Source organism: Delftia sp. SD018 (genome assembly GCF_017355445.1).
Lineage (GTDB): Bacteria > Pseudomonadota > Gammaproteobacteria > Burkholderiales > Burkholderiaceae_C > Comamonas > Comamonas acidovorans.
Window position 1 is genome coordinate 54,651 of the sequence record NZ_JADDRN010000016.1, and the last position, 56,840, is coordinate 111,490.

A 56,840-nucleotide genomic window follows, 5' to 3' on the forward strand; every position below is an offset into this window, starting at 1 on the left:
ACGCTGATGCGCACCTCGGCGTGGCGCGCCACGAAGGCCCGCATCACGGCGGGCACAAAGCCGTGCAGCGCCGTGTTCACGGTGCCCAGCCGCAGCTCGCCGCCGTCCGCGTCCGAGGCCACCCATTCGCGCAGGCCCTCGAAGTCCTGCAGCAACTGGCGACCACGCTCGAACAGCCGCTCGCCCGCCTCGGTGGCGCGCACGCTGCGGCCATGGCGCACCAGCAGCGGCGCGCCCAGCTCGCCCTCCAGCACGCGCATCTGCTGGGCAATGGCCGAGGGGCTCAGGTCCAGCTGGCGAGCGGCTTCGGACATGGAGCCGGTGTCCACCACTCTCAAGAAATTGTGTATGTATCTCACGTCCATTTCACACATTTTCTTGAATCACAACGCAGATGCAACTGCTGTTTTCCCAGGCTGTGCTGCACCACACTGCGTGACAACGACTATTTCAGGAGACAGACGCATGGATTCCCGGCCCACCTCTCAAACCGCTCAAGCCTCTCAGACCTCTTTGCCGCGCCGGATGTGGCTGTCCACCGCCGCCGCCGCGCTGGCCGCCTGTGCGCTGCCGGCCTGGGCCCAAAAGCGCGGCAGCCGACTGGTGGTGCCGTTTGCGCCGGGCGGCGGCAACGATGTGTTTGCGCGGCAGATGGCGCATGGCCTCAACGAGTCCTTCGGCTACGGGATGATCGTGGAGAACAAGGCCGGCGCGGGCGGCAACCTGGGCACGGAAGCCGTGGTGCGTGCAGCCGGCGACGGCAGCACCTGGCTGCTGGGCCATACGGGCACGGTGTCCATCAATCCCTCGCTGTACCCGGGCCTCAAGTTCAATGCAGCCACCGATCTGCAGCCGGTGGCCATGTTCGCTTCGTCGGCCCTGCTGCTGGTCGTGCCGGCTTCCTCGCCCGCGCGCAGCGTGGCCGATCTGGCCGAGCAGATGCGCAAGCGCAGCGGCGAGATGAACTACGCCTCCAGCGGCTCGGGCACGGGCGGCCACCTGACGGGCGAGATGTTCGCCCACGCTCTGGGCGCCAAGGCCATCCACGTGCCATACAAGGGCACGGCCCCGTCGCTGACCGACCTGGTGGGCGGCAATGTGGATTTCAGCTTTGGCGTGATTCCCGCGGCCATGGCCCTGGTGAAGGCCGGCAAGCTGCGCGCCCTGGCCGTGACCGGCGCCAAACGCCAGCCCCAGCTGCCCGACGTGCCCACGGTGGCCGAGTCCGGCGTGCGTGCGCTGGCCGACTTCGAGAGCTCGCTGACCTACGGCATCCTCGCGCCCAAGGGCACGCCTGCCGAGACGGTGCGCGCGCTGGGGCGCGACATCCTCAAGGTGGCGTCTTCCGAATCCTTCCAGTCGCGCCTGGGCATCGAGGGCGCCGTGCCGCTGCTGGGCGATGGCGCGCAGTACGCGGCCCGCATCCAGGTGGAGAGCGCCAAGTGGGCGGCCGTGATCAAGGCCTCGGGCGCCACGGCCTGAGACCGGCAAGGACAGCATGTCATTGGTGAAGGACTATCTGGGCCCCGCCGACAGCGGCCACTGGTTTGCAGACGCGCGCTGGCTGCAGGCGCTGCTGCGCTTCGAGAGCGCGCTGGCCCAGGCCCAGGCCGACTGCGGCCTGGTGCCGCGCCCGGCCGCCGAGGCCATTGCGCGCGCCTGCGCGCAGGCGCCGCTCACGTGCGAAGGCGTGGTGGAGCAGGCACGCGCCAGCGGCGCGCTGGGCCTGGCCGTGGTGCGGCCGCTGCAGCAGTGGCTGCAGGCCCACGCCCCGGAAGGCCTGCCCTGGCTGCACTGGGGTGCGACCACGCAGGACGCCGTGGACACGGCGCAGGCCCTGCTCACGCAGCCGGCCCTGCAGGCGCTGCTGGCCGAGCTGGACGCGCTGCAGTCCGCACTGCAGGCCCTGGCCCGCACGCACGCGGCCACGCCCATGCTGGCGCGCAGCCTGCTGCAGCCCGCGCAGATCACCAGCTTCGGATTCAAGTGCGCGCAGTCGGCTGCCGCCGTGGGCCGCAGCATCGAACAGTTTGAAAGGCTTGCCACCGCTGCGCTGTGCGTGCAATTGGGCGGCGCCGTGGGCAATGGCGCCGTGCTGGGAAGCCACCGTGCCGAGGTGGAGCAGGCACTGGCCCGGCGCCTGAGCCTGTCGGCCTGCGGCCGCAGCTGGCATACCCAGCGCGACGACTGGATGCGCCTGGCCATGGAGGCCGCCGTATGCGGCGGCAGCCTGGCCAAGCTGGCCAAGGACTGGTCGCTGATGTCGCAGTACGAGGTGGGCGAGGTCAGCGAGGCGCCGCGCGGCAGCACCTCCAGCGCCATGCCGCACAAGCGCAATCCCGTGCACCTGATGCAGGCGGTGGCACAGGCCCAGGCCGTGCCCCAGCTTGCGGCCCTGCTGCTGGGCTGCATGGCCCAGGCCCATGAGCGCGCGCTGGGCGAGTGGCAGTCCGAGGTCGCGCACTGGCCCGACCTGTGGCGCCATGTGCATGGCGCCGCCGCCGCATTGCGCCAGGCCGCGCAGTCGCTGCAGGTGCATCCGCAGCGCATGCTGGGCCATGTGCGGGGCCTGCACGGACTGGTGTTTTCAGAGGCCTGCGTGCACGCCATGGCGCCCTGGACAGGCAAGCCCGAGGCCCTGGCCGCCGTGGAACTGCTGGCCCCGCAGGCGCTGGAGCAGGGGCGCGAGCTGCGCCTGCTGCTGGCCGAATGGGCCGCGCCCCGGCTGGACGCAGCGGCCCTGCAGGCGCTGCAAGATGCGCTGGCCCGGGCCTGCGACCCGGCCCGCGCCGTGCAGGCATCGCATGATGCGTGCCTGGCGCTGCTGGCAGCGCCGCAGACCCACGCCCACGCCAATGCCCATTCCCATGCTTGACACAGGAACCCCGCCATGACCGAATCTTCCGCCGACGCCCTGCAGCGCGGCCTTGCCAACCGCCGCCGCGTGCTGGGCGATGAATGGGTGGACCAATCCGTGGCGCGCGCCAACGAACTGAATGTGGAGTTCCAGCGCATGATCACGGCCTATGCCTGGGACGGCATCTGGAGCCGCCCCGGCCTGGAGCGCCGCACGCGCCGCATCATGGTGCTGGCCATCACGGCATCCATGGGCCGCTGGGAAGAGTTCGAGCTGCACATCCGCACGGGCCTGCTGGCCGACCCGTCCGATGCCGAGGCCGCGCCGCTGGACCTGGACACCATCCGCGAAGTGCTGCTGCAGACCGCCGTCTATGCCGGCGTGCCCGCAGGCAACACCGGCATGGCCATCACGCTGAAGATCCTCAAGGAGCTGGGGCGCACGCCCGCGCCGGCCAGCTTTCATCCACCCGCAGACGCGACCTGACGCGGCCTGACCGGACTCAGGCAGCCGGCGGCTGCTCCTCGGCCGCAGCGCCCGGATAGCGCGCAAAGCGCCGGTTCTCTGCGCCATGCACCGGGTCCTGCTCGGCCCAGGGCCACCCGCCGAACTGGGTGCGCCGGTAGTCCTGCATGGCCTGCATGATTTCCTGCTGCGTGTTCATCACGAAGGGGCCGTACTGCGCCACGCTCTCGCCAATGGGGCGGCCCTGCAGCACCAGGCATTCCACGGCGTCGGCGCCGCTGTTGTGCAGTTCCCAGTCCTGCGTGGCATCCACATGCAGGGCCGCATGCTGTGCCAGCGCCGTGGGCCCGACCTGCAGTGCCTGGCCTGCAAAGAAATACAGCATGCGCTGCGTGTCCGCGCCGGCTGCGCGCGGCAGCGTCCAGCGTGCGCCGGGCTCCAGGCGCAGCGTCCAGATGGCAACGTCGCCCTCGGGTTGCGAGGCCCAGGATTCGGGCGGCGGCGGCAGGGCGGCCGCCGTGCCGGGCAGGCTGCCTGCCACCACGGTGACCACGGTCCTGCGGCCTGCGGCGTCTGCGTGCTCCAGGCGCGGGATGCGTTCGTTCCAGAACATGGTGAAGTGCGGCTCCACCATCTTGGAGCGCGCAGGCAGGTTCAGCCAGATCTGGAACAGCTCCAGCGGATTGGGCGCGTCGCTGTCGAGCAGCGGGAACATCTCCGAATGCTGGATTCCCTTGCCGGCCGTCAGCCACTGCACGTCGCCGCCGCCAAAGCGCGCGGCCGCGCCCAGCGAATCGGAATGGTCGATCAGGCCCTTGCGCACCAGGGTCACGGTCTCGAAGCCGCGGTGCGGGTGGCCGGGAAAGCCCGGCACGCCGTCGCCGTGGTACATGGAAAAGCCGTCCTTGCGGCTGAAGTCGCTGCCCATCTGGCGGCCTTCCAGGTCCACGGCCTGCACGCCCAGGCGGCCATCGCTGGGCGGATAGGCATCGTCATGGTGGGCACAGAACAGGAAGGGGTCCATGGTGGGCCACAGCGGGCCCAGTGGCTGGCTCTGGAGGACGGGGGTGGTGGCTGCGGTCATCGTGGCTCCTGTGAGGCTGCGCCCGCAAGAAAAAAGGGGGCGCTGCATTCTCGGACAGATGCGGCCCCCGCGCCCGTTTTGAAAGCCACCATGGCTGGGACAGTGCGGCCCAGGAATGCAACGCCCGCCGGGTCAGTTGCGCGGCGGCGTCACCAGGCCCTTTTGCACGGCCGGGCGCGCCACGAAGGCGGCCAGCACGCGCTGCAGCTCGGGAAAGCGCTCCCAGCCCAGCAGTTCGGCCGCGTTGTAGCCCTGCTCCACCACCATGTTGCGTACCCAGGGCCACAGGGCGATGTCGGCAATGGTGAACTGCTCGCCCATCACCCAGGCGCGGCCGGCCAGGCGGCGCTCCAGCACGCCCAGCAGGCGCACGGACTCGTTCACGTAGCGGTCGCGCGGGCGCTTGTCCTCGAAGTCCTTGCCCGCGAATTTGTGGAAGAACCCCAGCTGGCCGAACATGGGGCCGACGCCCCCCATCTGGAACATCAGCCACTGCAGCGTTTCATAGCGCGCTGCCGGGTCGGCGGGCAGCAGCGGGCTGCCGGACTTCTCGGCCAGGTAGACCAGGATGGCGCCCGATTCAAACAGCGCCAGCGGCTTTCCGCCCGGGCCTTGCGGGTCCAGGATGGCCGGGATCTTGTTGTTGGGAAAGGTGTCCACGAACTCGGGCGAGAGCTGGTCATTGCTCTCGAAGCCCACGCGGTGCGCCTCATACGGCAGGCCCATCTCCTCCAGAGCGATCGACACCTTGACGCCGTTGGGCGTGGGCAGGGAATACAGCTGGATGCGGTCCGGCTGCGTGGCCGGCCACTTGCGCGTGACGGAAAAGGCGGAAAGCGGATTCTGTGAAGTCATGGGGCACCTTGAAGGCTGGACGGGTTCGCCAAGAAATCGATGGCCGCTGCATCGTAACGTTCGGCGCCCAGCCATGCTTGGCACGCTAAATAATGGCGGACCCCGCCCTGCCGCCGGGTCATAACAATCAACGGAGACATGCATGACAAGACATTCCACCCGCCGCCACGCACTGGCCCTGCTCGGCACCACCGCCGCCGCCTGGGCGGCCCTGCCCCTGGTCGCCACAGCGGCCGGCTACCCCGAGCGCCCCGTGACCGTGGTCGTGCCCTACTCGCCCGGCGGCGGCGTGGACATCATCACGCGCCTGGTCACGCCGCCCATGGCCGAGTTGCTGGGCCAGTCCCTGGTGGTGGACAACAAGCCCGGCGGCGGCACCAACATCGGCATGGGCGCGGTGGCACGCGGCGCGGCCGACGGCTACCTGCTGCTGACGGCATCCAACACGCTGACCACCAACAAGGCGCTGTACGCCAAGCTCAATTTCGATCCGCTCAAGGACCTCATCCCGGTGGGCCGCATCGGCGAGGCGCCGCTGGTCGTGGTGGTCAACGCCAAGTCGCCCCACAAGAACCTGGCCGAACTGATCGCCGCCGGCAAGGCCAAGGCCGGTTCGCTGTCCTATGGCACGGCTGGCGTGGGCAGCTCGGGCCACATGGCCAGCGCCCTGCTGGAGCGCGCAGGCGGCTTCCAGGCCGTGCACATTCCCTACAAGGGCGGCTCGGCCGCCGTGACCGACCTGCTGGGCGGGCGGCTGGACTTCATGGCCATCAACCCGCTGGAGGTGGCAGGCCATGTGGGCAGCGGTGCGCTGCGCGCCCTGGCGGTGCTCAACCACAATGGTTCGCGCCTGTTGCCGGGTGTGCCCACGGCACGTTCGCTGGGCGTGAACGTGCAGGCCACCGTGTGGTGGGGCCTGGTGGCGCCGGCCGGCACGCCGCCGGCCGTGGTGCAGGCGCTGAACCAGGCTTTGAACAAGAGCCTGGCCCAGCCCGCCGTGCTGCAGAAGCTGGCCGACATCGGCGCATCGCCCATGGGCGGCACGCCGGCCGAGTTCGGCGCCTTCATTCAGGCCGAGAGTGCCGAGCTGGGCGAGGTGATCCGCGCGGCCAATATCCGCGCGGACTGAGGCGCAGGCGAAGGTAAGGACAAAGGCGCGCCGCTGCGCTCAGCGCGGCGCGACGGGCTTCTGGACCAGGGCCACGCTCAGGCCGTCCGGCGTCACCGTGATGGCGCCAGGCTCCATGTTCAGCGAGTCCATCAGGGCCAGTTCCTTGTCCTGCAGCTGGTAGAGCACGAGCTGGCCCAGCGCCTGCTCGGCCAGCGCGCTGGCATAGGTGGTGAGCATGTCGCTCATGGCGGGCGCCAGGTCATTGATGACCAGGCTGTTGACCTTGATCTGGTGGGCGCGCAGCGTGCGGTCCGTGGGCTCGTAGCGCAGCGCGAAGTCCAGGTTCAGATGGCCGCCATAGCCCTGCTTGAGCACGGGCCCCGACAGATCGGCCTGCAGCACCGCATTGAGCGCGTTGCGCTCGGGCAGCAATCCCAGCACCGGCGAATGCAGCTTGAGCTGCAGCATGCCGGCCACGGGGAACTGCCGGGGAAAGCGCTGGGCCACCACCTCCTGCAGCCTTTGCCGCGAAACCGAGACATTCCCAGGTCCGGACTTTCCCGAACATCCGGTCGCGGCCAGGCTCCAGCCCGCTGCCACGACCATCAACAAAAAGCGGCGATTCATCACGACAGCACAAGCCTCAGAAAGCCCGACACGAAACCCTGAAGCGCCATGCATGCCATACGCATGGCGCTATGTTTTTTGAGAGCGACATTGTCCCGCCAGGGGCTATTCCCTGTCCCTGCAGTGGGTGTTGCCCGGCACCTGCGCGCAGCCACTTCGAGAACGAAACGACATAGCAGCTAGTGCCCGCCGGACATAGGCAGTACCGGCTCCCATACGGAAACTCGGCCGCTCGCAAAGTTCCCGCCTTCCAGAAGAAATCAAGGAGACACCATGAAGAAGAACATCGCCCTCGCCCTGCTGGCCACAGGCTGCGCGGCCGGCCCCGCCCTGGCGCAATCCACCAGCAGCGTGAGCCTGTACGGCATCATCGACGTGTCGGTGCGCGCGCAAAGCGGCCTGTCGGGCGCCAATGCGCCGGCTGCGGGCAGCATGGGCTCGGTCAACAGCGGCGTGGGTCCCACCAGCCGCTGGGGCATACGCGGCAGCGAGGACCTGGGCGGCGGCCTGCGCGCCATCTTCAACCTCGAATCCACGCTGGGCGCCGACGTGGGCGGCATCGGCGGCGTGGCCGGCACCTTCGACCGGGCGGCCATCGTGGGCCTGGCCGGCCACTGGGGCGCGGTCACGGCTGGCCGGCAGAACACGCTGATCTCCGACTCCGTGGGCCTGGTCGATCCCATCGCCCTGCGCTTTGCGGGCCTGAACCCCAACATCCAGGTCACCAGCCTCACGGGCCACGGCCTGAACAACGAATGGGGCGCCACCAACACCAAGGTGGGCTCCAACCGCGTCAACAACTCCATCAAGTACTCGGGCAGCTTTGGAGGCCTCACGGCGCGCGCCATGTACAGCTTCGGCGAGACCGGCGTGTCGGCCTCGCGCCTGGACACGCGCGGCCTGGGCCTGGACTGGCGCCAGGACGATCTGGTGCTGACCAGCGCCTACACCCAGTTCCACGACGCCAGCGGACGCACGCTGGACGCCGCCAACATCGGTGGCGCCTGGAGCCGTGGCGACCTGCGCCTGATGCTCAACTACGGCCGCAACAAGGCCGAGACCAGCGACACCGCGAAAACCACGAACAAGATCCTGGCCGTGGGCGCGCGCTATGCCGTCACGCCCGTCATCGGCCTGAACGGCGGCTACTACAAGGTGGACCGCGAGCGCACGGGCCAGGGCGACGACGGCTTCCAGCGCCTGATCGGCTTTGTGGACTACCAGCTGTCCAAGCGCACCAGCCTGTTCCTGGAACTGGACACGACCAAGTGGAAGAACGGATATCAGGGCGCAGGCAACAAGACACGCGCCAGCGGCATCAGCCTGGGTATCACGCACAATTTCTGACCCCCTGAGCGGCTGGCGCCGCTTCCCCCAGGGGACGACGCCCTCGGCTAGGCGCCCCCGCCGCGAGGCGGCTCTTGCTCGGCGTCTCTGAGTTGGAGCACGCCAGTTTCACAGGCTGTGATCGTGATTCGCAGACCTGCAAGCCGCCGCGAAATCCAGCTTTGCCGCGCCCTTGGGCGCGGTTTTTTTATCTATTCATATATCCATTCATGTATTTGCATAAATCCTTGATTTTCAATAAATTAACCCCTTGCTTCATCCATTCATGAATTGATTCCCCATGGCCACTGAAGACCTCTCCCTGCAGGTGCTGGCAGCACTGCGCCGCCAGGGCGGTGCGCTGGCGGCACGCGAGTTGCAGCAGATGCTGGGCGTGAGCCAGCCCACGGTGTCGCGCGCACTGGCACCGCTGATCCAGTCGGGCCAGGTGCGCAAGGTGGGGGCGGCGCGCACACAGCGCTATGTGCTGCCGCGCCAGGTGGCGGGCGTGGGCGCCGAGGTGGCCATCATGCGCGTGGACACCGAAGGCCATGCATCACCCTTCGGCCGCATGATCGCCCTGCACGGCGGCGGCTTCTGGGTGGATGAGGCCGACGGCCTCAGCGAGCAGCACGACGGCCTGCCCTGGTTCCTGGACGACATGCGGCCCCAGGGCTTCATCGGCCGCAGCTTTGCGCACAGCCACCCCGAACTGCAGCTGGGCGGCGACCCGCGCCAGTGGGGCGAGGACGATGTGCTGCGCGCCCTGGCCCGCTTTGGCGAAGACCTGCCGGGCAACCTCATCGTGGGCGAAGCCGCCTTCGAGCGCTTCCACTCCCTGCCCGCGCGCACGCTGCGCGCCGCCTCTGCGGCCGACTATCCGCGCCTGGCCATGCAGGCCATGCAGGGCACGCATCCGGGCTCGTCGGCGGGCGGCGAGCAGCCCAAGTTCTGCTGCATCACGGCCGGGCGCAGCGTCATCGTCAAGTTCTCCCCGGCAGGCAACGCGCCGGCCGAGCAGCGCATCCGCGACCTGCTGGTCTGCGAGCACCTGGCACTGCAGACCCTGGCCGAAGACGGCCTGCCCGCAGCGCGCACGCGGCTGTTCCTCGATGGCGGCCGCGCCTTCCTCGAATCGGAGCGCTTCGACCGCAGCCAGCCGGCGCCGGGCGATGTGCCAAGCGTTGTGCCAGGCGATGGACCGAGCGATGTGCCAGTCTCACAGGCCCACCCGGGCAGCAACCCTGGACGCATCGGCATGGTGTCCCTGCAGGTGCTCAATGCCCAGTACGTGGGCGAGGTGGACAACTGGGCAGCCACGGCCAACCGCCTGGCCGCACGCGGCCTCATCACCGAGGCCGACGCGCGCAGCCTGCGCCTGCTCGAAGCCTACGGCCAGCTCATCGCCAACACCGACCGGCACTACGGCAACATCTCCTTCGTGCTGCCGCAGCCCCATGGCGACTGGGCGCTGTCGCCCACCTACGACATGCTGCCCATGCTCTACATGCCCATCAACGGCGAGATCGTGGAGCGCGACTTCGGCGCCCAGCCTCAGCGACCCACGGCCGCCACGCTGGCCGAATGGCCGCATGCCCAGGCGCTGGCACGCCGCTTCTGGCAGGCCGTGGCGCAGGATGCGCGCATCTCCGGGGAATTTCGCAGCATCGCTGCGCGAAATCTTGAATTCATGAGTGCCTGATTGACAGGCACCATCAATGAAATCCGAACACCAATCTGTGGATAACACCGGTAATTTCTCTTGAAAATCCTGTGCACATTCTCTTGAAAAACATTTGCACAAGCTGTGCTTTGTCTGCGCAAAACCTGCCATCCACAAGGGCAGTACGCCACCGCCTGCACAATCGAAGGCTTCCTCATCCGACAAGAGCCTGGCCACCGATGACAAGCATTGCCCCTTCTCACGCCGCAGACCCGCGCATCGCAGACGTGCTCAGCTACTGGCTGGGCTCCGCGCATCCCGACAACGCGGGCGCCCTGGCCTGCAAGAACCTGTGGTTCATCAAGTCCGATGCCACTGACGATCAGATCCGCGAGCGCTTCGGCGCCCTGGTCGAAGATGCGCTGGCCGGCCAACTGGACGGCTGGGCCGGCACGGCGCTGGGGCGGCTGGCGCTGATCGTGTTGCTGGACCAGTTCACGCGCAACCTGTTCCGGGGCACGGCACGCAGCTTTGCAGGCGACCCGCAGGCGCTGCAGCTGGCGCTGGACGGCATCGCCCTGGGCCATGACCGGCATGCCGACCTGCCTGCCGTGGCGCGCATCTTCTGCTACCTGCCGCTGGAGCATGCCGAAGACCTGGCCCTGCAGGACCGCAGCGTGGCGGCCTTCCAGGCCCTGGCCGACCAGGCCGGTGACGCTGGCGGCGAGGGCGTGCGCGAGTTCCTGGCCGGCACGCTGGACTACGCCCACCGGCACCGCGACGTCATCGTGCGCTACGGCCGCTTTCCGCACCGCAATGCCATCCTGGGCCGCACCAGCACGGCCGAGGAACTGCAGTACCTGTCCCAGCCCGGCTCAGGGTTCTGAGAGCGCAGCGGATCTCCTTCACCCACAAAAAAAGGGAACGTGCCAACGTTCCCTTTTTGCTTTCGGCGCGCTGCCGGCATTCAGGCCGGCTGCGCCTGCGGCTGGCGCTCGCCGCCCTTGCGCTCGCCATCGCGCATGCGCAGCGCCCAGCGCTCGATCGTGTAGAACGACAGCGCCGACAGCGCCACCGAGATCGCCAGGCCCAGCGCCACCACCACGGGCCACGAGAAGTCGGCGCGCAGATAGCGCACCACCGGGTAGTGCCAGAGGTAGACGCCATAGGACAGGCGGCCCAGCTTCACCAGCGTGGGCGACGACAGCATGTCGAAGACCAGGCCCGAGCCCTGGCTTGCAGCCACCAGCAGCACCACGGCGGCGCATTCCACCACGGTGATGCCCCAGACCATGGCGTCCTGGTTATCCCATTGCAGCGCCATCAACAGCGGCACGGCCAGCGGCACCCACATGGCGTGGTGCATGCGCGCCTTCAGTGCAGCGATGAAGTCGGGCCGCTCGATCATCACCGCCGCCAGCAGCGCACCGGCGAACAGGCCCGAGGCACGGGTGTCGAAGCGAAAGAAGATCTCATAGAAGTGCTGGCCCTGGTCCACCCAGTACACGCGCCACAGCCAGCTCAGCGCCCACAGCAGGGCAATCGGGCGCCACAGACGGCCCGGCTTGGAAAAGCGCAGCAGCAGCACCAGCAGCGGCGGCCAGATCAGGTAGAAATGCTCCTCCACCGACAGCGACCACATGTGCAGCAGCGTGTCCGGGCTGTCGAAGAAGGCGATGCCGTAGTCGGCCAGATAGAGGATGGAGACCAGCGCATCGGTGTAGATGTCGTTCAGGTCCGGCCACAGAAAGGGCGCGAAGATGCAGTACGCGCCCAGGAACAGGGCCAGCGCCGGCATCAGGCGATAGAAGCGGCGGCGATAGAAGCGCCAGAAGCCGATGCGGCCTTCGGATTCGTTCTCCATCAGCAGCAGCGAGGTGATCAGATAGCCGCTGAGCACGAAGAACAGGTCCACCCCGAAGAATGCGCCATCGAACAAAGGCGCATGGGAGTGCGACAAGATCACCAACAGGATCGCCACGCCCCGCAGCCCGTCAAGGGCGGGGTTGTAGTGCAGTTTGAAATCCTTGACCACCAAAACCGGACACCTTTCCAACGCCGGGGCATACGCCCCGGGCCATGAACAAACCCCATGAAAAATGGAGCACGCGGACATGGCGCAGCCGTCCCCGGGAGGGTCGCAACGCATGGTCCAGCGCGATAAGAGAGACGGCACGCCCCAAGGTTCCCGGCGGATGCTGTGACCAGCAATCCGCGAGCCGCGGCTGCGGCGCACCTGGAGGATGCGGGCCGCCTCTACGGGCGGCCCTGCGTGCACGAACATGCCCTGCAGCACAGGGCAATGGCTGATGAATTTCAGCGAAATCCGATTTTAGCCATCACCGCCTGCGGGCCAGGTTCGATGGACATTCAGCCTGGAATCCTGGGTCACCCCGCCCCGCCGCCTGTCCACCTCTCATCGCACGCCGCGAGTATGGGCAGCGCACCGCGGCCGGAACGTAACAGGAAGTTGTCGCCGACGCTGCTGCGCCCGGCCTCATGCCGCCCTGCGCCGCCCTGTTGAGCCACTGGCGAACACAGGGCAAGGGGAGTTGGATGCGCTGTCAACAATTTGGAACAAAACGCCACCAATCCCAATGAACACCAGCATCTTCCGCTATCGTTTTTAACAAGCAGGCGGACAAACGGAAGAGATCGCGTCCTGCAGACCACGGCGCGCGTCACTGTCTGCCTGCACCGGCTGCTGGTTCTTGGCGCGCAGATAGTGCTCGGTGAACAGGGCAAGGTAGCTCTCCAGCGCACGGCCTGCGCGCCGGTCGCCTCCGTCGCCCGTCAGCTCCAGGCACAGGGCCGCCACCTCGCTGGTGCAGAAATGGTCTTCGCGCTGCGAGCGGCGCAGACGGTACTGCGACACCTGGTCCGGGTGCAGGCTCAGCACCGGAAAGCGGTCCAGGTAAGGGCTCTTGCGGAACATCTTGCGCGCCTCGGGCCAGGTCGCGTCCAGCAGGATGAACAGCGGGCGCCGGCCCGGGTCCGATTCGGTCCCGGCCTGGGCTCCGGCCCGGGGCACCGGCAGCGCATGCACCACTCGCTGCGGCGGCTCCACGAACTCGCCGGGAAACACCACATAGGGCTGCCACTGCGGATCATCGAGCAAGGCCAGCAGGCCCGCATCGGCCTCGGTGCGCGCCCAGCCGAAGGCGTGCGTCTGCTCCACCACATCGGCGATCAGCCAGCCCGTGTTGCTGGGCTTGAGCGGCTCGGCATCGTGCATCAACAGGCAAAAGCCCGCCCGCGTCGGCAGCATGGGACGCAGCGCGCAAAGGCAGTGCGAAGGCCGCAGCCGGCATCCCTCGCAGCGCTCGCCGCGCGGCCCGCCGCGCGACAGAAACGGCCGCGTGCTGCGCGCCAGCCGCTGCGTGCGCAGCCGCGAGACCGCATGCGGCGCCACGCCGGAGTCCACGCCGCGCAGATAGGACAGAGGCACGCAGGCATCCTGCGCCGCAGCAGGCACAGCTGACATTTCCAGGCTCATCCCACGCTTTCCAGCTCGAACAGCGGCAGCTCGGCGCGGCGGCTCAGCCACACGCCGCCGCCCAGTTCCTTGAAATGCTCGGCCAGCCCGCGCCGGTACAGATCGGCCCGGTGGCGGAACAGGCGCGGATCGGTCAGATCCTCATCGATCACGCCGCGTTCGTAATCCTCGCGCGCCACCGCCTCCACATACAGACCGCCTCGGCTCAACCGCCCCAGATTGGCCAGCGCGCGCTTGAGATCCGGCGGGCTCAGATAGGGCAGCACGCCCTGGCAGATCACCAGATCGAAGGGCACTGCAGGATCATGCGCCGCATAGTCCACCACCGAGCCGCGCTCCCAACCGAAGCGCCCGCACAGGTACTCGCTGAACTCCACGCCGTGGTAGCTGGCACCGGGGAAGTGGCGCTGCACCGCCTCGCGCCACAGACCAATGCCGCAGCCTACATCCAGCACGCGGCGCACGGGCACGCGCACATAACTCAGGTAGGAACAGACGAAAGCGCCCAGACGGTTCACATGCTCGGTATCGACCACGCTGGTCTTCTTGTCGAAGTAGTAGCGCTGGTAGTACGCCTCGTCGAACCACTGGTCACTTGCTGATTGCACGCATTCTCCTTGGGGGTGAGCGCCCGGCGGGCGCGTTCGGGCGGGAGTATGGCGCAGAGGGGTTTGTATATGCCGGGATGCGGTATTCGCTCAGGCCTTGGGCGGCCGATGCAACAGGCACAGCTTGTTGCCATCCAGATCCCGCACATAGGCCAGGTACAGCCGGCCACCGGGCGAAGCCTCGCGCCAGCCGGGCGGATCCTCGCAGGTCACGCCCCCGGCTGCCACGGCGGCGGCATGGGCCGCGTCGGCCTGCTCGGGCGACTGCGTCGCAAAGCCAATGGTCGCGCCATTGCCGTGGCAGGCAGACTCGCCGTTGATCGGTGTGGAAATGGCAAACGTGCCGCCCGCGCTGCGGTAGAAATAGCGGTTCTTGTTGGCCATGCCCGGGGCAACGCCGAGCGCGCCCAGGAATGCGTCGTAGAACTGCTTGGATTTTTCGAGGTCGTTGACCCCGACCATGACGTGGCTGAACATGCCTGTGTCTCCTTGGTTGATGCGAACCGGGATGTTAGCTGCGGCACGCCGTCCTGCTGTCACCCATGCGCGCCAGCGACCATACTGTCGCCCCCGCCACAGCCGGCGGACATTGCACCGATACCGCGATACCGAAACCATGCGCCTTCTTCACACTTCCGACTGGCACCTGGGCCAGCACTTCATGGGCAAGAGCCGCCAGGCCGAGCACGCTGCGCTCATCGACTGGCTGCTGGAGCAGGTCGATGCCCAGGCGGTGGATGCCGTGCTCATCGCGGGCGATATCTTCGACACCGGCGCGCCGCCCAGCTATGCGCGCGAGCTGTACAGCCAGCTGGTGGTTCGCCTGCATGCGGCGGGCGTGGCCCTGCTGCTGCTGGGCGGCAACCACGACTCCGTGGCCACGCTGGCAGAGAACCGCGAGCTGCTGGCCTGCCTGGACACCACCGTGGTTGCCGCCGTGGGCGAGACGGCCAGCCACGTGGTCGAGCTGCCGCTGCGGCGCCGGCCGGGGCAGCCGGCCGCGCCCGGCTGCATCGTCTGCGCCCTGCCCTTCATGCGCCCGCGCGACCTGGTGCTGAGCCAGCCCGGCCAAAGCGCCGAGCAAAAGCAGCAGGCGCTGCAGGCCGCCATCGAGTCGTGCTACCGCAGCGTGCACGACGCCGCCATGGCACGCCGTGACGCGCTGGCCGCCGCATCCGGCCAGCGCCTGCCCATCATCGCCACGGGCCATCTCACCACCGTGGGCGCCAGCAGCAGCGAGTCCGTGCGCGAGATCTACGTGGGATCGCTGGACGCCTTCCCCACCTCGGCCTTTCCGCCCGCCGACTACGTGGCCCTGGGCCACATCCACCAGCCGCAGAAAGTGGGCGGCCTGGAGCACATCCGTTACAGCGGCTCGCCCATTGCGCTGAGCTTTGACGAGGCCCGCCAGTCCAAGCAGATGCTGCTGGTGGACCTGGGCCCCGAAGGGCTGCAGGCCGTCACGCCGCTGCCCGTGCCCTGCTTTCAGCCCATGGCCTCGGTGGCAGGCAGCCTGACCGCCTTGCCGGATCTGATGCGCGCCGCCGCCCAGGCCGGCAGCCCTGCACGGTCCGTATGGTTGGAGGTGGTGGTGGAGCAGGACGACTACCTGCCCCAGCTCACCGACCGCGTGCAGGCCCTGGCCGACGAGCTGCCCGTGGAACTGCTGCGCGTGCGGCGCCAGCGCGGCCGGGCGGTGGCCGGCATGGCCGCCGCCGCCGGCGAGTCGCTGCACGAGATCAGCCCCGCCGACGTCTTCGAGCGCCGCCTGGCGCTGGAAACACTGGAGCCCGGCCTGGCCCAGGCCCTCACCCGGCGCTACCAGGAAGTGGTGGCCGGGCTTGATGCGCCCCAGCCAGGCGCCGGCGAACACGGCGAGGAGGCCCGCGCATGAAGATCCTTACGCTGCGGCTCAAGAACCTCAACTCGCTCAAGGGCGAATGGCGCATCGACTTCATGCAGGCACCGTTCGCGGGCAACGGCCTGTTCGCCATCACCGGGGCCACGGGCGCGGGCAAGTCCACCCTGCTCGATGCCATCTGCCTGGCGCTGTACCACCAGACACCCAGGCTGAACAACATCTCGGCATCGGCCAACGACCTCATGACGCGCCACACGGCCGACTGTCTGGCCGAGGTCGAGTTCGAGGTCAAGGGGCAGGTCTACCGCGCCTTCTGGAGCCAGCGCCGCGCACGCGACAGGCTCGATGGCGCACTGCAGGCGCCCAAGGTGGAACTGGCCCGGGGCGACGGCAGCATCCTCAGCAGCCAGACGCGCGACAAGCTGGAGCAGACCGCCGCCATCACCGGCCTGGACTTCGAGCGCTTCACCAAGTCCATGCTGCTGGCCCAGGGCGGCTTTGCGGCGTTCCTTGAAGCCAATGCCAACGTCCGCGCCGGCCTGCTGGAAGAGCTGACAGGCACCGAGATCTACGGCCTCATCTCGCAGAAAGTCTTCGAACGCGCCCGCGACGCGCGCCAGCGCCTGGACCAGCTCAAGGCCCAGGCCGATGGCGTGGAGTTGCTGACACCCGAGGCGCGCGATGCCCTGCAGGCCCAGGCCGACAGCCTTGTGAAGGAGCAGGCCGAGCTGCAGGCCGACTACCTGCGCACCCAGGCCCAGCACCAATGGCAGCAGCAACTGGCCCAGGCCACCCAGACACTGCAGGCCGCCCGCACCGGCTGCGCAGACGCCGCCCGGGCACTGGAGCAGGCCGCGCCCGAACTGGAAAGACTGGCCCATGACGAGCCCGCGCAGGCGCTGCAGCCGCTGCACCAGGCCTGGCAGCGCAGCACCGCCGCCTGCGATGACAGCCGCCAGCAACTGCAGCAACTGTGGGAGCACGAACAGCAGACCCAGGCCCGCCTGCTGCTGCAGCACCGCCATGCCCAGGCCCTGTCCGCCCGCCTGGCCCAGGCCGCGCAAGACACCCTGGCACGCCAGCAGGCCGAGCACCAAACGCTGGAACAGTTCTGCACCCAGCATGCCGCCCATGCCCTGCTGGGCGAGCGCCTGGGCAGCTGGCGCCAGCAGTTCAAGCTGCGCGCCAGCCAGCAACAGCAAGCGGCCAGCCAGCAGCAGGCCCTGCGCAAGCTGGATGCCGAACAGGCCCGCATGGCGCAAAGCGCCGAAGCCGGCACGGCCCAGGTCCAGGCCGCCACCGACGCCCAGGCCCGCGCCAGCGCCACACTCCAGCACGCGCAGGACGAACAGGCGCAGCGCCTTCAAGGCAGCGGCGGCATGGCCGAGCTGCGCGCGCGCGAGCAGGCAGAGCAGGACCGCCTGCACCTGTGGCGCCAGGCAGAAACCCAGGCCGCGCAGCGCCGCGAACTTGCGCGCCAGCAAGCTGCGCTGGAGCAGGAATTGCGCGATGGAGAGGCACAGGCGCGGGCGCAGGACACATCGCTGCAAGCCCTGCGGCAGCAGTACAAGAGCGTCAAGGAACAGGTCGCGGACAAGCAGACCCTGCTCCTGCAGGAGCAGCGCATCCAAAGCCTGTCCGAGCACCGCCACGCACTGCAGCCCGGCCAGCCCTGCCCGCTGTGCGGCGCGCACGAGCACCCGGCCGTGGCCGCCTACGAAGCGCTGGACGCCTCGGCCACCGAAGCCGCGCTGCGCCGCAAGCAGGATGAACTCGACGCCCTGCAAACCCAGGGCGAAACCGCCCGCGCCACGCTGGCCGCCACCACGGCCGCGCAGGCTGCGCGCCAGCGCCAGGCCGACGAACTGGAACAAGACATCGCACGCTGGCACGGCACATGGAACGACACATGGCAGGGCCTCACGCAACCCCTGCAACTCGCGCCAGACAGTTGGCAACAGGCCGACACCCTCGCCGCATCGGCCCAGGCCTGCGCCCGCCAGCTGGACACACTCAAGCGCGCCGTGCAGGCCGCCGAGCAAGGCGAGCAGGCCGTGCAACAGGCCAAGGACGCCGCCCAACACAGCCGCCAGTCACTGCAGACCGCGCAAGGCCAGCTTGCGCTGCAGCAGCAGGCCCTGGCCGACCACAGCGCACGCCGCGAAGAACTGCAGCAATCCATCGCCGGCCTGCAGGCCGAAGCCCAGGCGCTGAACGCGCAGTTGCAGGGCTCACTCGGCGAGGCCGGCCACACGGTGCCCGACGACGCCCGGCCCTGGCTTGAAGCGCGCGAAGCCGAATGGCAGCACTGGCAACAGGCGCGGCACGACCTGCAGCAACTGGCCCAATCCATGGCCTTGCAGCGCAAGGAATGCGAGGCGGCCGAGGCCGATGCGCAGCGCTGGAAAAAACAGTCCGAAACACAGTGGGAGGCGCAGTGGGAGGAGCAGAGAACGGCGCAGCCCCATCCCGCCGATACGGCTGTGGCAGAGCCGCCTTCACCCCCCTTGCCGCCCGTGGAACAGCTGCCGCAGGCCCTGGCCGAATGCGCCAGCGACATCGCCGCTCTCACGCGCCAGCAGGATGCCCTGCAAGGCCAGCAGCAACAGGCCCAGGCCACGCTGGCCCGCCAGCGCGAGGAAGCGGCCCAGGCCGAATCCGCATGGCAGGCCGCCCTGGCCGCCAGCCCCTTTGCTGACGAGCCCGCCTTCCTGCAGGCCCTGCTGCCCGCACCCGAACGCCAGCGCCTGGCCACGCTGCGCCAGCAACTGCAGGCGGCACAACAGCGCGCGGCCACCCTGCTCGAAGCCGCACAGCGCGAGTACGCGGATCTGCAGGCCCAGGCCCCGACCGACCTGGCACCCGAAGCCATCCAGGCGCTGCTGCAAACACTGCAGGAGCGCCATACGGCACTCAGCCAACAACTGGGCGGCGCCCGCGCCCAGCTGGCCGACGACCAGCGCCGCCGCCAGGGCCAGCAGGCCCTGTTCGAGCACATCGCCGCCCAGGCCAGCGACAGCGACCTGTGGCAGCACCTGGACGGCCTCATCGGCTCGGCCAAGGGCGACAAATACCGGCGCTTCGCCCAGGGCCTCACCCTGGACCACCTGCTGCACCTGGCCAACCTCCACCTGGCACGCCTGCACGGCCGCTACCTGCTGCGCCGCAAGCCCGAAGGCGAGCTGGAACTGGACATCGTCGACAGCTGGCAGGGCGACACCCCGCGCGACACGCGCACGCTATCGGGCGGCGAGGCCTTCCTCGTCAGCCTAGCCCTGGCCCTGGCGCTGTCCGACCTGGTCAGCCACAAGACCTCCATCGACTCACTGTTCCTCGACGAAGGCTTCGGCACGCTCGATGCCGACACGCTGGAGATCGCGCTCGACGCACTCGACCGGCTCAACGACAGCGGCAAGATGATCGGCATCATCAGCCACGTGGAGGCGCTCAAGGAGCGCATCGCCGTGCAGGTGCGGGTGGAGAAAGGCGGTGGCGTGGGGCATTCGAGGCTGGTGGTTTCTTCGTGATCCGAAGCGTTTCAAAATCTCTTAGGCTGTTGTTTTGAAAAGAATTTCGGTACGTTTCTGGTTTTTTGAGAAACGTACCGAAAAAGGCTCTTTCGATTTCTGCCGGTAAGTTGTTGCGTGCTACCGCTTCGCCCGACTCTGCTTGCGGGGCTGTGAGTCACTACAGAACTGTCACCAAACTGCCGCCCAACGCCTGCACCATCCTGCGGGCACGGCCTGCGTGGCCGCCGTTCACTCCTTTTCAAGGACCGCTCCATGCAAGTGCGCTTTCCCAATCCCTTCGGCCTGGCCCTGCCCGACGCCCAGGCGGTGCGCGAGTACCAGGCCGCGCAAGGCTTCTCCGACGCCTACGCGCAGTTCCTGATCACGCAGAACGGCCTGGACTTCGACCGGCTCGAAGCGGAGCCCGACCGCGAGGACTACCTGCAGGCCGACGACGAGACCGGCGACAACCACGCCTGGCTGCGCACCCTGCACCACTTCCGCGCAGGCTCGGAGCACTGCGACGTGGAGGACCACCAGCGCGAGAACCTGTTTGCCGCGCACTTCATGGTCATTGGCCATGACCCCGGCGGCAACCCCTTCGTGGAAGTGCTGCACGGCGCCTTCAAGGGCCGCATCGGCAGCCTGGACCATGAGCTGTTTGCGGGCTGCGAGGACCTGGAGCATTTCCTCGAAGAAATGGAACTGAGCGGCTTTGCCGCCGCCAGCGTGGACGAGCAGACCGACATGCTTTGCGACGAAGACCAGGGCCTGATCTGGTTCCACGCCAGCAGCCTGGACAGCTTCTTGCAGCAATGCGTGTTCTGCGACGAGGACGGCTCGGGCTTCGTGGTGGACGAGCCGGGGTTGGAAGAGGATTGAGCCACGGGGAGCGGACGGGTGCTGCCCGGCGCTACCAACTCGAAATAGCGCGGCAGCCAGCATGCACACATCGATGGTCAACTGATTGAGTAGCAGTTCGCTGATCTGAGCCTCAATAGCACCCGGCGCCTTCCACCAAAGCCATCAGCATCGCTGCGACTTGGTCTTGACCCAGCTGAACTCTGCTGGGCGGCCGTACTCCTGGTCCAAGGCCTGCACGCAGACTCTCACTTCGTGCCGCGCCTGTCTTCAGGCATCACCAAAGACCCCCCCATCGACCGAGCCGCAGAACAAGGCATGGACGCTGGAATGCGGGTCTCTTGGCAGGACCGCAGCAACAGCACAGTTGACGGCCACGGCCTGCGCTTCGTATACCAACCGATGCAACGGTGGAAGTCCATCTTCACTCGAAAGACCTTTGCTTGCCGCCGGACTCAAAGGATCAATAAAACCAGCAGATCAATATGTATTTAATTGAAACAACAACCAGATCATGAGCAGCTATAGCTCCACCCGCAGCATATCGCCGCGGATTGCAATGAAGGGCCTCAACTCCTGTATGCCAGAATGCCGGACACCAACCGGGAAACTCTTAGGCAGGACTTATATGGCGACTCAAGCACCTCAAAAAATGGATTTTGAGCAATGGAAAGAAGGCATTACGAAAGCTGTCGGTGACCCAAAGTGGAACGCCTGGGACTGTGACATTCAAATGGCAGTCAACGAGTACAACCGCCATCTTTCCAGTACAGCAGGATACGTGTCCCTCGACTGGCAACTCATCAAGGCTATGCTATGGGTTGAAACTGGCGCCAATAACTCACAATGGAACTCCAAGCCCATGCAAATCGGTGTCACGGGAGATCCTGGGCTGTCATCATTTCTGTCGAATGACGAAGGCAGCGACCTGATTCTGCCGCCCGCCTGGAAGGGCCGTCTGACCACGGGATCTGTTCGCTCCATACCCACGCACAATATTCATGCAGGCATTGGCTATCTGCTCATGCGCATGGCCAATTTCGAGTTCCAGACTGTGCCTGCTTCAGATCCGAAGGTGTACGAAGTCACAGTCAAACGCGGTGACAGCCTGGAAAAGATTGCAAAGACACAGGGCAGCACTCCAGAGACACTCAAGAGACTCAACCCCAAAGCGGCCACGCTACAGCCGGGGCAGGTTTTGAGGTACCAGAAGGCGTCCGTCCAGCGCGTCATTACAGGCTGGCGCTCCATTTCCGCCAACATGGTGGCGCAACGCTACAACGGCGGCGGCGATCCCAACTACGCACGTAAACTCAACCACACCCTATCGCTGGTTCGCAGCGCAAAGGCGGTCGCATGCGCACAATAAAGCTGACAACCCTGGCACTGGCAGCCTGCATTCCTCTGTGGAGCCTCGCCATGGAAATCATTCCTCAACCCGATGAACGCGCCTTGCGCGAGGAATGCAGTGCCCACTCCCAGGCCGGAATGCGAGACTGCCTGGCGCGCAGGCTCGCAGACAGCCACAAGGCATTGAAGCAGGCCGAGGAACAGGCAGCCAGCGCACTGGGGCAATGGGATGAGGATGCCAAATATGCCTCCCAGGCCAAGGCCAGGCTGTCCGCCTCCGGCAAGGAGTTCACGCAGTACCGCGATGCCCAATGCAGCTGGCTTGCTTCTCTGGCTGGCGGCGCAGCCGGCAACGCGACGGAGATCAGGCGCCTGTCCTGTGCTGCAGCACTGAACTTCGGGCGGGCCGCGCAGCTGCGCGACGCCACATCCGAGCTGCCGTTGAAATAGCACGGAGCGCCCGCTGCGGGCGCGCCTGAGGTGCGCGTGTCAGCGGAACTTCACCGGCTGCACGCCCCGGTGCTTGGGCCTGACCACCACGGTGCCCGCAATCTTGTCGTGCCAGCCCTGCTTGCGCGGGTCAAAGGCCACCCAGATCAACCCCAGGCACAGCGGGATGATGGACACGAAATAGGCCAGGTAGCGAATGATGGCCTGCCGTGTGCTCATGTCCGCGCCGGTCTGCGCGTCCACGATCCTGGCGGCGATGAGCATCTTGCCCGGCGTGGCCTGTTTCTTGATCCAGAAGATGACGACGGCAATGGCAGGCAGCACCCAGGAGATGACGAAATCGGCCGGGCCGTGCAGCAGTTTTTCGGACTCCAGGTATTCCCAGCCATAGATGGAGATCAGGGCCGGAAGCATGAGCACGAGCAGGATCACGGTGTCGATCAGCGCGGCGCCGGTGCGGGCCCAGAAGCCTACGTATTCGAGATCGTCATCCTGCATGGTGCGCCCTGGTTGGCATATGAGGCTGCCAGTGTGCCACCTCGGTGCCCCGTCAGAAATGCCGCGCAAGGCCAGGGCCTGCGCGGCAGGGTTGCGGCGGCCTGTCGGTCGAACTATCGATCGAATACCGCCTGCAGGTCCTTCTGCCCCGTCACGCCGGACTGCAGCGCCAGCATCAGCAGGATCCGCGCCTTGGGCGCGCGCAGATCGTCGGCCATGACGGCGCCGGCCTCGAACGAGGTCTTGCCGCCGCCCTCGAAGCCGTAGCTGGGCATGACGCGGCCGTTGTGCACGCGCGTGCTGACGACCACGGGCACGTTCTTGCCGATGGCGTACTTGGCGGCATCGAGCATGGCGACGTTCATGTTGCCCATGCCCAGGGCGTCGATGACGATGCCCTTGACGCCACGGTCCACCGCCTGGCGCACGGCCTGGCCGTTGGCGCCGCCGTACATGGGGAAGATCTCCACCTCGGGCATGGTCTGCGCCTGGATAGGCAGGTGCTGGCGGCGCGCGGGGGCGGAGGCGAAGTTCACGCGGTCCGGGTAGACCTCGCCCAGAAAGCCGAACTCACCCGAACGGAAGGTTTCCACGTTGGCCGTGTGTGTCTTGGTGACGTAGCGCGCGGCGTTGATCTGGTTGTTCATGGCCAGCATGGCGCCCTTGTCGCGCGCCTTGGGGTCCACGGCGATGCGCACGGCGTTGAGCAGGTTGCGCGGCCCGTCGAAGTCGGACACCGAGGCATTGCGCTGCGCGCCGATGAGCACGACGGGCTTGGACGACTGCACGGTCAGGTCCAGCCAGAAGGCGGTTTCCTCCAGCGTGTCCGTGCCGTGCGAGACGATGGCGCCAGCCACCTCAGGGCGGGCCAGCGCGGCCTGTACGGCCTGGGTGAGCTGCACCCAGCGGGCCGGGTCCATGTAGTCGGAGGGCACGTTGGACAGGTTGTTGACCTGGATGCGCGCGTACTTGCCCACGTCGGGCACGGTGGCCAGCAGGTCGTCGCCCGAGATCGCGGGCACGGGCGCGTTCTTGACCGGGTCGATCTTCATGGCGATGGTGCCGCCCGTGGCAATGAACTGGACCACGGGCTTTTCCTGGGCGGCGGCGCTGGTAGCAATCATGGGCAAGGTGCAGGCAGTGAGCAGGGCGAGGGCGGTGCGGCGGAAGGCTTTCACGGGTGTTGTCTCCTTGTTGTGATGTCAAGGAGCATGCTAACCATGGCGTGCGGCCGGCCCGCGCTGCCGGCCCTGCGTGAAACCCTGATGGACAGGCGCGATCAGCGCGCATCAACGCGCATCAAAGCGCCAGCGCGGCCTCGATGTCCGTGGACAGCTTGGCCGGCGCATCCTGCGGCGCATAGCGGCGGATGACCTGGCCGTCGCGGCCAACGAGGAATTTGGTGAAGTTCCACTTGATGGCCTTGGTGCCGAGCACGCCCGGCGCCTCGGCCGTGAGCCAGCGGTACAGCGGGTGGGCGTTGGCGCCGTTGACGTCGATCTTGCCCATGAGCGGAAAGCGCACGCCAAAGTTCAGGTCGCAGAAACTGGCGATTTCCGATTCGCTGCCCTTTTCCTGAGAACCGAACTGGTTGCACGGGAAGCCCAGCACCACCAGGCCGCGCCCGCCGTACTGCTCATGCAGCGCCTGCAGGCCCGCGTACTGCGGCGTGAAGCCGCAGGCGCTGGCGGTGTTGACGATGAGCAGCACCTTGCCGCGGTAGTCCGACAGGGGGACGGCCTGGCCCGTGATGGAGGTGGCCTCGAAGTCGTAGGCCGAGCGGGGCGCGGCGGCGGTGTCATTCATGCGGGTGCTCCTGGAGTGGAGCGCCCATGGTAGCGCCGGGACACCCAGGGGCGCGCTGGCCGGGCATGGGGATGCGGACTTGTCTCACAGACAGCAGGCGACCAAAAACTTACCTTGGAAGGCAACAGGCGGGCACATCGGCCCGCCTGGTCCCGTTTCGCTGGCAGGTGTTTACAAGCCGCATAGGCGCATGCCTGCCGTAGTTTCCGTCCCACGATGAAGAGACCACGTATGAACCCCAACAGCACCCCCACGAAGCAAGCCAAATCCAACGCCGGCAACGGCCACCTGGCGCTGGACCCCAAGGCCCTGGAGGCCGCCAAGCACAGCCTGGACGATGGCGCCGTGACCCCGCACTTCGGACCCTGGCGCGAGGACATCATCAAGCTGCTCAATGACTCGCTGGCCACCGAGCTGGTGTGCGTGATGCGCTACAAGCGCCACCACTTCACGGCCGTGGGCCTGGCTTCGCCCGCCATTGCCGACGAGTTCCTGGTCCATGCCAACGAGGAAATGGCCCACGCCGACAAGCTGGCCCAGCGCATCGTGCAGTTGGGCGGCGAGCCCGACTTCAACCCCCAGACGCTGACCCAGCGCAGCCATGCCGACTACAACGGCGAGATGGACCTGAAGGCCATGATCCGCACCAACCTGATCGCCGAGCGCGTGGCCATCGAGGCCTACAGCCAGATGATCGACCTGATCGGCGACAAGGACCCGACCACGCGTCGGCTGATCGAATCCATCCTGGAGCAGGAGCAGGAACACGCGGACGAGCTGTCCGACTGGCTGGAGAAATAAGCACTTCCCGCCAGTACCCGCCAGCCCGACAATACCGGGGCTTGGCCCATAGGCAAGGCACCCCGCGCGAGCGGGGTGCCGTTTTTTTGGGCATTCTCTCGGCTTCGCGGAAATGGTCCCGCCCTATCGGCCCTGATGTCCTGTCATCAGGGCCGTCTTGCAATATGCGCTTTTCTTTCAATGACTTGAAGCTGCCCGAAGCTGTGCTCGCAGCCTGGCAAAGGCTGCTGGCCAGCCGCATCGGCCAGCGCGTGGCGGCCCTGCCCTGGTGGCACCGCTGGCCCACGCGGCGTGAATGGCTGCTGTTCGCCGCCGCGCTGCCGCTGCTGTTCGCGCTGTATGTGCTGGCCCTGATCCCGTTCACGCCCGGCATCCGCGACATACGCAAGGCCAAGCTGGAGCAGCCCGCCCAGATCATGAGCGCGGATGGCAAGCAGCTCGCGCAGTTCAAGCGCAGCAACCGGCAGTGGGTGAAGCTCGACGAGATGTCGCCCTCGGTGATCAAGGCGCTGATCGCCACGGAGGACCACCGCTTCTACGAGCACCACGGCATGGACTGGCGCCGCACGCTGGGCTCGGTGGTGCACACGCTGCGCGGCGATCCGCAGGGCGGCTCCACCCTCACCCAGCAGCTCGCACGCAACCTGTACCCGACCGAAATCGGCCGCGCGCCCACGCTCAACCGCAAGCTCAAGGAGGCGATCACGGCCTTCAAGATCGAGGCGCTCTACACCAAGGACGAGATCCTCGAAACCTATCTGAATACCGTCCCCTTCCTCTACAACGCCTTCGGCATAGAGATGGCGGCGCGCACCTATTTCGACAAGCCCGCCGCGCGGCTGACGGTGCTGGAAAGCGCCACGCTGGTGGGCATGCTCAAGGGCACGAGCTACTACAACCCCGTGCTCAACCCCGACCGCGCGCTGTACCGCCGCAACACGGTGCTGTCGCAAATGGTCAAGCGCGGCGTGCTGCAGGAGGCCGAGTTCGCCCAGCTCAAGAAGCGCCCCATGCGCATCAACTTCGAGCGCCAGGAAGAGCCCCTGGGCATGGCGCCCCACTTCGCGCAGCAGCTGCGCAAGTGGCTGATCGACTGGGCCGACCGCAACGACTACAACATCTACACCGACGGCCTGGTGGTGCACACCACCATCGACTCGCGCCTGCAGAACTGGGCCAACCAGGCCGTGGCGCGCCAGACGCGCACGCTGCAGGGCGTGGCCAATGGCGCCTGGAGCCAGCGCGACGGCTGGAATGCCGCCAACCCGCTGGTGCAACAGCTGGTGCGGGAGACCCCCGCCTGGCGCGCGGCGCGCAAACGCGCGGACGGCCAAGGCAAGGACAAGGCAACGGACAAGGACAGCGAGGAAGACACCCTCAAGGCCCTGCTGGCCGACAAGGCCTTCATGAAGCAGCTGCGCGAGGACAAGACGCGCGTGCAGGCAGGCTTTGTGGCGCTGAACCCGGCCACCTCCGAAGTGCTGGCCTGGGTGGGCAGCCGCGACTTCACGCAGGACGCCTACGACCATGTGCAGCAGGCACGGCGACAGCCCGGATCCACCTTCAAGCCCTTTGTCTATGGCGCCGCGCTGCAGCAGGGCGCCACCCCCGACGACAAGCGCGTGGACGGCCCCGTGGAAATCAAGCTGCCCGGCGGCGAAGTCTGGCGCCCCACCGACGCCACGCCACCCACGGGCCGCGAGATGACGCTGCGCGACGCCCTGGCCTACTCCAAGAACACCATCACCGCCGAAGTCATGCAGTCCGTGGGCCCCGCCCGCGTGGCGCGCCTGGCGCGCGCCCTGGGCGTGCGCCAGAGCCCGCTGGACGAAGTACCCGCCCTGGCCCTGGGCAGCAGCCCGGTGTCGCTGCTGGAAATGGTCAACGCCTATGCCAGCCTGGCCCACGGTGGCCGCTGGCTGCCACCCATGATGGTCACGCGCATCGAGGACGCCGACGGCAAGGTCATTGCCGAATTCAGTCCGCCCAAGCCTGAGCGCGCGCTGGACGAAGACCACGCCTACGCCCTGGTGGACATGCTGCGCTCCGTGGTGGACAAAGGCACGGCCGTGGCCGTGCGCCAGCGCTACGGCATCCACGCCGACGTGGCCGGCAAGACCGGCACCACCCAGGGCAATGCCGACGGCTGGTTCATCCTCATGCACCCGGAAATCGTCACCGGCGCCTGGGCCGGCTTCAACGACCCGCGCATCACCCTGCGCAGCGACCGCTGGGGCCAGGGCTCGCGCAGCGCCCTGCCCATGGTGGGAGACTTCATGTCCCGCGCCCTGCGCAGCCCCGTCATCGACGCCAAGGCCCGCTTCGAGCCGCCCGAACAAAGCCACTGGTGGTCCGACATGGTCGGCCGCCTGCGCGAACGCATGCAGGACTGGTGGCCTGACCAGCCGCCGCCCGCACAGCCCGGCCAACCCGCCATCCCGGAGCCGACTCCGGCCCCTGAACCCGCACCCGAGCCCACGGAGCAACCCGGCCCGGGCCTGTCGCCCGGCGAGGAAATCATAGAAAGCACCCCCGCCCTGCCCGCTCCCAGCATCCCCCTCACCCAGGGCACGCTGGGCCCCACGGACCAGCGCGCAGTGCAGGAAGCCACCCCCGCCACGCCCACCCTGCCCGGCGACGAAGACGCCCCCGCAGGCACCGGCGTGGTGATCACGCCGATCCAGCCCTGACCCGGCTGGCTGTTGGCTGTTGGCTGTTGGCTGTTGGCTGTCCCCAGCCTCCCCCCTTCTGCCCACGCCTGCGTTGGGCGGGATGCGGGGTGGCAGCCCTGCCGAAGGACAGGGCTGCTTCGTTGTCTAGCTTGCCGCAGTTGTTTGAACGGATTGCGCCGCAGGCGCAAGGAGTGAGTTCTGCGGCACACCCCGCATCCCGCCCAACGCAGGTCGCCCGTAGCGAAGCGAAGGGTCGTGGGCAGTGCGGGGCGCGCTTCTTTGCTTCCTTTCTTATCGCGCGATAAGAAAGGGAGTCGGCCGCCGGGCCGAAACCCGGCTCCTGCCCGCCGCAAAGGCAAGCAGCAAAAATCAGTCCAGAAGATCAGCCCAGATCAGGCAAGAAAACAAGTCACCGCGAAGTCCGCGTATGACTCACATTGGCATCCACAGTCCCAAACACCGTCACCCCACTGCCACTGGACGCCTGGCTCCCCGAAACATCCCCAGCCACCCCGCCCGCGCAGCCAGCCAGCCCCACACTCAGGGCCACCAGCACCATCGCGGCCAGCCCACGCATGCCGTACTTCATCGCAATCTCCTTCATCTCCGGCGCAACCGACCGGCACAGCCCATGTTAGCCGCGCCAACCCGCCGCCCCGTGAGCGAAGGTAATCAACCTTCCAGGTAAAGCGCAGCCAGCCGCTCGCGTGCAGCGCTGTCGATGCCCAGCGCATCCCGCAGATACCCCTGCATTCCACCGAAGTCGGCCCGCACCATGTCGGTGGCCGCCGCCAGGTAGGACGCCTGCACGCGCCACAGCACATCCATCACCTCGGCAGGCATGGGGGCGAAGGTGGTGGCGGGGCGCTGGTAGAGCTGGTTGGTCAGCAGGTAGTCCTGCATCACGGTGTCCTCGTCCACGCCCAGCGCGGTGAGCAGCAAGGCGGCGGCCCAGCCCGTGCGGTCCTTGCCGGCCGTGCAGTGGAAGACCAGCGGGTCCTGGCTGTCCAGCAGCAGTTGGAACAGCTGTGCAAAGCGTGGCGCGTAGTCGTGCACGAAGCTGCGGTAGGTGTCCTGCATCAGCTCCTCGGCATGGGCGGCCGTGAGGTCGTTGCCTGCGGCAATCAGGGCGCTGGCGCGCTGCACCACGGTGGGCTCGACGATGAGCGCATGGCGGGCAATGCCCGGCCATTCGTAGGCCAGGTGGGCGCTTTCCATCTTGCCCCGGAAGTCCGCGCTGCGTGCGAGCTTCAGGCCCTGCAGCACGTCCAGGTCCGCTGCGCTGAGGCCGGCCAGATGGTCTGCACGGAACAGCGTGCGCCAGCGCACGCGCCGGCCATCCAGGCCCGTGTAGCCACCGAGGTCTCGGAAGTTGGAGGCGCCGTCCAGGCGGATGGAGCGCGAGGGCGCCGGGGAGGAAGCAGCGGCGGCAGCCGCTGCCGGGGTGAGCATTTCGGTATCCATGCCCGCTAGATTAGCCCAAGCATGTGTTGTCCCCGTGTCAGGCCGGCGACCCGCTCCGGCAAGGTGCAAAAGCGGGTCGCAGGATCAGGTCAGGCAGGCGCCTTACGCCAGATGCTTGCCGACGATGCCGGCCAGCTCGAACATGTTCACGCTGTCCTTGCCGAAGACGGGGCGCAGCTTGTCGTCGGCGCGGATGACGCGCTTGTCCTTGGGGTCCTGCAGGTTCTGGGCCTTGACGTATTCCCACAGCTTCTTGACCACCTCGGTACGCGCCACCGTGCCTTCGCCGATGACGGCGGCCAGGGCCGCGCTGGGCTGCAGCGTGCCGGCAGCCGGCTTGCGCGCGGTCTTGGTGGCGGTCTTTGCCGTGGTCTTGGCCGCGGCTTTCTTGGCAGGTGCCTTCTTGGCCGGCGCGCTCTTGGCGGCCGCCGTCTTGCGTGGCGGGTATTTGCTGTCGCGCTGCTCGAACTCGAAGTTGACCTTGCCGGCCGCGCCATCCCAGACCAGGAAGGCCTTGAAGCTGCGGCGCGTGCGGTTGGAGACGAACTTGTCCAGCAGGTCGGTCTTGCCAGTCTGCAGCAGCTTTTGCATCTGCTCGCGCTCTATGGGCTGCTGCAGGATGATCTGGCCGCTCTTGAAGTCGCAGCTGGGCGTGGCCTGGGCCAGCGTGGGCACGGCCTTGGCGCAGACGTAGTTGCTGCCGTGTTCGAAGACCGGCGCACCGCACTTGGGGCAGGGGCCCAGCGATTGCTGGCTGGCAAAGTCCACCAGCTCGCCCGTGTCTTCGGAGGCGGCGTCGTCGCCAAAGTCGAACTCGAGCTTGTAGTTGCCGCCTTCCTCATCGTGCACGATGGTGACCTCGGCCACGAAGGGCCAGCCTGCCTTGGAGCGAAAGCCGTCCAGCGGGCCCAGGCGGCGGTCGCGCAGCAGTTGCTCGGCCTCGGCCGTCTCGAAGGTGCGGCCTGCAGGCGACTTGGTGAACGAGAAGCCACAGCCCGCGCCCTGTCCGTCGCTTCCCGTGCAGCCGTAGCGGCGGTAGTTCTCCTTGACCACGCCGCCGCAGTTGGGGCAAGGCGTGGACAGGGTGGCGTAGTCGCCGGGCACGGTGTCTCGGTCGTATTCCTTGGCCTTCTTGACCAGCTTTTCCGTCATGGACTGGATCTGCTGCATGAAGGCATCGCGCGAGAGCTGGCCCTTTTCCATCTGCGCCAGCTTGTACTCCCATTCGCCGGTGAGGTCGGCGCGCGAGAGTTCTTCCACACCCAGGCCGCGCAACAGGGTCATGAGCTGGAAGGCCTTGGCCGTGGGAATCAGCTCGCGGCCTTCGCGCAGCATGTACTTTTCGGTCAGCAGGCCTTCGATGATGGCCGCGCGCGTGGCAGGCGTGCCCAGGCCCTTTTCCTGCATGGCCTCGCGCAGCTCGTCGTCCTCGACCTGCTTGCCGGCGCTTTCCATGGCGCCCAGCAGCGTGGCTTCGGAGTAGCGCGCGGGCGGCTTGGTCTTGAGGCCCTTGGGATCGACCTGGCCGGCGCGCGGCTGCTCGCCGGGCTGCACCGCGACCAGGGGCTGGCCCTTGTCGCCGTCCTTGCCGCCTTCGACCTCGTTGGCGGCCTCCTTGCCGTAGATGGCCAGCCAACCGGGCTTGACCAGGATCTTGCCTTCGGTCTTGAAGCTGTGCTGCTCGACCTTGCTGATGCGCGTGGTCACCTGGTGCTCAGCACTGGGGAAGAACACGGCCATGAAGCGGCGCACGACGAGGTCATAGAGCTTTTGCTCGGCCTCGGACAGGCCGCTGGGCGCCTGCGTGGTCGGGATGATGGCAAAGTGATCCGACACCTTGCTGTTGTCGAAGATGCGCTTGGTCGGGCGCACGTAGTTCTCGTCCAGCGCCTGCTGGGCAAAGGGCGCCAGGTGGCGCATGCCGCTGCCGGCCAGCATGGCGAAGGTCTGGTGCGCCACGGGCACGTAGTCCTCGGGCAGGGCACGCGAGTCGGTACGCGGGTAAGTCAGGGCCTTGTGGCGCTCGTACAGGCTTTGCGCCAGCGACAGCGTGGTCTTGGCCGAGAAGCCGAACTTGCCGTTGGCCTCGCGCTGCAGGCTGGTCAGGTCGAACAGCAGCGGGCTGGCCTGGGACGTGGGCTTGGACTCCTCGGTGACCTGGGCCGGCTTGCCGCGCACGGCGTCGGCAATGGCCTGGGCGTCGCGCTGATTCCAGATGCGGTCGGCGCGGGCTTCCGCATCCTCGCTCTTCTTCCATTGGGGATCGAACCACTTGCCCAGGTACTGGCCGGCCTGCGCATCGAAGGCGGCATGCACTTCCCAGTAGTCGCGGCTCACGAACTTGCGGATCTTTTCCTCGCGCTCCACCACCAGGGACAGCGTGGGCGTCTGCACGCGGCCCACGGTGGTCAGGAAGAAGCCGCCATCGCGCGAATTGAAAGCCGTCATGGCGCGCGTGCCGTTGATGCCCACCAGCCAGTCGGCCTCGGAGCGGCTGCGCGCGGCGCTGGCCAGGCCCAGCATCTGCGCGTCACTGCGCAGGTTCTGGAAGCCGTCGCGGATAGCCTGCGGCGTCATGGACTGCAGCCACAGGCGCTTGACCGGCTTGCCCAGGCCCTTGCCGTCGGGCTTGGCGCCTGCGGCGTACTGCTCGATCAGGCGGAAGATCAGCTCACCCTCGCGGCCCGCGTCGCAGGCGTTGATGAGTTCGGTGACATCCTTGCGCTTGGCCAGCTTGACCACGGCATTGAGCCGGCTCTTGGTCTTGTCCACGGGCTTGAGGTCGAAATACGGCGGAATCACCGGCAGGTTGGCAAAACTCCATTTGCCGCGCTTGACGTCGAATTCCTCGGGCGCCTGGATTTCCACCAGGTGGCCCACGGCGCTGGTCACGACGTAGTGCTCGCTCTCGAAGTATTCATCGTGCTTGTCGAATTTGCCCGCCACCGGAGTCAACGCGCGGACGATGTCCTGCGCGACCGAAGGCTTCTCAGCAATCACCAGGGTCTTTGTCATTGTGTGTACTCGTCATTCCCCGCAGGACCTGCATGTCGCAGCCTGCGCTTCTACAATCCATGGCTCACGCGTGTACGTACGTGTACGCGCACGCGCATGTGTGCCTATTCAAGTTATCAGAGAAAACATGCCCCGCACAGCTTTGGCCCCTTCCGGCGGCCGCCGTATCCAGACCCGCCGCTCGGGTGTCCATGGCAAGGGCGTCTTCGCCGCGCAGGATCTTGCCGAAGGCGAGGTCCTTGTCGAGTACGTAGGGGAAATCGTCAGCTGGCAGGAAGCCCAGGACCGGCATCCGCACGACCCCAGCCAGCCCAACCATACCTTCTACTTCCACGTGGACGAAGACCGCGTGATCGACGCCAACTACGGCGGCAACTCCTCGCGCTGGATCAACCACAGCTGCGCTCCCAATTGCTACACCGATGAGCGCGATGGCCGGATTTTCATCGTCGCGCTGCGCAACATCGCCGCCGGCGAGGAGCTGAGCTACGACTACGGCCTGATCATCGACGAACCCTACACCAGGAAGCTGAAGGCCGAGTATCCATGCTGGTGCGGCGCGGCCACCTGCCGCGGCACGCTGCTGGCGCCCAAGCGCGGCTGGCGCCCGCCCATGCCCGGCGATGCATTGCCGGCCAGCGCAAAGCCGGCATCGGAACAATCTGAAAAGACAAAGCGGGCCAAAAAGCAGCAGGTCAAAGCGGAAAAGCCTTTGGAAAAGCATTTGGAAAAGGCCCCCCAAAAGCCAAGGAAAAAATCCCGCAAATCCTCCACAAAGGCCGGCGCATGATGGCATCGTCCCCCATTCACTGGCCTGCGGAATCGCTGTGGCAGGCCATCGAGCCGCAACTGCCGGGCTTTTCCGTGGAAATCGTGCCCAGCATCGGCTCGACCAATACCGAGTTGATGGCGCGTGCCCGCGATGGCCGCAACGAACCCGTGCTGCTGGTGACCGAAGTGCAGACCGCCGGCCGGGGCCGGCTGGGCCGCCAGTGGACCAGCGGCGTGGGCGATTCGCTGACCTTCTCACTGGGCATGCCGCTGGCGCCTGCCGACTGGTCCGGCCTGTCGCTGGCCGTGGGCCTGAGCGTGGCGCAAAGCCTGCAGCCGCAATTGCCCGCACCGGGCTCGCAGCGCCCGCGCATCGGCCTCAAATGGCCCAACGACCTGTGGATCGACGGCGACCGCAAGCTCGGCGGCATCCTGATCGAGACGGCCAGCTTTGTCGGCAGCGCCGCACATGAGCCCGGCACGCCGCGCTACGTGGTCGTGGGCATCGGCCTGAACGTGCGCCCGCGCCCCGGCGACGGCATGCGCACGCCCCCGGCCAGCCTGCTGGAACTGGACGAGCGCCTGGACGCGCCCACCGCCCTGGCCTGCGTGCTGCCGGGCCTGGTCTCCGACATACAGACCTTTGCAGCCCAGGGCTTTGCGCCGCTGGTGGAGCGCTTTGCCCAGCGCGACCTGCTGCGTGGCCGCGCCGTCAATCTCAGCGATGGCGAAAGCGGCACGGCCGAGGGCGTGGGCCCCGATGGCGCGCTGCTGGTGCGCACGGCGCGCGGCCTGCAGGCCATCACCAGCTCGGAAATCAGCGTGCGTCCGGCTGCTGTAGGCTAGGGCGGGTGACTCATCACTAGGGCCCAAGAAACGACATGCTGCGAATCGCCTTCCTGCTGCTGGTGCTGGCCAATGCCGGCTACTACCTCTGGAACCACGGCCAGCTCCAGGCCCTGGGCCTGGCACCGCCATCCCAGACCGAGCCCGAGCGCCTGGGCCAGCAGGTGCGCCCGGAGGCGCTGAGCCTGCTGAGTGTGGACAATGCGCCAGCCCCCTCCTCGGCCACCCCGGGCACGGCTCCTGCGTCCCTTGCGGCACCCGCCACGCCCGCAGCACCTGCGGCACCGGCCAGTGGCGAGGAACCCGCCGCACCGGCTCGCCCCGAGAAAGCCGCGGGCCAGCCCACCAGCTGCCTGGTGGCCACGGGCATCGAAGACCGCCATGCCGAGGCGCTGCGCCGCGGCCTCATCGCCCAGGTCGCCAGCGACCAGTGGGACCTGAGCAGCACGCACCAGCCGGGCCGCTGGATGGTCTACATGGGCAAATTCCCCGATGCCGAGTTCCTGGAGCGCAAGCGCGCGGAACTGCGTGCACGCAAGATCGACTTCGACCGCGCAGGCGGCGCGCTGGAGCCCGGCCTGTCGCTGGGCCGCTTCTCCTCCGAGGAAGCGGCCACGCGCGAGCTGACCAACGTTGCGCGCCAGGGCGTGCGCACGGCCCGCGTGGTGCAGGAGCGCCCCGACATCACCCTCTACACGCTGCGCCTGCCCCAGGCCACGCCCGCGCTGCGCAGCCAGGTTGAGTCCATGGGCGGCAAGGCCTTCGAGGGCAAGCCGTTCAGGCCCTGCTGAGCCCCGCGAGGGCACGATGAAAAAAGGCCCGCGATCCTGTGATCGCGGGCCTTTTGCATTTCACTCGCAGGGGCTTCAGAGCGTACGCGGATCGGTGGCCATCAGTTGCTCCACCAGCACCTTCAGGTCGGTGGTCAGGCGCAGGTAGCCGGCCTGGTCGAGATCCAGGGTCTGCTCGTTCATGTAGAGCTTGCGGTTGATCTCGATCTGGATGCTGTGGCGGTGCTCGGCGGGCTTGCCGTAGCGGCGCACCAGCTCCACTCCCTTGTAGGGATGGTTGTAGTCCACGCTGTAGCCGCGCTCGCGCAGGAAGGCGCAGATGCGCTCGGACAGCGCCGGGCTGGCCGTGCTGCCGTCGCGGTCGCCGATGACGAAGTCGGCATGGACCAGGCCCGGGTGCAGCGTGGCATGGCTGGCTGCGACGGAAGGCATGGAGTGGCAGTTGATATGGATGCTGTAGCCATGGCGCGCATGGGCGCCGTCGATGGCACGCTCCACGGCGGCGTGGTAGGGCTTCCAGCAGCGCTCGATGCGCTGCAGCAGTTCAGCGGCGGGCAGCTGGCGGTCATAGATGGGCACGCCCTCATCGGTGAACTTCCAGATCAGGCCCTTGCCCAGGCGCACCTTCTGCAGCACGACCTGGTCGGTGGTGACGGGCAGCGGCCACTCGCCCTCGATCATGGTGGTGTCGATCTCGGTGGTGTCGCGGTTGGCATCCAGGTAGATGCGCGGGAAATGCGCCTCCACCCAGCTCACGCCCAGGCCCGGCGCAAAGGCGTAGATCTTCTCCACATGCGTGTCCTCGGCCTGGCGCAGCGTGGCCAGCGGCAGGCAGGAGCCGAAGTCCGCCGGGTAGACCGTGCCGCTGTGCGGCGAGTCCAGCACCACGGCACTGGCGCCGGCAACGCTGGTGACCATGGGCGGCGCGGCATCGGCCGCGCCGGAGCCTGCCGCGCCGGGCAGGGATTGCAGGAAGTTCTGACTGATCAGTCGCAGGACGGGATGCATGAGGAAGTGGTCTATCTCGGTTACGCATTGCACCGCTGCGCTGCGGCCAGCCCGCCATGAAACTGGCGCGTCCCAGGCCAGGGACGCCGAGCAAGGGCCGCCCCGCAGCGAGGGCGTCGTCCCCCTCCCGCGAAGCGAGAGAGGGGGAAGGCGCGAAGCGCCTCAGGGGGAGCCTTTAATCCAGCTGGATCTGGGCCGTGGCGGCAATCTTCTTCATCTTGGCGACTTCGCTGGCGATCTGCTTGGTGAAAGCGTCGCTGCTGGTGCCGGAGATGTACAGGCCCTGGGCCGCCATGCGCTTTTGCACGGCCGGGTCCTTGAGCGCGGCCGCGATGGCCTTTTGCACGCGGGCGATCTGCTCGGGCGGCGTGCTCTTGGGGGCCACCAGGCCGAACCAGGAGGGATCGTTCAGGTCGGCATGGCCGGCTTCGGCGTAGGTCTGCACGTCGGGCAGCACGTCCAGGCGCTCATGCCAGGACACGGCCAGGGCCTTGACCTTGCCGCCCTTGATGTGGGGCAGCGAGGAAGCCACCTGGTCGAAGTACACGGGAACCTGGCCACCGAGCACGTCGTTGATGGCCGGGCCTGCACCGCGGTAGGGAATGTGCTGCATCTCGGTGCCCGTGCTCTTCATGAACTGGGCGCCCCACATGTGGCCGATGGTGCCGTTGCCGGGTGTTGCGAAGCTGACCTTGCCGGGGTTGGCCTTCAGGTACTTCACGAACTCGGCGAAGTTGTTGGCGGGCACCAGCTTGGGGTTGATCACGATCACGCCGGGCGCCTTGACGATCTCGGTCACACCGACGAAGTCGTTGATGGCGTCGTAGGGCAGCTTCTTGAACACGGCGGGGTTCACGCCGTGCGTGGACAGCGTGGCGATGCCGAAGGTCACGCCGTCCGTGGCACGCGCCACTTCGGCCATGCCGATGGAGCCGCCAGCGCCGGCCTTGTTCTCGATCACCACGGCCTGGCCGCCCAGCAGCTTGGGCAGCACGTCCTGCATGTTGCGCGGGACCATGTCGGTGGAGCCACCAGCAGGGAACGGAACGACGATGCGCAGGGGACGGGAGGTGTCCTGGGCGAAGGACATTCCAGGAACGACAGAAGAAGCGGCGATGGAAGCAAGGAAATGACGTCGTTGCATAGGATCTTTCTTACAAACAAGTTCAGATTAAAAGAAATCTGCTCACAAAAAAAGCAAATACTGTGCCTGTTAATATTCCAAACAGGAATACTTTCATCATATCCCTGTCATGAGTTTGCGCCGCCTCAACCCGCCCACGCATCTGCTGCGCGCTTTCTCCACCGTGGTGCGCTTCGGGGGCGTCTCGCGCGCGGCCGAAGCCTTGCACCTGACGCAAAGCGCAGTCAGCAAGCAGATCCAGGAGCTGGAGAAATGGGTGGGCGTGCCGCTGTTCGAACGCGAGCGCAAGCGCTTGAGGCTGACGCCCGCGGGCGAGCGCTATGAGCGCGCAGTGCGCGCCCTGCTGGGCCAGTTGGAGGCAGCCACCCTCGAACTCATCACCAGCGATGACAGCCGAGGCGCGCTGCACCTGTCATCGCTGCCGACTTTCGCGGCCAAGTGGCTGATCCCCAGGCTGCCCCAGTTTCAGCAGCGCTATCCACAGATCACGCTGCACTTTGTACCCTACGTACACAGCTACCAATTTGACAGTCCGGGGCTGGACTGCGCAATTTTGTTTGGCGACGGGCACTGGAATGGCGCGCATGCCCACTATCTGGTGGGCCGCCAGGTGGCGCTGATCGCACCGCCGCGCGGCGCGGGCCCCGAGGCACGCATCACCACCCCCCAGGACGTGGCGCGCTGCACCCGGCTGCGCCATGTGACCATTCCCGATGCCTGGGCGCGCTGGAGCGAGGCCCATGGCGTCAACGGCATCAGCCCCCTTGCGGGCCCGCAGTTCGACCAGTTCCAGACCATCATCCGCGCCGTCATGGCCGGCATGGGCATCGCCCTGGTGCCGCGCTGCCTGGTGCAGGACGAGATCGCGGCCGGCCTGGTAAACGAGCCCCTGCCCCAGCACGGCTACCAGAGCGCACTGGGCTACTGGCTGTGCTACCCGGCCGACCGCGCCAACCACGGCACCCTGGGCATCTTCCGCAACTGGCTGGTGGACCATGCCGCGCAGACGCCGGGACGGATCGCGGTGGCGCCTGTGGCTCCCGGGGAATCTGCGGCAGCCGGGGAAGCCCCGCCACCTATGCCGCAGGCTTGGGCGACGGCGGCGAGCGCAGCGCCGTGAAGCGCACGCTGAAACGCGCACCCGGCGGCTGCTGGCCAGGATGCGCATCTTCCAGCACCACCTGGGCTCCATGCTGGCGCGCGATCTCCAGCACGATGGGCAGGCCCAGGCCCGAGCCATCGGCCTCCGAGCCCAGCACGCGGTAGAACGGCTGGAACACCAGCTCGCGCTCGGCCTCGGGCACGCCGGGTCCCGAATCCTCCACCTGCAGCAACAGGACCTGGCCGAAGGGGTCGGCCAGCACGCGCACCGTGACCATGCCGGGCCGGCTGCTGCTGGAAGGCGTGTAGTTGATGGCGTTGTCCACGAGGTTGCGCACCAGCTCCGTCAGCAGCGTGGCGTTGCCCTGCAGCCAGACGCCAGTGGCCGATGACTCGGCGCCGTCGTATCCCAGGTCCACATGCTTGTCCATGGCGCGCGGCAGGCAGTCGCGCACCACGTCGGTGACGATGCGCACCAGGTTGCAGGGCTGCATGGCCAGGCCGCGGCCCACGCCGGCGCTCTCGGCGCGCGCCAGCGCCAGCAACTGGTTTACCGTGTGCGTGGCGCGGATGCTGGAGCGCGCAATCTGTGCCAGGGACTGCCGCAACTCCTCCGTGCTCACGCCCTCGCGCTGGGCCAGTTCGGCCTGCATGCGCAACCCGGCCAGCGGCGTCTTGAGCTGGTGGGCCGCGTCGGCCAGAAAGCGCTTTTGCGTGGCCAGCGAATCACCGAGCCGACCCAGCAGGTCGTTGACCGAGTCCACCAGCGGCACGACTTCCAGCGGCACGTCCTTGTGGTTGATGGGCGAGAGGTCCTCGGGCCGGCGCGCGCGGATGCGCTCCTCCAGCCGGTGCAGCGGCTTGATGCCGCGCGCCAGCGCCAGCCACACCAGCAAGGCGGCCAAGGGCAGGATGACGAACTGCGGCAGCATCACGCCCTTGATGATTTCCGTGGCCAGCACGCTGCGCTTTTCGCGCGTCTCGGCCACCTGGACCAGGGCCTGGGGCTCGTCGGGCAGCGGCATGCGCACCCAGACATGGGCCACGCGCAGGTCAATGCCGCGAAACTCCGCATCGCGCAGCTGCACGGCGCCGCCGGTCGGTGCACCGCCGGGCGATAGATCGCCGGATGGCGGATCGTCGGACTCGGGCGGCAGCGGCAGATCGCGCTCGCCGGCCAGGTACTCGCCCTTGACGCCCAGCACCTGGAAATACACGGTGTCCGACTCGTCGGCGCGCAGGATCTCGCTGGCCGATTGCGGCAGGTTGAACAGCACCTTGCCCTGCTGCACCATCACCAGCTGCGCCAGCGCCTGGGCGTTGTACTCCAGCGCACGATCGAACGGCTTGTTGGCCAGGCCCTGGGCCACCAGCCAGGTCAGCGCCAGGCTCACGGGCCACAGCAGCAGCAGCGGCGTGAGCATCCAGTCAAGGATCTCGCCGAACAGTGAGCGCTGTTCACGCTGGAAGATTTTCATCGGCGGGCAGCCCTCACGACGGGTTCACGGCCCCGTGGCATCCGCCACTATGCGCAGGCAAGCCAACCCGGGCCTGACAGCCAGGGCGGCGGCCTCAGGAAGCGATCTTCTCAAGGCAGTAGCCCAGGCCGCGCACGGTGGCGATGCGGATGGGGCCGCGCTCTATCTTCTTGCGCAGGCGGTGGATATAGACCTCGATGGCGTTGTTGCTGACCTCGTCGCCCCATTCGCACAGGCGCTCGACCAACTGGTCCTTGCTGACCAGCCGGCCCGCACGCTGCAGCAGCACTTCCAGCAGGCCCAGCTCGCGCGCCGACAGCTCGACCATCTTGCCGTCGATGGTGGCCACGCGGCCGGCCTGGTCGTAGACCAGGGGACCATGCTTGATGGTGCTGCTGGCGCCACCCATGCCGCGCCGCGTGAGAGCGCGCACACGCGCCTCCAGCTCGGACAGCGCAAACGGCTTGGCCATGTAGTCGTCGGCGCCGTAGTCCAGCCCCTGCACGCGCTCTTCCACGCTGTCGGCCGCCGTGAGGATGAGCACCGGCAGCGCATCGCCCCGGCCGCGCAGCTTCTTGAGCACTTCCAGCCCGTGCATCTTGGGCAGGCCCAGGTCCAGGATGAGCAGGTCGAACTCGCTGCTGGTCATCAGCGCGGTATCGGCCTCGCTGCCGTTGGCCACATGGCTGACCACGGCGCCCGAGCCGCGCAGGCTGCGCAGCAGACCATCGGCCAGGACCTGGTCGTCTTCGGCAATCAGAATGCGCATGGGGTTGTCTCCTGAAATACAGACGCGCTCTGGATGTTGGAAATGCGCGTCTTTGATTCCTAGGATTCTAGGATGCGCCCCGCCCCACGGGCAGGGACCTTACCCGAGTGAGCCGCCGCCCGCATAGGCCTCCAGCCCCAGCGCCACCACGGTGGCGATGTCGTCGCCGACTTCCTCGCGGAACTCGGCTTCGGCCTGGGACACCGCGTCATGGAAGGCCTGCAGCCATGCCAGGCCAGCAGGAGTGAAACGGATGCGGCGTGCGCGCGCATCGCGCTCGTCGCTTTCGCGCGTGACCAGGCCCCAGGCCTCACACTGGGCTACCAGGTCGCCCATGGACTGCTTGGTCATGCCAGCGCGCTCGGCCAGGTCGGTGAGCCTGTCGCCAGCCAGCGACAGATGCCGCGTGATGTGGATGTGGGCCGCACCCACCTTGTCGCGCGCCGCAAGATTGGACAGCGCCAGCGGCACCTCCACATCGCGCGCCATGAGCTGCAGCACACGCGCGTCGAACCGCCGCATGGCATGGCCGAGCAGGCGGCCCAGGTGGGTCTGGCGCCAGGCATCGGCGGGCGGCGTGACGGGGGAAAACTCACTCATGGATGCATTGTGGAGGCAAATCCAAAAAGTCAGGAAAACTGACTAAAAACACCAACAAAACAAACCAACAAGCCCATAAACTACTGTTCAAGCATCCAGCCTGAATGCAAATACAGAGCTGAAACCCCAGCCAACCCAGGAGTCCGCATGAACACCGCCGTCACCACCGCCAACAGTGAAAAAGCCAAGGCCCTGCAGGCCGCACTCGCCCAGATCGAAAAGCAGTTCGGCAAGGGCACGATCATGCGCCTGGGTGAAGGCGAAGCCATCCAGGACATCCAGGTCGTCTCCACCGGCTCGCTGGGCCTGGACATCGCCCTGGGCGTTGGCGGCCTGCCCCGTGGCCGCGTGATCGAGATCTACGGCCCTGAATCCTCGGGCAAGACCACGCTGACGCTGCAGGTCATCGCCGAAATGCAAAAGCAGGGCGGCACCTGCGCCTTCATCGACGCCGAGCACGCACTGGACACCAGCTACGCCCAGAAGCTGGGCGTGAACCTCAACGAAGTGCTGATCAGCCAGCCCGATACCGGCGAGCAGGCCCTGGAAATCGTGGACAGCCTGGTGCGCTCGGGCGCCGTGGACATGATCGTCGTGGACTCGGTGGCCGCCCTCACACCCCGGGCCGAAATCGAAGGCGAGATGGGCGACCAGCTGCCCGGCCTGCAGGCCCGCCTGATGAGCCAGGCGCTGCGCAAGCTGACAGCCACCATCAAGAAGACCAACTGCATGGTCATCTTCATCAACCAGATCCGCATGAAGATCGGCGTGATGTTCGGCAGCCCCGAAACCACCACGGGCGGCAATGCGTTGAAGTTCTACGCCTCGGTCCGCCTGGACATCCGCCGCACCGGCACCATCAAGAAGGGCGACGAGGCCATCGGCAACGAGACCAAGGTCAAGGTCGTCAAGAACAAGGTCTCGCCTCCGTTCAAGACCGCCGAGTTCGACATCCTCTTCGGCGAAGGCATCTCGCGCGAAGGTGAAATCCTGGACATGGGCGTCAACGCCAAGATCCTCGACAAGTCGGGTGCCTGGTATGCCTACAACGGCGAGAAGATCGGCCAGGGCCGCGACAACGCCCGCGAATTCCTGCGCGAGAACAGCGGCCTGGCCGTGGAGATCGAGAACAAGGTGCGCGACAGCCTGGGCATCGCCCTGCTGCCCACGGCCGGTGGCGATGCTCCCGAAGCCAAGGCCGCCAAGGCGGGCAAGGCCAAGGCCGACAAGGACGGCGTGATCGAAGCCTGAGCGGCCTGACCCCTCACTGCAGGCGCCGCCGCGCCTGCACACAATGTGTTTGCCATCTTGGCGCAGGCTCACGTCTGCGCCTTTTTTATCGCCGGGACGCCCCAAGGCAAAAAAGCGGCCCCCTTGGGGGGCAGCGGACCTTGCGCAGCAAGGGGAGCGTGGGGGCCTTTTTTATTCGGGACGATTCAGGAGACATTGCCGCATGGGATTCGCCAAGCTGTCGCTCAAGGGCCGGGCGCTCAAGCTGCTGGGCCAGCGCGAACATTCACGGCTGGAGCTGGAACGCAAGCTCGCCCCCCATGTGGAGGAAGGCGAAGACCTGGGCGCCATGCTCGACGCGCTGGAGCAGCGCGGCTTCATCAGTGCCCAGCGCGTGGCCGAGTCCGTGCTGCACCAAAAGGCCGCGCGCTTTGGCACGGCACGCGTGGTGCAGGAGTTGCGCAACAAGGGGCTGGACGACGGACTGGTGCGCGCCGCCGCAGAGCAACTGCGCGCCACCGAACTGCAGCGCGCCCTTGCCGTATGGCGCCAGCGCTTCGGCGCACCACCGGCCACACCGCAGGAACGACTCAAGCAGATGCGCTTTCTGGCCGCCCGCGGTTTTGGTGGAGAAATTGCGAGCAAGGTGCTGCGGGGGCGCAGCGAAGACTGGGACGCAGGAGCAGAGGACGAAGGCTAGCCTGCGCGCCGGGTAGCACCCCAGCACACCAGCGACCCCACGGTCACCAGCACCACGCCCTGCCAGAAGCCCCAGCCCGGCTGCACCTGCAGCCAGGCACTGGCCAGCAAGGCAGAGAACACGGGCGTGAAGTACGAGGCGGCAGCCATCACGGCCAGATGCCCGTGCTGTATGCCGTGCTCCCAGCAGCTGTAGCCCAGGGCGGTGAGCCCGCCCACGGCCAGCAATTGCAGCACCACGGTGCCCGACCATTGCATGCCGCCTTCACCGCCCAGCCACAGCCATTTGATCCACAGCGCCAGCGCGGTCCATATCAGGAAAAGGCCCACGGCATTGTGGCCACCGCCCCAGCGCCGCGCAGCCAGCGAATAGCAGGGCCACAGCAGGGCCGCGCCAAAAGCCAGTCCATACGCCAGCGGGTTGGACAGCATGTGGTCCGCCATGCCCCGCAGTTGCAGCGAGTCGCCGCCCAGTACGCGCGTCAGCCCCCACAGGCACAGCAGCACGCCGGGCCACAGCCACCAGCGCGCATGCTGCTGGCGCAGCAGCACGGCCAAAACGATGGTCAGGCTGGGCCACAGGTAATTGATCAGCCCCAGCTCCAGTGCCTGGGCGCGGTCCTGCGCCAGGCCAATCGCCAGCGACAGGCAGATCTCGTAGACCGCAAACAGCAGGCCGCAGCCCCAGAAGTAGGCCGGATGCATGGCCCGCCACTGCGAGGGCCTGGGCAAGCCGCGCACGGCGGCCACGCACAGGGCGCTGACCGTGTAGAGCATGGCTGCGCCGCCCACGGCGCCCAGCGGCTCGGCCACCGAGCGCATCAGGCCCACGGTGCAGCTCCAGCACACCACGGCCAGCAGTCCGATGGCAGTGGCCCGGCCGGCGGCCACGGGGGAGTTGTTCTGCAGGGAAGACACGTCGATGGCTGCGCGCGGCAGATCAGTGCGGTTGCAGCAGCTGGCGCAGCGAGTGGTACAGCGCATCCGAGCCATGCGCGGTGTTGTCCGCATCGAACGAGAACTCGTTGCTGGACTGCGTGCCCGTCGCATCCTCGGGCCGGGCTTCCATGAAGAAGGACAGGAAGCGCGCGCCCTGGCGGCGGTGCATGGTCAGCACTTTCTCCAGCCGCTGCGGCGACAGGGCCACCAGCGGATGGAACTCCGTCACGCCATAGGCCGTGTGGCCATAGCGGCGCAGCATCTGGCCGACCAGCGGGCCGTAGGTATCTTCGCCGTACAGGCTGACACCCAGGGACAGCCCCGGCATGCGCTGCAGGCTGCGCTCCACGGCGTAGCGGTTGGCATCCCAGCTCGGATTCGCATGGGGGTTGAGCTGGTGGGCAAAGCGAGGAACCCGGCCCAGGCAGCCGTGGCCGATATGCTCGGAAAAGCCCTGGATGTAGTCGGCCACCTGCTGCTCGCGGAAATCGTTCCAGTCCGTGACCAGCGGGTTGTAGAACAGCGCCAGCCGGTCCTGCGGGCTGTCCACCCAGAATTCCACGCCGTCCGGCAGCTTGCCGAAGTCGGGCAAGGCCTCGGCGGCATGGGGCCTGGGCTCGCCTTGGTTGCGGTCCATCACGGCAATCTGGCGCGTGGCCAGCAGGCCCAGGCTGCGTCCACCGGCCTGCAGCACCACGTCGATGCGGTGCAGGCCCTCGCCCAGCGCCGGATAGCGGATGTCGGCACGCCAGCCCACATCGGGCGTGAGGAACCCGGGCTTGGCCTGTGCCACGTCCTGGCGGTGCATGTGCACGGGGGCGTGCGAGTAAGGATGCCCGTCCACGAAGACGGCCACGGCCAGCTGCTTTTGCAGCTTCGCATCGGGCGAGTGGACCCAGCCGGACACGGGCACGGTGCCGGCTGCATAGCTGTCGATGTGCTGGAAGAAGTTCTGCAGCGGCTCGCTGCGGATGTTGCGCGACGGCGGCTCGACCGCGTCGAAGCTGGCAAAGCCGGACTTCAGGTGGGCATTGAGCTGCGCGATGTCGCCATAGCGCTGGCGCAGGAATGCATGGAAACCCGCCACGGAGGCCGGGCTGTAGTCGGTGACCGCATAGCCTTCGGCCGCGAACCCCATGCCGGCCTCGAATCCCGGGAACAGCTGGTGCGTCTCGCCCAGCACGGTGAGGGCGCGCAGCTGGTGCATGGCGGCATCGCCTGCGGCGCACATGCGCTCGGCCAGGGCATCGACGACCAGTTTGCGTACGCGCGTGACTTCGTTGTCCTGCCGCGCGACCGACCACGGGAAGATGCGCGCGCCCAGATAGCTGTCCAGCGGCAGCGGCCCCTTGGGTGTCCACGCAAGATTGGCGGGATCGGCGGCCAGGCGCTCCTCGGCCTTGGAGTGCACCTCGAAATGCGTGGCGAACAGATACAGCACCACGGGCCGGTGCGCCTGCGCCACCGTGCGCACCACGCGGTCCAGCGCCTCGCCCCGGACTTCCCAGGCCTGGCCATTCCACTGCACATAGCGCAGCAGCGGCACGCTGAGCGTATAGCCCAGGTCCAGTTCACCCTGGGGCCGGCCCAGGCGCTGCAGCGTGGCTTTCACCATTTCTGTGGCCGAGCCCTGCGGACCCAGGCAACTGGCGGGTATCTGCTGAAATTCCTTGGGGAAGTCCTCGCGCAGCCCGTCCTGCACCAGACAGGCCTCCATATTGCCCAGCAGCGGACTGAGCAGCAGGCGCGATGAAGACGGCAATGCAGGCCGCAGCTTCCAGGCAAACACAACGACCAGCAGGCACAGCACGGCCAGGGCCAGGACATGGCCCCAGACCGGACCGCGCCGGCCCGGCAAGGACGGGGGCGCGGGGGGCCTCACAGGCCCAGCATGATCTGCAGGTTCTGCACGGCGGCGCCGCTGGCGCCCTTGCCCAGATTGTCCAGGCGGGCGATCAGCACGGCCTGGCGGTACTGCTCATTGGCGAACACGCGCAGCTCCAGCTTGTTGGTGTCCGTCAGCGTGTCGGCGGCCAGCTTCATGTCCTCGGTCGGCGGCAGCACCGACACCCATTGCTCCGGCGTGTTGGTGGCCGCGTAGTGGGAGGCCAGCGCATCGTGCAGGTCAGCCGCCTTGGGCGCGCCCGGCAGCAGGTCCAGATGCAGCGGCAGCTGCACCAGCATGCCCTGGCGGAAATTGCCCACGGCGGGAATGAACACCGGGCGACGCGTCAGGCCGGTGTATTGCAGGATCTCGGGAATGTGCTTGTGCGTCAGGCCCAGCGCATAGGCCTCGTAAGGCGCGGCCGTGCCGGCCTCATAGGCTTCGATCATGCTGCGGCCGCCGCCCGAATAGCCGGACACCGAGGGCAGGCTCAGGCCGTGGTCGGCAGGGATGAGGCCCGCGGCAACCAGCGGGTGCAGCAGCGCGATGGCTCCCGTCGCATAGCAGCCGGGGTTGGACACGCGCTTGGCAGTCTTGACCGCCTCAAGCTGGCCGGCACGCAGCTCCGGAAACCCATACACCCAGTCGGGCGCCACGCGGTGGGCCGTGGATGCATCGATGATCTTGATGGTGCGGCCGGTCTCGGCCTCGATGGAATCGACCATGGCCACGGTCTCGCGCGCGGCATCGTCATGCAGGCACAGGATGACCAAGTCCACGCCGGCGATCAGCGCACGCTTGGCGGCAGGATCCTTTCGCAGCTCGGGGGCAATGCTGACCAGCTCCACGCCGGACAGATCGACCAGACGCTCACGGATCTGCAGCCCTGTCGTGCCTGCTTCGCCATCGATAAAGACTTTTGCCATCGCTGTATTTCTCCTGCTGCGCGGCCCTCCTGGAGCCGCTGCGGCACCATTGCCGCGTTCCAGCTGCGGATTCTCACCGAAACCGGGTCCCCCTGCGCCCGTTGTCGCAAAACGGTTGGCAGTGGCGATCAAGGGCGCGCTGACATGCGCCTGTTACAAACGGCGGGCAGCGCCGTCTGCAGATCCTCTATAAGACAAAAGAGCTGTGGCGCCTGAACGAAATGTCGGGAAACCGTCTTTTCCCTGACATATCAATGCATTGCACAGTTCCTGACATGCTGCTTGGCCCGCAGGAAATTGTGGATTCTGCGCATGGGGGCGTGTCGGATGGCGCAGTGCAGCATGGTACATTCGGCGATTGCCAGGTCACTCCGCCTTGAGGCAGCACCCCAGGGCTACCGGGTCAATCCCCCCCTATTTGTTTGAGAGAGACATCATGAAGATTCATGAATACCAAGGCAAGGACATCTTGCGTCAGTTTGGTGTGCCTGTACCTCGCGGTATCCCTGCGTTCACAGTGCAAGAGGCCGTCGAGGCCGCCCAGAAGCTCGGCGGCCCCGTGTGGGTCGTGAAGGCCCAGATCCACGCTGGTGGTCGCGGCAAGGGCGGCGGCGTGAAGGTTGCCAAGAGCATTGACGACGTCAAGGCACTGGCTGGCCAGATCCTGGGCATGCAGCTGGTCACGCACCAGACCGGCCCCGAAGGCCAGAAGGTCCGCCGCCTGTACATCGAAGACGGCGCCGACATCCAGAAGGAATACTACCTGTCGTGCGTGACCGATCGCGGCACGCAGAAGGTGGCCTTCATCGCTTCCAGCGAAGGCGGCATGGACATCGAGGAAGTGGCCCACTCCACTCCCGAGAAGATCATCACCATCTTCGTTGACCCCCTGGTCGGCCTGACCCAGGCCCAGGGCGAAGAACTGGCCAAGGGCATCGGCATGCCTGCCGACTCCACCGCCCAGTTCATCGACATCTGCCAGAAGCTCTACAAGTGCTACATGGACACGGATGCCTCGCTGGTCGAGATCAACCCGCTGAACCGTGACAGCAAGGGCAACGTGGTTGCCCTGGACGCGAAGTTCAACTTCGACGCCAACGCCCTGTTCCGCCTGCCCGAAATCGTGGCCCTGCGCGACCTGGACGAAGAAGATCCCGCTGAAGTCGAAGCCTCCAAGTTCGATCTGGCCTACATCTCGCTGGACGGCAACATCGGCTGCCTGGTTAACGGTGCAGGTCTGGCCATGGCCACCATGGACACCATCAAGCTGTTCGGCGGCGAGCCGGCCAACTTCCTGGACGTGGGCGGCGGCGCCACCCCCGAGAAGGTCACCGAAGCCTTCAAGATCATGCTCAAGAACCCCAAGGTCGAAGGCATTCTGGTCAACATCTTCGGCGGCATCATGAAGTGCGACACCATCGCCACCGGCGTGATCACTGCCTGCAAGGCCGTGAACCTGCAAGTGCCCCTGGTCGTGCGCATGAAGGGCACGAACGAAGAACTGGGCAAGAAGATGCTGGCCGAGTCCGGCCTGCCCATCATCAGCGCCGACACGATGGCCGAAGCGGCCACCAAGATCGTCGAAGCCGTCAAGTAAGCAGGCCCGGAGAAAACACCATGTCGATCTACATCAACAAAGACACCAAGGTCATCACCCAAGGCATCACGGGCAAGACGGGCCAGTTCCACACTGAAAAGTGCATTGAATACGCGAACGGCAAGAACTGCTTCGTGGCCGGTGTGAACCCCAAGAAGGCCGGCGAAAAGATCTTCGACGTGCCAATCTACGCCTCCGTCAAGGAAGCCGCGCAAGGCACGGGCGCCACGGTCTCCGTGATCTACGTTCCCCCCGCAGGCGCTGCCGCCGCGATCTGGGAAGCCGTGGAAGCCGACCTGGACCTGGCCATCTGCATCACCGAAGGCATCCCCGTCCGTGACATGCTGGAAGTGCGCAACAAGATGCGCGCCAAGGAAGCCGCAGGCGGCAAGCGCACCCTGCTGCTGGGACCCAACTGCCCCGGCCTGATCACGCCCGACGAGATCAAGATCGGCATCATGCCCGGCCACATCCACAAGAAGGGCCGCATCGGCGTGGTCAGCCGCTCCGGCACGCTGACCTACGAAGCCGTGGCTCAGCTGACCGAACTGGGCATTGGCCAGTCGTCGGCCGTGGGCATCGGCGGTGACCCGATCAACGGCCTCAAGCACATCGACGTGATGAAGGCCTTCAACGACGATCCCGACACCGACGCCGTCATCATGATCGGCGAAATCGGCGGTCCCGACGAAGCCGAAGCTGCCCGCTGGTGCAAGGACAACATGAAGAAGCCGATCGTCGGCTTCATCGCTGGTGTCACTGCCCCTCCCGGCAAGCGCATGGGCCACGCCGGCGCGCTGATCTCCGGCGGTGCCGACACGGCCGACGCCAAGCTGGCCATCATGGAAGAGTGCGGTTTCGTCATCACCCGCAATCCTTCCGAAATGGGCCGCCTGCTCAAGGGCCTGATCTAAGCGGCACCGGTTCTGCGCGACATCCTGGGGTTCGCCCCAGGAGAAAATTACGCAGAATTACGAATCGGTAAGGCGGCAAGTCCGCCCTACACTGACGACTCCAAAAAAGAAAAAGCGCCAGAGGCCACCGCCCTGGCGCTTTTCAACTCATAACAGTGGAGAAACCATGGAATACCTGCAAAGCGCCGATTTCTGGATCGGCCTGTTGAAGATCGTCTGGATCAACATCATTCTGTCTGGCGACAACGCAGTCGTCATCGCCCTCGCAGCACGCTCGCTGCCCCCCGCACAGCAAAAGAAAGCCGTCATGTTCGGCTCCGGCGCCGCCGTGGTGCTGCGGATCATCCTGACCGTGGTCGCGGCCAAGCTGCTGGAGCTGTCGTTCCTGCAGATCGTGGGCGGCTGCCTGCTGCTGTGGATCGGCTTGCAACTGCTGACCGGCGAAGAAGAGGATGAAGGCGAATCCAAGGGTCACGGCAGCATGATGGTCGCCATCCGCACCATCCTGATCGCCGATCTGGTGATGAGCCTGGACAACGTGATCGCCGTGGCCGCCACGGCGCAGGGCAACATGGTCCTGCTGATCCTGGGCCTGGCCATCAGCATCCCGCTGGTGGTCTTCGGCTCCACGCTGATGATCAAGCTCATGGAGCGCTTCCCCGTCATCATCACGCTGGGCGCTGCCCTGATCGGCTGGGTCGGCGGAGAAACCATCGTCAACGACCGCCTGCTGCACGACTACGCCATCAGCCATCCCTGGCTGCACTACGTGGCGGCTGCCGCCGGTGCCGTGCTGGTCGTCGGCATTGGCAAGCTCCTGCAGTCGCGCTCCGGCGCCAAGCACGCGGCACAGGCCTGATACCGCCGCAGGTGGCCCCTCGCCACCTCCACAACGCACTGCCTCGGCAGTGCGTTTTTGCTTTGTGAGGGTCCGTCCTTGATGTGGCGTCAAGCTGACGAGCCGCTGCGCCGGCCCATTCTTGGCACTTGGGGGCACTGTTTTCAATTACGCTGTGCACCGGCTTCACCATTGCATCTGCACACAGGGACTGATGGCAACATCGCCGCGCCCGCCCTTCGCCACCATGCCCAGCGCACCCAAGACCCCGGACCAGCCCTGCCGACAGGCAGTCCCTGCGCAACACTGCGCCATGGTTGCGCGCACCGATGTGGGCCGGCGCCGTGACAACAACGAGGATGCGGTCACCATCCACCCCAGCGCCCAGCCCTGGCCCATTGCGGTGCTGGCCGATGGCATGGGCGGCTACAACGCCGGCGAAGTCGCCAGCGCCATGGCCATCAGCCTGGTATCCGTGGCACTGCAAAGCGTAGCCACCGAGGCGCCGGCAGCCAACACTCCGCAAGCCCGCCAGGAATTGCAGCAGTCACTGGCCAATGCCTTGAACCTGGCCAACGCCGCCATTCTTACGGCTGCCCGGGAAACACCGGGCTGCCGCGGCATGGGCACCACCATCATTGCCGCAGCCCTGCTGCCAGGTCTGCTGATGCTCGCCCACCTTGGTGACTCGCGGGCCTACGGCTGGCGCGAGGGTCAACTGCTGCGCCTGACCCGAGACCACACCTGGCTCCAGGAAGAAATCGACGCAGGCCGCATCCAGGAGCACGAAGCCAGGCAATCCGGCCTGGGCCACCTGCTCACCCAGGCCCTGGGCGTCACGCCGGACGTCACGCCCGATTTCAATGAGTGGCCGCTACAACCCGGCGACCGCATCCTGCTGTGCTCCGACGGCCTCACCGACATGCTCGATGACCAAGCCATCGCCGCCCTGTTCACCCAATGCAGCCCGCTGCCCGTCTTGCTGACCTCGCTGCTCGCCGCCGCCAATGAAGCCGGCGGAAACGACAACATCAGCGCGGCGCTGATCGAGATACACGCCAGCCCTCCCCCTGCAGCCAGCACCTCCCTCGATTGAGCCCACACAGCGATCGACGGCAGATCCCAACCGATGGACGCGCTTGCCTGCACCGCCCTCGCAGGTTCCAATTGTTAAAAATGATTGCAAGTCCAACAATCAGGAAAAGACAATCCATAGTCTGTATCAAATACCATGGCAGACCTCGGCGCGCGCAGGCCGCAGACATAATATTTAGATACACCCCAGCTCCGGATCGCCCAGTGGATGGTGCAACCCGGGCATAACAAAGGAACTTTGAGCATGCCGACCCTGGTCATCTCCATCGACGGCGCCGTCATCAAGGAAGTGCAGCTGGCCAAGGAGCGCACCACGCTGGGACGCCGCCCCTACAACGACATCGTGATCGACAACCTCGCCGTCAGCGGCGAGCACGCCGTTCTCAGCATCGTCGACGGCACCGTCATCATCGAAGACCTGCGCAGCACCAACGGCACCTATGTCAACGGCCAGCCCATACTGCGCCAGACCCTGAACCACGGCGACCTGCTGGACATCGGCAAGTACAAGATCCGTTTCGTGCAGCAGCAGGTCAGCGCCTCCTCGCGCTCGGCACTGGCGGCCATTGCCGCAGCAGTGGAGGCAACCCGCCCAGCCCCCTTGGCGGAAGACCTGCCATCGCAGTTCAGCACCCAGACCCCCTCAGGCTTCGACCACACCCTGCCGCCTTCGATGGCTGGCTTGGCCACGCGCCAGGCTGCCATCCGCATGCTCAACGGCAACGCCGCTGGCCGCGAAGTCCCCTTGGTCAAAGTCGTCACCACCCTGGGCAAGCCCGGCGTGGCGGTCGCCTCCATCACCCAGAAGCACCACGGCTTCGTGCTGGCCCAGCTGGAAGGCGACTCCCCCAGCCTCAAGCTCAACGGCCAGGAAATCGGCCGCCGCGCCATGCCGCTGCAACATGGCGACACGGTGGAACTGGCAGGTACGCAGATGCAGTTCCTGGTGGCGTGAGGGACCCTCTTGATCCACTGACAAGGTTCGCTGTTGCTTCGTTGGCAAGCTCACCATCCTTGACAAAAATGTCACGCAAAATTGGATCGATTTGTCAGAGAATGTCGACCACCCGTGTAAGTTGCAACCAAACAATACACATGCGCGAACCTTGGCCTCAAGGCGCAACTGGCACGGCTCTTGCTCGATAGAGCATGCAATCAACCCCCTATGAGGAGAAGTTCATGAAGCGTTCCATCCAGCAAGGTTTTACCTTGATCGAATTGATGATCGTTGTGGCGATCATCGGCATCTTGGCAGCAGTTGCGCTGCCGGCTTATCAGGATTACACGGTGCGTGCCAAGGTTTCAGAAGTTATCCTTGCTGGCTCCGCGTGCCGTACTTCCATTACTGAAACTATCCAAAGCACCGTAGGTACTACTCTTCCGGCTGCTGATGCTTGGGGCTGCGAAACAGTTAACCCGAGCAAGTATGTGGCCGCTATCAACACTACAAATATTGGACTGGTCAAGGTTACTTCCAGTGCCGCTGCCGATTTGAAAGAGGCAGCCAGCAAGATTGTTACCCTGCAGCCTATGAAGAATGCGACAACTGCCTTCACGAACACGGATGTCCAGACTACGGTTTTTGGCTGGCGCTGTGGAGCTACAGGTGATGGCACGACTCTGCCCCCCAAGTACCTCCCCGGCTCTTGCCGCGGTCAATTCTAAAATCGCCAATGGCCGGAAATCCTAATTTCCAGGCGATGAATAGAATAAGGAGTCATGGACCTTAAAACCATGTAAAAAAGGGGCACAAGTCGTGCCCCTTTTTCTTTTATCAGATGATCATGATCACCCGCTGATCCAAAATATATTACTTCTGATATTTCCCTATCAAGATACAGCATATCGTATTTTCAATTTTCATTTATGGAATTAACTGTATTAATGCCGTGCCTCAATGAGGCAAAAACCGTTGGCAAGTGCGTGCGCGACGCCATAGTGGCAATGAAAATGGCTGACATACAAGGCGAAGTAATTGTTGCGGATAACGGCTCTACTGATGGATCTCAAGAAATCGCCTCTGCCGCAGGCGCTCGTGTCGTATCCATAGCCGAGCGCGGTTATGGTGCAGCTCTGATTGGAGGCATTCATGTCGCAACGAGCCACTACACAATCATGGGCGATGCAGATGACAGCTATGATTTTTCCCAAATTGCATCATTTGTATCTGCTCTAAGAGAAGGCAATCAACTAGTTATGGGAAATCGCTTCAGAGGGGGTATTTCTCCTCGAGCAATGCCGTTGTTACATCGCTATCTTGGCAATCCTGTATTAAGTGCTTTGGGACGGATTTTCTTCCGCCTGCCTGTTGGCGACTTCCATTGTGGATTACGCGGCTTCGAAACCCAAGCCATAAAGAATCTCCACCTACAATCCCCTGGAATGGAATTTGCCACAGAAATGATAGCAAAAGCCTCGTTCGCAAAGCTTCGAGTCACTGAAGTGCCAACCACACTAAGACCGGATGGACGTGGTCGGCCGCCTCATCTTAGGACTTGGAGAGATGGTTGGCGGCATCTCAGATTCATGATGCTTTTCAGCCCAGCTTGGCTTTTTATGGGCCCAGGGCTTTTCTTACTAATGATCGGCCTGATTGGCCTAGGAGCCCTTTGGCAAGGTTCCATCGCCTGGGGATCAGTAGGTTTTGATATACATACTATGCTTTTTTGTTCTGCAGCAGTAATGCTCGGCTTTCAAGCGTTGCAGTGGGGCGGTATGGTGCAGTGGCTCTCAGTAGCTTCTGGAATGAAGCCACCGAAAAATGGATTTCTGCAATGGCTGGAAAAAATAATTACGCTTGAGCATGCGCTTATTTTTGGATTCTTACTATTAGGAATTGGATTTTTTTGGGCTTGGGAGCTATTTGTAGATTGGGCAGCAACGGACTTCGGGGCCATTGACAGCTCTAAGATTCTCCGACAAGCAATTATTGCAAGCACAACAATGGTAGTAGGACTGCAATCGATTGGTGGAAGCCTCTGTGCTGCAGCACTAAACGTCGTGCTGCAAGGCGGATTCATAAAAATCCGGAAATCACAGAAGATACAATATTAGTCAGCAAAACTTAAAATGTCAGATTCTGAAAATATTGAGAATATAAGTTACCCGCCTTTATTGGAATGGTCTGGTGCGTCAGCAGCATTGGCGATAGCCACTTTCTATTGGATAAACTCACTCGGCGGGCTATCATTAGGGTGGGATACATTGAATCATCACCTTTATCTTGGCTGGATGGCTATTGAAGGCAGCCGCTTACAGCAGGATGTTTTCGCAGCCGGCTCAATGTCTTGCCAATATCCATTTGCATATGGCCCGCTGTATTTTCTTCAATCACATGGCGCAAGTGGACAGCAGGCAGCAATTGCTCTAGCAATTCCTTCTATTGCCACTGCCCCCGCAGTATGGTTAATCACTTGGTCCCTCATACCTCAAAGAAATATCCATGCAAGCTTGGCACGGATTTCATCCACAGCATTGGCATATCTATCACCACTATGGTGGTCGCTGCTGGACAGTACATCTAATGACATACTTTCTTCTCTCCCGATAATTTGGGCATTTTCACTAGTAATCTGGAAATACTCTTGTGAATCACAGAATTATTATAATCACAAGAACTTCAATTCCTTAGCATGGACATTTATTGCAGGAGTACTCGCCACCACTTCTATAGTTCTAAAGATGAGCAATATCTTTGCAGGACTTGGACTGCTGGTCCTCAGCTTGGTTTCTGCAAAAACGATCTATACAGCATTAGCACGTCTTCTTGCCTTAGCACTAGGTGGCTTGCTGGTGACTTTTTTTCTATGGTGGCCTTGGGCTCAACAAATATGGAGAGACTGCGGTAGCCCATTTTACCCAATGTTTACCGACTCTCTTCGCCCTCTCTCCATATATCTACCATGAGTCGCTTTCGTCCTGACGGTTTTTATGAGCTATTAACAAGAACATTCGAGATCCTTGAATTTCAAGCCGGCGTATATGTAGAAATAATCGCACCGGATTTAAGACCTGCGGCCCTGGTACTATTAATCTCGCTCTGCCTCCTATGGATTACTTGGGCACGAAGGAAAGACAAAGATTCCATTATCTCATCCCATATTAAAAATCAGCGCCTGCTTATTTCCATATTATTAGGCTGGTCAGTTTCTTGGATATCTTGGCTCCTTGTCTCTGGTAATGGTCGTTATGCCATCCCCATGTTAATCTTTTCGGGGCCATTTTTCAGCCTTCTGCTATGGCGATTACCTATTCGCAAGGATTGGTTCTGGCTTGTTTTGACAGTAATCTTTGGAGCCCAAGGAATGCTTTTGAACAGTTCATCCCCTTCTCAGGGGTGGTCTATGTTAAAAACACGCTGGGCAGCGCCAGATCCATTCCCTAGCATACAAAGCCTACTGAGCCCATTCGAGCCAGACGTTATTATTACGCCGCAATCTCAAACAATGATGGCCCTCATGGTCAACACGCCGATAGCGAAAAGTTCCCAATTTGTCGCCTTAGATTTTGCGCAGGCTATGGGTAATTATTCACCAGAACACTCAAAGGCTATGAAAACCATTAATCAATCCCAACGCCCCATTCTCTTGGATTCTTTCAGTTTAGATTTCGCACTCAATAAGAATATTATTTATAATATTTGGCAAAGACGTTACGAAAATCTCTTAAATCAATACGGCCTCTCCATTGATGAGTCCAGTTGTAGAAATAAGATATCGCCATTGAACGTAATGCAGATAGCTTGCAAATTGACGCACACCAAAATAAAGAGCACCTTGGTCATCAACCCTGCCCCGCAGGCAAAATATTCGATGGAAAGGCTTATTCGTCTATGCGGAAACTCCCTGTGGCCCCTAGGTGCCAAGCATGTACTTCAAGACGGTAGTTTGGTACAAATATTCCGAGAATCACGTTATACGTTCATTGCAACTATCGATGGAAGCTTGTACGTACGGCGGCGTCAAGACATCAATTTTGAATTACGATGGCTTGGTCATAATGACACTAGGCCATGGGAATCAATTCAATGCAATCAAATTATAAATGGAGGATGGCTAAATTAGAAGATAAATCATTTTCAATTCTAAATATACTTTGGATTTTATCTTTAATTTCTATTGCAAGTCTCTCTATTAATACACATCAAATATGAAGACCATTATCTCATCAATAGAACGAAAACAGAAAAATCTTATTTATGAAATCAGAAATCACTGATGAAGATCATACAAATATCTCAAATCAGATAACATCTGATGTTAAGTCTCAGTATTTATTAATATTTTTGCAGATGGCTTATCCAGCCATATTTTCTGCACTTATCATTGGCATATATGGTATAGAGGAATACGGAAAATTTGCACCTCTTTTAGCCGTATGCAGCACTATTTCCATAGTAATAGATTTTGGCTCCGGTATTTTTCTTCCTCTGCAAATTGGAAGACTCACTAACATACAGATCCAGAATCGGCAATTTGCCTCAGTAATATTATTCAGGTCAATAGCAGGGACACTAGTTGCAATTGTAGGATTCTTGATATCAGGATATATTGTTAGAAATATAGACACAACTCTGACAATTTCCCTTATTGCCATCACCATAGTAGCAAGCATTCTCTCTCACCAAAGCAGAGAGTATGCATTACAGAGAATTTCGAGATTTGCCGAGAAATCAGCCATATTTCGCTTTATTTTCATATTACTCATAATTATTCTCTCGGCATTTAAAGTAGATGCAGCATATTTACTTTCAATCTATTTGACATGCTCTTTGGTAGTATCAGTTTCTACGGCAGACCGTAAAATATTGAAGATACTGCTAGATGACCGT

General features: G+C 64.9%; 51 protein-coding genes (2 of these 51 cut by a window edge). 30 read left to right on the top strand and 21 right to left on the bottom strand.

Annotation, left to right across the window (positions count from 1 at the left end; genetic code table 11):
* Positions 1–365, bottom strand: the 5' end (the start) of a protein-coding gene (locus INR38_RS16905; protein WP_043825400.1) for a LysR family transcriptional regulator. The gene continues 538 nt to the left of window position 1, outside the view; the window shows 365 of its 903 coding nt (coding positions 1–365); its start codon is at positions 363–365; its stop codon lies off the left edge, out of view.
* Positions 366–465: 100 nt separating this feature from the next.
* Between INR38_RS16905 and INR38_RS16910 the strand changes: the two genes are divergently transcribed.
* The 3 genes from INR38_RS16910 to INR38_RS16920 are packed head-to-tail and all read left to right on the top strand — an operon-like array spanning position 466 to position 3,343.
* Positions 466–1,482, top strand: a complete 1,017-nt coding sequence (locus INR38_RS16910) for a tripartite tricarboxylate transporter substrate binding protein (protein ID WP_192367422.1) — start codon at positions 466–468, stop codon at positions 1,480–1,482.
* 16 nt (positions 1,483–1,498) lie between these two features.
* The gene (locus INR38_RS16915) at positions 1,499–2,875 is read left to right on the top strand and encodes a lyase family protein (protein ID WP_207443424.1); all 1,377 of its coding nucleotides are present in this window, start codon (positions 1,499–1,501) and stop codon (positions 2,873–2,875) included.
* 15 nt (positions 2,876–2,890) lie between these two features.
* A complete protein-coding gene (locus tag INR38_RS16920; RefSeq protein WP_207443425.1) occupies positions 2,891–3,343 on the top strand; it encodes a carboxymuconolactone decarboxylase family protein in 453 nt (150 codons plus the stop codon).
* Between the two features lie 16 nt (positions 3,344–3,359).
* Here INR38_RS16920 and INR38_RS16925 read toward each other — a convergent pair whose 3' ends face one another.
* Both INR38_RS16925 and INR38_RS16930 read right to left on the bottom strand, forming a co-directional pair.
* A complete protein-coding gene (locus tag INR38_RS16925; protein ID WP_043825395.1) occupies positions 3,360–4,406 on the bottom strand; it encodes a pirin family protein in 1,047 nt (348 codons plus the stop codon).
* Between the two features lie 132 nt (positions 4,407–4,538).
* Complete coding sequence (locus INR38_RS16930) at positions 4,539–5,261, bottom strand: glutathione S-transferase C-terminal domain-containing protein (protein ID WP_071954138.1); 723 nt, start codon at positions 5,259–5,261, stop codon at positions 4,539–4,541.
* Between the two features lie 142 nt (positions 5,262–5,403).
* Here INR38_RS16930 and INR38_RS16935 point away from each other — a divergent pair, with 142 nt between their 5' ends.
* On the top strand, positions 5,404–6,390 hold the full coding sequence (locus INR38_RS16935; protein WP_207443426.1) for a tripartite tricarboxylate transporter substrate binding protein: 987 nt from the start codon (positions 5,404–5,406) through the stop codon (positions 6,388–6,390).
* Positions 6,391–6,429: 39 nt separating this feature from the next.
* Here INR38_RS16935 and INR38_RS16940 read toward each other — a convergent pair whose 3' ends face one another.
* Positions 6,430–6,999, bottom strand: a complete 570-nt coding sequence (locus INR38_RS16940) for a DUF1439 domain-containing protein (protein WP_065346849.1) — start codon at positions 6,997–6,999, stop codon at positions 6,430–6,432.
* A 273-nt stretch (positions 7,000–7,272) separates the two neighbouring features.
* Here INR38_RS16940 and INR38_RS16945 point away from each other — a divergent pair, with 273 nt between their 5' ends.
* The 3 genes from INR38_RS16945 to INR38_RS16955 all read left to right on the top strand — a co-directional run bounded on the left by INR38_RS16945 (position 7,273) and on the right by INR38_RS16955 (position 10,875).
* Complete coding sequence (locus INR38_RS16945; RefSeq protein WP_123694441.1) at positions 7,273–8,346, top strand: porin; 1,074 nt, start codon at positions 7,273–7,275, stop codon at positions 8,344–8,346.
* Between the two features lie 280 nt (positions 8,347–8,626).
* Positions 8,627–10,027 carry a type II toxin-antitoxin system HipA family toxin YjjJ gene (gene yjjJ / locus INR38_RS16950; protein WP_207443427.1) on the top strand — a complete coding sequence of 467 codons (1,401 nt, stop codon included), beginning with the start codon at positions 8,627–8,629 and terminating at the stop codon, positions 10,025–10,027.
* 200 nt (positions 10,028–10,227) lie between these two features.
* Entirely contained in the window at positions 10,228–10,875 is a 648-nt protein-coding gene (locus tag INR38_RS16955) for a DUF924 family protein (protein WP_013804552.1), read from the top strand.
* An 80-nt stretch (positions 10,876–10,955) separates the two neighbouring features.
* On the opposite strand, the gene INR38_RS16960 is transcribed toward INR38_RS16955, so the two are convergent.
* From INR38_RS16960 to INR38_RS16975, 4 genes are all read right to left on the bottom strand, one after another.
* Complete coding sequence (locus tag INR38_RS16960) at positions 10,956–12,104, bottom strand: acyltransferase (RefSeq protein WP_012202833.1); 1,149 nt, start codon at positions 12,102–12,104, stop codon at positions 10,956–10,958.
* A gap of 510 nt (positions 12,105–12,614) precedes the next feature.
* Positions 12,615–13,472 carry a tRNA-uridine aminocarboxypropyltransferase gene (locus INR38_RS16965; RefSeq protein WP_199962245.1) on the bottom strand — a complete coding sequence of 286 codons (858 nt, stop codon included), beginning with the start codon at positions 13,470–13,472 and terminating at the stop codon, positions 12,615–12,617.
* An 8-nt stretch (positions 13,473–13,480) separates the two neighbouring features.
* The gene (locus INR38_RS16970) at positions 13,481–14,092 is read right to left on the bottom strand and encodes a class I SAM-dependent methyltransferase (RefSeq protein WP_207443428.1); all 612 of its coding nucleotides are present in this window, start codon (positions 14,090–14,092) and stop codon (positions 13,481–13,483) included.
* A 90-nt stretch (positions 14,093–14,182) separates the two neighbouring features.
* Positions 14,183–14,569 (bottom strand): VOC family protein, encoded by a 387-nt coding sequence (locus INR38_RS16975; protein WP_013804558.1) that lies wholly within the window; start codon positions 14,567–14,569, stop codon positions 14,183–14,185.
* A 139-nt stretch (positions 14,570–14,708) separates the two neighbouring features.
* Here INR38_RS16975 and sbcD point away from each other — a divergent pair, with 139 nt between their 5' ends.
* The 5 genes from sbcD (at position 14,709) to INR38_RS17000 (ending at position 22,123) form a co-directional block, all read left to right on the top strand.
* Positions 14,709–15,986, top strand: a complete 1,278-nt coding sequence (gene sbcD, locus INR38_RS16980) for an exonuclease subunit SbcD (RefSeq protein WP_012202827.1) — start codon at positions 14,709–14,711, stop codon at positions 15,984–15,986.
* The gene (locus INR38_RS16985) at positions 15,983–19,480 is read left to right on the top strand and encodes an AAA family ATPase (protein ID WP_207443429.1); all 3,498 of its coding nucleotides are present in this window, start codon (positions 15,983–15,985) and stop codon (positions 19,478–19,480) included. The genes sbcD and INR38_RS16985 overlap by 4 nt, the downstream gene beginning before the upstream one ends.
* A 255-nt stretch (positions 19,481–19,735) precedes the next feature.
* Entirely contained in the window at positions 19,736–20,344 is a 609-nt protein-coding gene (locus tag INR38_RS16990; RefSeq protein WP_207443430.1) for a hypothetical protein, read from the top strand.
* Between the two features lie 493 nt (positions 20,345–20,837).
* Positions 20,838–21,692, top strand: coding sequence for a LysM domain-containing protein (locus INR38_RS16995; RefSeq protein ID WP_311317754.1), 855 nt, complete (start codon positions 20,838–20,840; stop codon positions 21,690–21,692).
* A 50-nt stretch (positions 21,693–21,742) separates the two neighbouring features.
* On the top strand, positions 21,743–22,123 hold the full coding sequence (locus INR38_RS17000; RefSeq protein WP_242699095.1) for a lysozyme inhibitor LprI family protein: 381 nt from the start codon (positions 21,743–21,745) through the stop codon (positions 22,121–22,123).
* Positions 22,124–22,162: 39 nt separating this feature from the next.
* Here INR38_RS17000 and INR38_RS17005 read toward each other — a convergent pair whose 3' ends face one another.
* The 3 genes from INR38_RS17005 to INR38_RS17015 all read right to left on the bottom strand — a co-directional run bounded on the left by INR38_RS17005 (position 22,163) and on the right by INR38_RS17015 (position 24,427).
* Positions 22,163–22,621 (bottom strand): RDD family protein, encoded by a 459-nt coding sequence (locus INR38_RS17005; protein WP_012202823.1) that lies wholly within the window; start codon positions 22,619–22,621, stop codon positions 22,163–22,165.
* 113 nt (positions 22,622–22,734) lie between these two features.
* Positions 22,735–23,799 (bottom strand): asparaginase, encoded by a 1,065-nt coding sequence (locus INR38_RS17010; RefSeq protein ID WP_013804565.1) that lies wholly within the window; start codon positions 23,797–23,799, stop codon positions 22,735–22,737.
* A gap of 121 nt (positions 23,800–23,920) precedes the next feature.
* Positions 23,921–24,427 carry a glutathione peroxidase gene (locus INR38_RS17015; RefSeq protein ID WP_180318300.1) on the bottom strand — a complete coding sequence of 169 codons (507 nt, stop codon included), beginning with the start codon at positions 24,425–24,427 and terminating at the stop codon, positions 23,921–23,923.
* A 231-nt stretch (positions 24,428–24,658) separates the two neighbouring features.
* Here INR38_RS17015 and INR38_RS17020 point away from each other — a divergent pair, with 231 nt between their 5' ends.
* Together INR38_RS17020 and INR38_RS17025 are read left to right on the top strand one after the other, a co-directional pair.
* Positions 24,659–25,228, top strand: coding sequence for a ferritin-like domain-containing protein (locus INR38_RS17020; RefSeq protein WP_013804567.1), 570 nt, complete (start codon positions 24,659–24,661; stop codon positions 25,226–25,228).
* A gap of 164 nt (positions 25,229–25,392) precedes the next feature.
* Positions 25,393–27,918: a transglycosylase domain-containing protein gene (locus tag INR38_RS17025; RefSeq protein WP_207475979.1), complete on the top strand. Its 2,526-nt coding sequence runs from the start codon at positions 25,393–25,395 to the stop codon at positions 27,916–27,918.
* Between the two features lie 654 nt (positions 27,919–28,572).
* On the opposite strand, the gene INR38_RS17030 is transcribed toward INR38_RS17025, so the two are convergent.
* Positions 28,573–29,352, bottom strand: a complete 780-nt coding sequence (locus INR38_RS17030) for a tyrosine-protein phosphatase (protein WP_043825450.1) — start codon at positions 29,350–29,352, stop codon at positions 28,573–28,575.
* Positions 29,353–29,466: 114 nt separating this feature from the next.
* Complete coding sequence (locus tag INR38_RS17035) at positions 29,467–32,379, bottom strand: DNA topoisomerase III (RefSeq protein ID WP_198821862.1); 2,913 nt, start codon at positions 32,377–32,379, stop codon at positions 29,467–29,469.
* Positions 32,380–32,506: 127 nt separating this feature from the next.
* Here INR38_RS17035 and INR38_RS17040 point away from each other — a divergent pair, with 127 nt between their 5' ends.
* From INR38_RS17040 to INR38_RS17050, 3 genes are read left to right on the top strand one after another with little or no spacing between them, the layout of a single operon-like run.
* Positions 32,507–33,169: an SET domain-containing protein-lysine N-methyltransferase gene (locus tag INR38_RS17040; RefSeq protein ID WP_043825378.1), complete on the top strand. Its 663-nt coding sequence runs from the start codon at positions 32,507–32,509 to the stop codon at positions 33,167–33,169.
* Positions 33,166–33,996, top strand: a complete 831-nt coding sequence (locus tag INR38_RS17045) for a biotin--[acetyl-CoA-carboxylase] ligase (RefSeq protein WP_012202814.1) — start codon at positions 33,166–33,168, stop codon at positions 33,994–33,996. Before INR38_RS17040 ends, INR38_RS17045 begins: the two co-directional genes overlap by 4 nt.
* 35 nt (positions 33,997–34,031) lie before the next feature.
* A complete protein-coding gene (locus INR38_RS17050) occupies positions 34,032–34,787 on the top strand; it encodes an SPOR domain-containing protein (protein ID WP_197944767.1) in 756 nt (251 codons plus the stop codon).
* A 75-nt stretch (positions 34,788–34,862) separates the two neighbouring features.
* On the opposite strand, the gene INR38_RS17055 is transcribed toward INR38_RS17050, so the two are convergent.
* Positions 34,863–35,795: an N-formylglutamate amidohydrolase gene (locus tag INR38_RS17055; RefSeq protein WP_013804573.1), complete on the bottom strand. Its 933-nt coding sequence runs from the start codon at positions 35,793–35,795 to the stop codon at positions 34,863–34,865.
* Positions 35,796–35,970: 175 nt separating this feature from the next.
* Positions 35,971–36,939, bottom strand: a complete 969-nt coding sequence (locus tag INR38_RS17060; RefSeq protein ID WP_012202811.1) for a tripartite tricarboxylate transporter substrate binding protein BugE — start codon at positions 36,937–36,939, stop codon at positions 35,971–35,973.
* A gap of 109 nt (positions 36,940–37,048) precedes the next feature.
* Between INR38_RS17060 and INR38_RS17065 the strand changes: the two genes are divergently transcribed.
* A complete protein-coding gene (locus INR38_RS17065) occupies positions 37,049–38,059 on the top strand; it encodes a LysR substrate-binding domain-containing protein (protein ID WP_013804575.1) in 1,011 nt (336 codons plus the stop codon).
* Here the strand turns inward: INR38_RS17065 and INR38_RS17070 are convergent.
* The 3 genes from INR38_RS17070 to INR38_RS17080 form a co-directional block, all read right to left on the bottom strand.
* A complete protein-coding gene (locus INR38_RS17070) occupies positions 38,016–39,518 on the bottom strand; it encodes a sensor histidine kinase (protein ID WP_065347270.1) in 1,503 nt (500 codons plus the stop codon). The genes INR38_RS17065 and INR38_RS17070 overlap by 44 nt on opposite strands.
* Before the next feature lie 94 nt (positions 39,519–39,612).
* Positions 39,613–40,287: a response regulator transcription factor gene (locus tag INR38_RS17075; RefSeq protein ID WP_012202808.1), complete on the bottom strand. Its 675-nt coding sequence runs from the start codon at positions 40,285–40,287 to the stop codon at positions 39,613–39,615.
* A gap of 99 nt (positions 40,288–40,386) precedes the next feature.
* Positions 40,387–40,887 (bottom strand): MarR family transcriptional regulator, encoded by a 501-nt coding sequence (locus INR38_RS17080; protein WP_012202807.1) that lies wholly within the window; start codon positions 40,885–40,887, stop codon positions 40,387–40,389.
* A gap of 147 nt (positions 40,888–41,034) precedes the next feature.
* On the opposite strand from INR38_RS17080, the gene recA reads away from it, so the two are divergent.
* Together recA and recX are read left to right on the top strand one after the other, a co-directional pair.
* The gene (recA, locus tag INR38_RS17085; protein WP_012202806.1) at positions 41,035–42,138 is read left to right on the top strand and encodes a recombinase RecA; all 1,104 of its coding nucleotides are present in this window, start codon (positions 41,035–41,037) and stop codon (positions 42,136–42,138) included.
* 202 nt (positions 42,139–42,340) lie between these two features.
* The gene (recX, locus tag INR38_RS17090) at positions 42,341–42,817 is read left to right on the top strand and encodes a recombination regulator RecX (protein WP_043825371.1); all 477 of its coding nucleotides are present in this window, start codon (positions 42,341–42,343) and stop codon (positions 42,815–42,817) included.
* On the opposite strand, the gene yddG is transcribed toward recX, so the two are convergent.
* Genes yddG through argC form a run of 3 tightly spaced genes read right to left on the bottom strand, consistent with a single transcriptional unit; the run spans position 42,814 to position 46,566 of the window.
* Entirely contained in the window at positions 42,814–43,734 is a 921-nt protein-coding gene (yddG, locus tag INR38_RS17095; RefSeq protein ID WP_099750962.1) for an aromatic amino acid DMT transporter YddG, read from the bottom strand. The two genes, recX and yddG, sit on opposite strands and share 4 nt — an antisense overlap.
* 22 nt (positions 43,735–43,756) lie before the next feature.
* Positions 43,757–45,613 (bottom strand): hypothetical protein, encoded by a 1,857-nt coding sequence (locus INR38_RS17100; protein ID WP_242699096.1) that lies wholly within the window; start codon positions 45,611–45,613, stop codon positions 43,757–43,759.
* Between the two features lie 20 nt (positions 45,614–45,633).
* The gene (gene argC, locus INR38_RS17105; RefSeq protein WP_034389794.1) at positions 45,634–46,566 is read right to left on the bottom strand and encodes an N-acetyl-gamma-glutamyl-phosphate reductase; all 933 of its coding nucleotides are present in this window, start codon (positions 46,564–46,566) and stop codon (positions 45,634–45,636) included.
* Positions 46,567–47,002: 436 nt separating this feature from the next.
* On the opposite strand from argC, the gene sucC reads away from it, so the two are divergent.
* The 10 genes from sucC to INR38_RS17155 form a co-directional block, all read left to right on the top strand.
* Positions 47,003–48,163 carry an ADP-forming succinate--CoA ligase subunit beta gene (gene sucC / locus INR38_RS17110; protein WP_012202801.1) on the top strand — a complete coding sequence of 387 codons (1,161 nt, stop codon included), beginning with the start codon at positions 47,003–47,005 and terminating at the stop codon, positions 48,161–48,163.
* Between the two features lie 20 nt (positions 48,164–48,183).
* Positions 48,184–49,077 carry a succinate--CoA ligase subunit alpha gene (sucD, locus tag INR38_RS17115; RefSeq protein ID WP_012202800.1) on the top strand — a complete coding sequence of 298 codons (894 nt, stop codon included), beginning with the start codon at positions 48,184–48,186 and terminating at the stop codon, positions 49,075–49,077.
* Positions 49,078–49,243: 166 nt separating this feature from the next.
* Positions 49,244–49,936: a TerC family protein gene (locus tag INR38_RS17120; protein ID WP_099734894.1), complete on the top strand. Its 693-nt coding sequence runs from the start codon at positions 49,244–49,246 to the stop codon at positions 49,934–49,936.
* Positions 49,937–50,228: 292 nt separating this feature from the next.
* Positions 50,229–51,011, top strand: coding sequence for a protein phosphatase 2C domain-containing protein (locus INR38_RS17125; RefSeq protein WP_207443255.1), 783 nt, complete (start codon positions 50,229–50,231; stop codon positions 51,009–51,011).
* Positions 51,012–51,254: 243 nt separating this feature from the next.
* Entirely contained in the window at positions 51,255–51,965 is a 711-nt protein-coding gene (locus tag INR38_RS17130) for an FHA domain-containing protein (protein WP_013804584.1), read from the top strand.
* 224 nt (positions 51,966–52,189) lie between these two features.
* Positions 52,190–52,675, top strand: coding sequence for a pilin (locus tag INR38_RS17135; RefSeq protein ID WP_207443254.1), 486 nt, complete (start codon positions 52,190–52,192; stop codon positions 52,673–52,675).
* A 219-nt stretch (positions 52,676–52,894) separates the two neighbouring features.
* Positions 52,895–54,064 carry a glycosyltransferase family 2 protein gene (locus INR38_RS17140; protein WP_242699099.1) on the top strand — a complete coding sequence of 390 codons (1,170 nt, stop codon included), beginning with the start codon at positions 52,895–52,897 and terminating at the stop codon, positions 54,062–54,064.
* Between the two features lie 15 nt (positions 54,065–54,079).
* Positions 54,080–54,916 (top strand): hypothetical protein, encoded by an 837-nt coding sequence (locus INR38_RS17145; protein WP_207443252.1) that lies wholly within the window; start codon positions 54,080–54,082, stop codon positions 54,914–54,916.
* Positions 54,913–56,073, top strand: a complete 1,161-nt coding sequence (locus tag INR38_RS17150; protein ID WP_207443251.1) for a hypothetical protein — start codon at positions 54,913–54,915, stop codon at positions 56,071–56,073. Before INR38_RS17145 ends, INR38_RS17150 begins: the two co-directional genes overlap by 4 nt.
* A gap of 134 nt (positions 56,074–56,207) precedes the next feature.
* A protein-coding gene (locus INR38_RS17155) for a hypothetical protein (RefSeq protein ID WP_207443250.1) crosses the window boundary here: on the top strand, positions 56,208–56,840 show its 5' portion. The gene runs 630 nt beyond the window's last position; only the first 633 of its 1,263 coding nucleotides appear in the window; the start codon lies at positions 56,208–56,210; its stop codon lies beyond the right edge, outside the window.

Bases quoted from the DNA above. Each gene is read 5' to 3' on its own strand.
- INR38_RS16930 (WP_071954138.1), bottom strand. From the start codon at position 5,261: ATGACTTCACAGAATCCGCTTTCCGCCTTTTCCGTCACGCGCAAGTGG.
- INR38_RS16965 (WP_199962245.1), bottom strand. From the start codon at position 13,472: ATGTCAGCTGTGCCTGCTGCGGCGCAGGATGCCTGCGTGCCTCTGTCC.
- sucC (WP_012202801.1), top strand. From the start codon at position 47,003: ATGAAGATTCATGAATACCAAGGCAAGGACATCTTGCGTCAGTTTGGT.
- yjjJ (WP_207443427.1), top strand. From the start codon at position 8,627: ATGGCCACTGAAGACCTCTCCCTGCAGGTGCTGGCAGCACTGCGCCGC.
- INR38_RS17135 (WP_207443254.1), top strand. From the start codon at position 52,190: ATGAAGCGTTCCATCCAGCAAGGTTTTACCTTGATCGAATTGATGATC.
- INR38_RS17055 (WP_013804573.1), bottom strand. From the start codon at position 35,795: ATGCATCCCGTCCTGCGACTGATCAGTCAGAACTTCCTGCAATCCCTG.
- sbcD (WP_012202827.1), top strand. From the start codon at position 14,709: ATGCGCCTTCTTCACACTTCCGACTGGCACCTGGGCCAGCACTTCATG.
- INR38_RS16990 (WP_207443430.1), top strand. From the start codon at position 19,736: ATGCAAGTGCGCTTTCCCAATCCCTTCGGCCTGGCCCTGCCCGACGCC.
- INR38_RS17060 (WP_012202811.1), bottom strand. From the start codon at position 36,939: ATGCAACGACGTCATTTCCTTGCTTCCATCGCCGCTTCTTCTGTCGTT.
- INR38_RS16955 (WP_013804552.1), top strand. From the start codon at position 10,228: ATGACAAGCATTGCCCCTTCTCACGCCGCAGACCCGCGCATCGCAGAC.
- INR38_RS17045 (WP_012202814.1), top strand. From the start codon at position 33,166: ATGATGGCATCGTCCCCCATTCACTGGCCTGCGGAATCGCTGTGGCAG.
- INR38_RS17015 (WP_180318300.1), bottom strand. From the start codon at position 24,427: ATGAATGACACCGCCGCCGCGCCCCGCTCGGCCTACGACTTCGAGGCC.
- recX (WP_043825371.1), top strand. From the start codon at position 42,341: ATGGGATTCGCCAAGCTGTCGCTCAAGGGCCGGGCGCTCAAGCTGCTG.
- INR38_RS16910 (WP_192367422.1), top strand. From the start codon at position 466: ATGGATTCCCGGCCCACCTCTCAAACCGCTCAAGCCTCTCAGACCTCT.
- INR38_RS16940 (WP_065346849.1), bottom strand. From the start codon at position 6,999: ATGAATCGCCGCTTTTTGTTGATGGTCGTGGCAGCGGGCTGGAGCCTG.
- INR38_RS17065 (WP_013804575.1), top strand. From the start codon at position 37,049: ATGAGTTTGCGCCGCCTCAACCCGCCCACGCATCTGCTGCGCGCTTTC.
- INR38_RS16935 (WP_207443426.1), top strand. From the start codon at position 5,404: ATGACAAGACATTCCACCCGCCGCCACGCACTGGCCCTGCTCGGCACC.
- INR38_RS16975 (WP_013804558.1), bottom strand. From the start codon at position 14,569: ATGTTCAGCCACGTCATGGTCGGGGTCAACGACCTCGAAAAATCCAAG.
- INR38_RS17120 (WP_099734894.1), top strand. From the start codon at position 49,244: ATGGAATACCTGCAAAGCGCCGATTTCTGGATCGGCCTGTTGAAGATC.
- recA (WP_012202806.1), top strand. From the start codon at position 41,035: ATGAACACCGCCGTCACCACCGCCAACAGTGAAAAAGCCAAGGCCCTG.
- INR38_RS17040 (WP_043825378.1), top strand. From the start codon at position 32,507: ATGCCCCGCACAGCTTTGGCCCCTTCCGGCGGCCGCCGTATCCAGACC.
- INR38_RS16945 (WP_123694441.1), top strand. From the start codon at position 7,273: ATGAAGAAGAACATCGCCCTCGCCCTGCTGGCCACAGGCTGCGCGGCC.
- INR38_RS16920 (WP_207443425.1), top strand. From the start codon at position 2,891: ATGACCGAATCTTCCGCCGACGCCCTGCAGCGCGGCCTTGCCAACCGC.
- INR38_RS17020 (WP_013804567.1), top strand. From the start codon at position 24,659: ATGAACCCCAACAGCACCCCCACGAAGCAAGCCAAATCCAACGCCGGC.
- INR38_RS16915 (WP_207443424.1), top strand. From the start codon at position 1,499: ATGTCATTGGTGAAGGACTATCTGGGCCCCGCCGACAGCGGCCACTGG.
- INR38_RS17150 (WP_207443251.1), top strand. From the start codon at position 54,913: ATGAGTCGCTTTCGTCCTGACGGTTTTTATGAGCTATTAACAAGAACA.
- INR38_RS17125 (WP_207443255.1), top strand. From the start codon at position 50,229: ATGGTTGCGCGCACCGATGTGGGCCGGCGCCGTGACAACAACGAGGAT.
- INR38_RS16985 (WP_207443429.1), top strand. From the start codon at position 15,983: ATGAAGATCCTTACGCTGCGGCTCAAGAACCTCAACTCGCTCAAGGGC.
- INR38_RS17140 (WP_242699099.1), top strand. From the start codon at position 52,895: ATGCCGTGCCTCAATGAGGCAAAAACCGTTGGCAAGTGCGTGCGCGAC.
- INR38_RS17070 (WP_065347270.1), bottom strand. From the start codon at position 39,518: ATGAAAATCTTCCAGCGTGAACAGCGCTCACTGTTCGGCGAGATCCTT.
- INR38_RS17050 (WP_197944767.1), top strand. From the start codon at position 34,032: ATGCTGCGAATCGCCTTCCTGCTGCTGGTGCTGGCCAATGCCGGCTAC.
- INR38_RS17130 (WP_013804584.1), top strand. From the start codon at position 51,255: ATGCCGACCCTGGTCATCTCCATCGACGGCGCCGTCATCAAGGAAGTG.
- INR38_RS17145 (WP_207443252.1), top strand. From the start codon at position 54,080: ATGTCAGATTCTGAAAATATTGAGAATATAAGTTACCCGCCTTTATTG.
- INR38_RS17035 (WP_198821862.1), bottom strand. From the start codon at position 32,379: ATGACAAAGACCCTGGTGATTGCTGAGAAGCCTTCGGTCGCGCAGGAC.
- INR38_RS16925 (WP_043825395.1), bottom strand. From the start codon at position 4,406: ATGACCGCAGCCACCACCCCCGTCCTCCAGAGCCAGCCACTGGGCCCG.
- INR38_RS17080 (WP_012202807.1), bottom strand. From the start codon at position 40,887: ATGAGTGAGTTTTCCCCCGTCACGCCGCCCGCCGATGCCTGGCGCCAG.
- INR38_RS17030 (WP_043825450.1), bottom strand. From the start codon at position 29,352: ATGCTCACCCCGGCAGCGGCTGCCGCCGCTGCTTCCTCCCCGGCGCCC.
- INR38_RS16960 (WP_012202833.1), bottom strand. From the start codon at position 12,104: ATGTCCGCGTGCTCCATTTTTCATGGGGTTTGTTCATGGCCCGGGGCG.
- INR38_RS17025 (WP_207475979.1), top strand. From the start codon at position 25,393: ATGCGCTTTTCTTTCAATGACTTGAAGCTGCCCGAAGCTGTGCTCGCA.
- argC (WP_034389794.1), bottom strand. From the start codon at position 46,566: ATGGCAAAAGTCTTTATCGATGGCGAAGCAGGCACGACAGGGCTGCAG.
- INR38_RS17075 (WP_012202808.1), bottom strand. From the start codon at position 40,287: ATGCGCATTCTGATTGCCGAAGACGACCAGGTCCTGGCCGATGGTCTG.
- INR38_RS17000 (WP_242699095.1), top strand. From the start codon at position 21,743: ATGGAAATCATTCCTCAACCCGATGAACGCGCCTTGCGCGAGGAATGC.
- sucD (WP_012202800.1), top strand. From the start codon at position 48,184: ATGTCGATCTACATCAACAAAGACACCAAGGTCATCACCCAAGGCATC.
- INR38_RS16995 (WP_311317754.1), top strand. From the start codon at position 20,838: ATGAGCAGCTATAGCTCCACCCGCAGCATATCGCCGCGGATTGCAATG.
- INR38_RS17005 (WP_012202823.1), bottom strand. From the start codon at position 22,621: ATGCAGGATGACGATCTCGAATACGTAGGCTTCTGGGCCCGCACCGGC.